Here is a 57,671-nt window from a genome sequence, read left to right as displayed (position 1 = left end):
TCGTAGGTATCATGCCAGAAAGAGAAAGTAACGGTATTATTTCAACAGAAGAGGACAATGTCGTAGCTGAGATGCCGGAAAAGGTGTATCAAAAGTATTTTGATACCGAAGATCGCTCGATGGTTCAGGTCAAAATGACTTCCACAGCAAATGTGGAAACTGTGACCAAGGAAACCGAAACAATGCTGAAAAAGTATGGTTCGCAAAAAGATTTGGGCAGCTATACGAGTCAGGATTTAGCTGGACAGGTAGACACCTTGCGGACGTTGTTAACCAGCATTACCTTATTAATTTCAGTTGTCGGGGGCATCTCGCTGTTTATTTCGGGCATCGGTGTCATGAATATGATTTATATCTCCGTGTCAGAGCGAACTAAAGAAATTGGGGTTCGACGAGCGATGGGTGGCACGAAAGGCAACATCATGATGCAGTTTTTATTAGAAGGTATTTCCTTAACCTTAATTGGTGGAACCATTGGATATCTGGTAGGAATGGTTTTTGCTTATTTAATTAGTCTATTTACACCGCTGAGTGTTCAGCCAGATTTATTTACAGTACTATTAGCATTTGGCTTGTCGGTGCTGATTGGCATTGTCTTTAGTTGGCTGCCAGCTAAAAGTGCAGCTAGCAAAGATATTGTTTCGCTATTGCGTTAAGCAAGACTCAATAGGCCATACAAAAAAAGAAGGTGAAGCAGATGTTTTGTCGACCTCCTAACTAACCAACAGCTCGTGGCCCTCCAACTATAGTGGTAGTAAAAAATAAAAATTTGGAGGAGAAGCGAATGAAGGAACAAAAAATAAATGAAAAACTAGCTAGTTCACTAACTGCTGAAACAACTGAACTTTTACCTTATCTGGGGTATCTATTGCAAGATTTATGGGAGCTAGGCAGTAATCCCAGGATTATGCAGAGCTTAATCGAGAAAAATATTCCCATTACTCCGCAAACTAAGGTTATTGATTTAGGCTGTGGCAAAGGTGCCGTAGCAATTACGTTAGCTAAAGCTTTGAACATTCAAGTAAAAGGCATTGACTTGCTGCCGGAATTCATTGAAGTTGCCAAAAATAAAGCGATGGAGTATCAAGTAACGGAATGCTGCAAGTTTGTAGTAGGTGATTTAAATGAAGTAGTGGAAACTGAACGAGGCTATGACATAGCTGTCTTTGGTGCTGTTGGAGATGTTCTTGGTGAACCGTTAGTTATGCTAGACCAATTAAAAAAAGTGATCAAGCCTCAAGGTTTTCTGCTGCTGGATGATGGCTACCTAATTGGTGAGGCTGAGAATATTCGTTATCAAAATTACGAATACCTAACCTTAAACCAGTGGCAAGAAACATTCCAGCAGGCAGGCTTCAAAGTAGCCGCGATGCAAGTAGTTGATACTGCTAACGAAAAGGAAGTCAACGATCGCAACAATCAGTTCATTCGCCAACGAGCAGAAGAACTAGGTCAACAATTTCCTGAGAAGCGGGACCTGTTCTTGTCCTATGTTCAAAGTCAGGAGAATGAAACGGAAGATATTGCCACTGATGTAGTAGGGGCTACCTGGCTTCTACAGGCAAAATAGTAATTAAGGATACGGCTAAGCCGTATCCTATTTATTTGGAATAAGAAAAGGAGCGAGGCAGCCGTTGAGAAATTAAGTGTCCTAAATAGCCAGCAGCCACGGCTTTAATTAGTCCGGGAATCAAGAAAGGAATCATTCCTGCCGAAAATGCCCCAGACCAAGGCAGACTGGCACCGAATTTCAACCACAATGAGCCAAAGAACAAGGTAATAAACGCCCCAGCGACATTCGCCAAAATTGACCAAAAGTAATTAGTAGGAGTCTTTTCGATCAACCAACCTGTGACTAATCCGTTAAAGATAAATCCGACTAAAAAACCGCCGGTAGGCCCAAAAACCACACCAATTCCAGCACTGCCGCCAGCAAACACAGGTAAGCCAATAAAGCCCATTAACAAATAAATCAAAATGGCCAAAGTTCCGGTTTTCTTTCCCAATACGGTTACGACAAAACCAACTGCGAAGGTTTGCAAGGTCAATGGAATAGGTCCAAAAGGAATCGTAAATTGTGACAATACACCAATCGCGGCAGCAAACATTCCAGCTAAAACCATTTCACGACTAGATAATTTCATGATAAACCCACTTTCGTTAACTTGTAATTTTATTTTGGTTAACGAAAGTATACCGATAGTTAACCAAAAAGTAAAGTACAAATTTGGTACAATTTATAAAAGGGAGGAAGACCATGGAAATTCGACCACTAAAAGCAATGGATGATTTAAACCTAATTGTAGAAATATATGTTCAAAACTGGAAACACGCTTATCGGGAAATTATACCTGAAGCATTCTTGGTTCGTCTTGCTAGTGAACGTTGGGTAACCATATTGAAGGATAATGCTTTTCAAAGCTTTGTGCTGCGGGAACAAGGAAAGGTGATTGGCACAGCAGCCTGCGGTTCAGCGAGTGATGAAAATTTGTCAGGCTGGGGTGAGTTGATTTCACTGTATCTTTTACCTGAATGTACCGGAAAAGGCTACGGAAAATAGCTGCTTAACTATGTAATGAAAGAGCTTGAAGTATCCGGCTTTACCAATATCTATTTAGGGGGATTGGAAGCGAATGTATCAGCTCGAAGATTTTATGAAAGCCAAGGGTTCGAGTTCAGTGGTGACACGCAGCAAATTACGATTGCAGATGCAAGATTGACTGAACCTCGCTAGTGTTTCAGAAAATAAAAAAGCTCAAAACCCATGAAGAGTTTTGAGCAAATTGTAAGAAATCTTACAGTAATTTGTTGTAGTATTCAACGACTAGTGCTTCGTCGATATCTGGGTTCAATTCGTCACGTTCAGGTAAACGAGTCAATGAACCTTCTAATTTTTCATCATCAAAGCTTACAAAAGATGGACGACCAACTGCAGATTCAACCGCAGCTTTAACAGTAACCATGTTGCGAGATTTTTCGCGAATAGAGATTACTTGGCCAACTTCTACTTCGTATGAAGGGATGTCAACACGTTTGCCATCAACCATTACGTGGCCGTGGTTAACTAATTGACGAGCTTGGCGACGAGTTGAAGCCAAACCTAAGCGATAAACAACATTGTCCAAACGACGTTCTAGTAAGATCATGAAGTTAACACCGTGTTTACCTTCTTTGATTTTGCTAGCGCGTACGAACATGTTACGGAATTGACGTTCATTTAAGCCGTAAGTGAAACGTAGTTTTTGTTTTTCAGCCATTTGCAAACCGTATTCAGATTTTTTTCCACGGCTGTTTGGTCCATGTTGACCTGGTGCATATGGACGACGTGCTAATTCTTTGCCGGTTCCTGATAAAGAAATACCAAGACGACGAGATTGTTTCCATGATGGTCCTGTATAACGAGACATTTAAAAATTCCTCCAATAAATTGTATTTGGAGTAAAATAATCCGTTGAAAAATTCACATCCGTGTAGTTCGTTCTTCAATCTTCACCTTTGCAGCCGCGGTTACGCAATTGAACCTGTAGAGGCAACGAACTGGTGACGGGCTATTATTTTTCTGCTGCATTATTTTACACAAAGTTCAGTATAACCGATTTTGACAGGATTCGTCAAGGTTGAGTTGGGTCAATGTTCTTAAGATTTCTTTTAAAATTCCGTAACAATTTTCGGTTTTTGCTGTTTTTTCATCAATTTACTTTGCATATTTCACAAACTTTCACTAGAATAAGCATACATGCGCAGTTACTATAGAAGGCAAATACATAATATGGAGAAGTGGAATGGAAAGAAAACTAATTGCACTAGACATTGATGGTACGTTGTTAAACAGTCAAAGAAAACCGTTGGAAAGCACCATGAAGGCTTTGAAGGCTCTTCGTCAGGCAGGTCACTTAGTCATTATTGCAACTGGACGTTCACGTTTATTAGCCGGTGAAGTGATTCATCAGCTGGGCTGTACTAACTATATTGTATGCAACGGCTCCGCTGCATTTTTAGATCATGAGCAGATTTACAAGCACTTGTTAGATCGGAAGGCATTGGTACGTTTGATCGATTTTGCTAAAGAACGTAAAAAAGATGTTTCCTTGTTTAGCTTGGATTCAATTGCTCGAGTAACCGATTTTGATGCTCCGTTAGTTGCAGATGCCATGAGTTCGTTTGGTGGTATAATGCCTAACTTTTCACCTGATTTTTTGGATCGTCATGAAGTCTATCAAGGCTGTGTCTTTTTCGATGCTGCAATGGACGAAGAATTTGCAGCTGCTTTTCCCGAGTTTCGCTTTGTGCGTTGGCACCCAAACAGCGTGGACATTATTCCGAACCATGGTTCAAAGGCTCAGACTATTTCGGCCTTAGCTCAGAAAGTGGGGATCCAACCTGAAAATGTCATTACTTTTGGGGACGGTAATAATGATGTTGAGATGTTGCGATTAGCAGGTACAGGTGTTGCAATGGGAAATGCTGCCAGTCATGTACAAAAAGCTGCCAATCTTGTAACAGATACAAATGATCAAGATGGTATTTATAAAGCTTTACGAAAATTAGAATTGGTTCATTAAAAGGGAATTAGTTAAGATCGGCTGACAGCCGATCTTTTTTTGTCTTTTTATCCATTTTAATGTTATTTAAAATATTATTTTATCATAAAAGCTTGTAAAAAAATCTTATAGCTGATAGCATATTAGATGTGTTTATAAAGGGTTTTTCAGGTTGGTGGTTTATTCTTTTTAATCTAATTCGGTTTAATTTTATTGTTATTATAAGTGGGAAGTTAAAAATGTGTTTTTGGACTTGGGTGGCAAAAGTGATTTCTTAATTTTGATTAGAATAATGAGAAAAAGATGATGAAAAATAGCTCAGTGGGAGCTGTAAAAACTCCTAATGTCTGATTGAGAGAGGATCGACTATCCGTTGAATCATTAATTTTGATCTGATCAGCTATTTCTACTATACAGATGATAGATGGATGTGTAAGCGTGAGAGGAGGAGAAGGATGCGTAAAATAGACCAGAAACCAGGACAAGTAAATGTTAACCGAGCACTTTTGGATTATTTCCAAGGATATGCTGATTTTAAAGGACGCTCTACTAGGGCAGGATATTGGTGGGTAAAACTGGTGGTGGGAGTTTTCCATCTGATCTTCTTTTTGATTTTATTTCAGGCTGATATTTCTATCATGTGGGATGCAGCAATGCTGTTTAGATATGGTTACCTCGATCAAAAAACACTTAACAAAGAAGTACTTACTTCGCTGCTGCAGGTACTGCCAATTATTGTATTTTACAGTTTAATTTGTTTGGGTTTGATCATTCCTTCGGTGGCCCTGTTATGCCGAAGAATACGAGATGCAGGGGTGAGCGGGCGAGGATTTGCTGTCTATTATATAACGTATGTTTTTTTATTGCTTTTGCAATATGGTTTGCATCTTCAAAAAAATATTATTGGAATGTCTTCTCAAGGAGAGTTAGTCATTGGTCTTTGCACGTTGCTCAATGGTTGTTTAACTTTAATTTTGTTTGTCTGTACTTTACTGCCGACAAACCAACTAGCCACTGCTAGTAACAATCCTGCAGCATGCTTTTTCTTTAGGAGGAAACCTCCAGGACTGGAGAATCAAAACATTCAAAAAAGAGTGAAAATAAAATCAGCAAAGCAGGTGGAATCAATAAAATCAGAAGAATCGTTAAAAAAAGTAGAGTTGGAAAAAAAGATAAAACCGAAGTCTCAACTTCGTCCTAACCAAAAGAAGAAAATAGCCGAAGATCCTAGTATACGAACCAAAAGGAAGACAGGAGTACTAATTGAGATTTCAAGGAGGTTAGAAATGGGACGCTATTTAAATGCGGCATTTTATGCTATTTTCTTTTGTTTAAGTGCGGTTTTCTTAGGGATTGGTTTTAGAGGCATGGACGATTTTAGTGCAGATATTTGCTTTTTTATCGCATTGGTAACTTACGCTACCGCCTTACTGCTGTTTTTACTGCAATTAGTAATAAATATTGTTGGAAGCTTCCGTTCCTTTCAGATTTCAACAGAACAGATTGTCTTAGTTTGTGCCTGTTTAGGTTTAGTTTCAATGTATATTGGTAACGCAACATTCTCATTAATTATCACGTTAGTCGTTTTATTTTTGGATAAGAAAACCTACCAGATGCTCTTGAAAAGTAATATTACTAGAAATTTCGAATATACGTTATCGTTTTTCAAATTGATTTGGATCACATTCTACGGAGCGATGTATGCAGTAGGCGAGTTTCACACAGCCATTTACAGCTTTGGTGAAAAATGCATGAGCCAGCTCTACACGTCACCCTCTCTTACAGAGCTTGCCACCAATTTATTTCCAGCGTTGTGTACCTTTGTTCTGTGGCCTGTTTTGCTCTTAGTGCTGCATTTGGTTGTATCCTTTACGGTACAGTCGAATAAGAAACATACTACCAATCGGAAAATTGATGAACGAATCATTTTATCAGAAACAAATGCAGAATAGTCAAAGGGCTAGAGTTCTATTATGGGATTCTAGTCCTTCTTTTTTCAAAAGCCAAATAATCAGTTAAATGGAAAGTAAAATATCGGTTATTTGTGTCAAGATAGATTCGCAATTCTGCAAAAAAACTACTATAATAGTACAAGATGTTAACTAGAGAAGGGGAAAAAGTGTGCGGTTATTATTTGTAGGGGATGTTGTTGGCTCGTTGGGGCGAAAGATGGTCAGTGATTATTTGCCGCGGTTGAAAAAAAAATATCACCCGCAGTTGACAATCGTCAACGGTGAAAACGCAGCAGCTGGTCGTGGGATTACTGAGAAGATTTATAAAGGATTTTTGCAAGATGGTGTAGATATTGTCACTATGGGAAATCACACATGGGATAACAAAGCAATTTTTGAGTTTATTCAAGATGCTAAAAAAATGGTGCGGCCAGCCAATTTTCCTGAAGGAACAGCTGGACAAGGAATGGTCTTTGTCAAAATAAATACTGAGGAAATCGCGATTATCAATTTGCAAGCTCGCTCATTTATGGTAGATTTGGATGATCCATTTCGCAAGGCCGATCAGTTGATTGCTGAGGCGCGTGCGCGTACGCCGTTCATTTTTGTGGACTTTCATGGAGAAACAACTAGCGAAAAACAGGCGATGGGCTGGTATTTAGATGGTCGAGTATCTGCGGTAGTTGGAACACACACCCATGTTCAAACTAATGATTCGCGTATTTTGCCTAAAGGAACTGCCTATATGACTGACGTAGGGATGACCGGCCCTTATGATGGCATTTTAGGAATGAAAAAGGAACCTGTGATGGAGAAATTTTTAACCGCCCTGCCACAGCGTTTTGAAGTAATCGAAAGTGGACGTTCACTGCTGTCTGCTTGTGTAATCGATCTGGATAAACATGGATTAGCTCAAAAGATTGAAGCAGTTCAGATTAGTGATGATCGTCCGTTTCGTGAATAGGAGTGAAACGTCATTTTAGAAAACGAAACTGAAATTCAACAAGCATTAGCCGATTTAACCAATCTATTGGCCGAAAATGACGTGATTCGACGCTATCAAACGCTTAAAGCGCGGGTAGACGAGAACACGTCTTTACATACGCTGCAAGAAGAAATTCAGCAGGCCCAAAAGGATGCCGTGCAATTTGCCCACTATGGCAAGCCAGCTGCTGAAAAAGAAGCGTTAAAACAAGCAGATTCCTTAACAGATCAGCTGAATCAGCATCCATTAGTAACAGCTTACCGTGAACAATTAGGAGAAGCTAACGATCTGTTGCACCATCTAACATCAATGATTCAAACCGAAATTAATCAAGCGCTAGAGGAGGAGCAATAATGCCTCAGAAAACTAAAAATACCCCAATGATGGAACAATATTTAGCCATCAAAAATCAATACAAGGATGCCTTCTTGTTTTATCGCTTAGGCGATTTTTATGAATTATTCTATGAAGATGCTGTTCAAGTGGCTCAGCTGTTAGAGCTGACCTTAACCAGCCGCAACCGCAATGCGGAGGAGCCTATTCCAATGTGCGGAGTTCCTCATCATTCTGCACAAGGTTATATTGATACCTTGGTGGAACAAGGCTACAAGGTAGCAATCTGTGAACAAATGGAAGATCCTAAAGAAGCCAAAGGCATGGTGAAGCGGGAAGTAGTTCAGTTAATTACTCCAGGAACGTTGATGGAAGGCAAGGGAATTGACGCCAAAGCCAATAACTTCTTAACAGCTGTAGTTCAATCTGGTCAGCAATTTGGTTTTGCTTATGCCGATCTTTCGACTGGTGAATTAAAGACGGCTTTGCTGCAGGATGAAGAAGCCGTGATGAACGAAGCTACGGCTTTGCAAACAAAGGAACTAATTTTAGGAAGTGAGATTCCAGCTGACCTCCAAAAGAACTTAGGTGAACGCTTAGGTTTAGTCTTTTCAACTCAAGAGACGATTGAAGATAATGCAGAATTTAGCTTTTTAACAGCTGACATTGAACAGCCCTTGGAAAGAGAAGCTACAGGAAAACTGTTAACTTATTTAGCGGTCACTCAGAAACGTAGTTTAGGCCATATTCAAAAAGCTGAGGAATATCAGCCTGAGCACTTCTTGAAGCTGGATTACTTCTCAAAAACTAACTTAGAGTTAACTCGTTCCATTCGGACTGGTAAAAAACAAGGAACCTTATTATGGTTATTAGATGAAACAAAGACTGCAATGGGTGGCCGTTTATTGAAGCAATGGATTGATCGTCCATTGATCCAAAAGCGTCAAATTCAGGCACGCCAAGCAATGGTGGCTTCTTTGTTGAATGCGTATTTCGAACGGATGGATTTAAACGAAACACTGACGAGAGTTTATGATTTGGAACGTCTGGCAGGCCGAGTTGCATTTGGAAGTGTGAACGGTCGTGATTTAATTCAATTAAAAACATCACTAGCCCAAGTTCCGCGGATTCGCGAGCTGCTTCAGGGAATCAATCAAGGTGAATGGAACGACCTATTAGTAGACATGGAGCCGATGAATGACCTGGTTGAATTGATTGATCAGGCTATTAATGAAGATGCGCCGCTGCAAATCACAGAAGGCAATGTCATCAAAGATGGATATAATGAAAAACTAGATGAATACCGTGAGGCGATGAGAAACGGGAAAACTTGGTTGGCTGAATTAGAAGCAAGAGAGCGAGCAGCAACAGGGATTAAAACCTTGAAAGTCGGCTATAATCGTGTTTTCGGCTACTATATCGAAATCACCAAAGCTAATCTGGCTAACTTGGAAGAAGGCAAATACGAACGCAAGCAAACCTTAACTAATGCCGAACGTTTTATCACTCCTGAGTTGAAAAAATTAGAAACATTGATTTTGGAAGCGGAGGAAAAATCAGTCGCTTTAGAATACAATCTATTTTTGGCAGTCCGGGATGAAGTGAAAAAGGCGATCACCCGATTACAAAAGTTGGCGAAAAGTTTAAGTGCCACCGATGTACTGCAAAGCTTTGCTACTGTCAGCGAACGTTACCAATACATTCAACCGGAAATTAAGGCGAACAGCCACAATCTGCAGATTAAGGATGGCCGGCACCCAGTTGTAGAAAAAGTTTTAGGTCATCAAGAATATATCCCTAACAGTGTTCATATGAATCCAGATGAAATGATCCTGTTGATCACTGGTCCGAATATGTCAGGTAAGAGTACTTATATGCGTCAATTGGCTTTGATGGTTATTATGACCCAAATGGGCTGCTTCGTACCAGCCGAAAGTGCCGAAATGCCGATTTTCGACCAAATATTTACTCGGATTGGGGCTAGTGACGACTTAATCGCGGGACAATCTACTTTTATGGTGGAAATGATGGAGGCTAATCAAGCTTTGCGTCATGCGACCCCTAATAGCTTAATCCTCTTTGATGAATTGGGTCGAGGAACTGCCACCTATGACGGGATGGCTTTGGCCCAAGCAATCATTGAATATATTCATAAGACGGTAAAAGCTAAAACGTTGTTCTCTACCCACTACCATGAATTAACTGTATTGGAAGAACAATTAACAGAATTAAAGAATGTCCATGTCGGTGCGGTTGAGCAAAATGGAGAAGTTGTCTTTTTGCATAAATTGATGGATGGTCCAGCTGATAAAAGCTACGGAATTCACGTTGCTAAAATTGCTGGTATGCCGACAGAATTGCTTTCTCGAGCAGCAACCATTTTAACTGCATTAGAAGCCGAAAGTCCAGCACCGCAAGTTGAGGTAGTTCAAGAGGAAAATGAACAGCTTTCCTTATTTAATGAAGTTTCAACAGCGGAATTAGGTGTAATTGATCGGTTGAAGAAAGCCAATTTACTGGAAATGACACCAATGGACGCGTTAAACTTGCTTTATGAATTACAAAAACATATCTAATTAATGAGGAGGGATACGATGGGGAAAATCCAAGAGTTATCCGAACGTCTAGCCAATCAGATCGCCGCTGGTGAAGTAGTTGAGCGGCCGGCGTCAGTGGTAAAAGAGTTAGTGGAAAATGCCATCGATGCCCATGCAACTCAAATCGATATACTAATTGAAGAAGCTGGTTTGAAAAAAATTCAGGTGGTCGACAACGGTGAAGGGATTGCCCAGGATGATGTTAAGAATGCCTTTAAGCGCCATGCGACTAGCAAAATTCATAATCGCGATGATCTTTTCCGCATTCGAACGCTAGGTTTCCGTGGTGAAGCCTTGCCTTCAATTGCTTCTGTCTCGGAATTAACCATTGAGACAGCTACTGCCGATGAAAAGCAAGGTTCATACTTGTGGCTTAAAGGTGGAAGAATTGAAGAAAATCGTCCAACTGCTTTGCGAGTAGGGACAAAGATTACCGTTGAGAATTTATTCTTTAATACTCCAGCCCGATTAAAATACGTTAAAAGTCTGCAAACGGAATTAGCAAATATCGGTGATATTGTGAACCGGATGGCATTAAGTCATCCCAAAGTAGCGTTTCGATTGGTTCATGACGGACATAAAATGCTGGCCACCAGCGGTAATGGTGATTTAAAACAGGCAGTTGCTGGTATCTATGGAATCAGTGTTGCAAAAAAAATGCTGGAAATTACTGCTCAGGATCTAGATTTCGCTTTGAAGGGATATATTTCGCTGCCAGAGGTTACCCGAGCTAGCCGAAATTATCTTTCAATTATTATCAACGGTCGGTATATTAAAAACTTTGCCTTAAATAAAGCCATCGTGAACGGCTATCAATCGAAGCTGATGGTGGGGCGTTTTCCGATAGCGGTAATTGAAATTGAAATGGATCCTCTACTGGTAGATGTGAATGTCCACCCTACTAAGCAAGAAGTTCGCCTGTCGAAGGAAAAAGAATTAATGGCGTTAATCAGTCAAACCATCGCTGATAGCCTACGTCAGGTAAACTTGATTCCTGATGCAGGTGAATCACCTAGCTTTAAACGTAAAGTTGAAACAGCTAAGTCCCAACAACTAGACTTGGCTTTGGAGCAACCGACGGGTAAGAAGAGCGGCTTGACTTTTAATCCGGAAACTGGCCGTTTCCACGTTGAACCTCGAGAAGAAGCAGAAGCTTCTTCGACAATCGGGAAAAAGATAATTGAGTCATCGGATAAAGCGCCTGTTTCAGTTGTGGAGGAATCATCAGGAAGTTTTTCAGTACCTGAGCCTGAGACTGAAACAAATATAGAGTCTGCTATTACTGCAGAAGCTCCAGCAGATTTTTCAGAAGAATTAACGGTTAATGAAAAGGCTGAAGAGCTGCGGGAAGCAGCAGAACATCCTGAGTTTGATTTAAGTACGTTGTCTGGTGAACGTGAAGTGGAAAAAGCTATCGATAAGTTGACTCACGAACAGCCAAAGGAACGCTTTCCAATGCTGGAATATTTTGGCCAAATGCATGGCACCTATCTATTTGCTCAAAGTAAAGATGGCTTATACATTGTGGATCAGCATGCTGCTCAGGAACGGATTAAGTATGAGTATTTCCGGGAAAAAATTGGCGATGTATCCAATGATTTACAAGAGCTGCTGGTACCTTTTGTCTTAGATTATCCTAGCAATGATGCTATTAAGCTGAAGGAACAAAAGGAATTATTAGAAGAGGTCGGTATCTATTTAGAAGAATTTGGGCCAAACAGCTTTATTGTACGTGCGCATCCCACTTGGTATCCGGCAGGACAAGAAGAAAGTACTATTCGTGAGATGATCGATATGCTTCTAATTACCGGATCAGTTAGTGTGAAGAAATTCCGAGAAGCAACGGCAATTATGATGAGCTGCAAACGTTCCATCAAAGCAAACCATCATTTAAATGAAGCACAGGCTCGCGTATTGTTAACGGATTTAGCTGAATGTGAAAATCCCTTTAATTGTCCTCATGGTCGTCCAGTACTGATTCATTTCAGTAACAGTGATATGGAACACTTATTTAAACGAATTCAAGATCCGCACTAGTAGGAGGAACTGACATGGCAGTTATATTAGCTTCACAATCGCCTCGCCGAAAAGAACTGCTGTCCTGGTTGATTCCAGAATTCACTATTCAACCAGCAGATGTAGACGAAGAAATTAAAGCAGAGCATACACCAAAAGAATATGTACAGGAAATGGCTCGACAGAAAGCGGCGGTTATTGCTGAAAACCATCCTGAAGATTTGATAATTGCTTCGGATACGGTTGTTGTACTAGAAGATAAAATTTTGGGTAAGCCTAAGAATCGCCAGCAAGCTTATGAAATGCTGGAAGCAATGAACGGTGGCAGTCACGTCGTTTATACATCTGTGGTTTTGCGTCAAGGTAATCAAGTAGAGGAAGCTTTAACCTCGGCAGTAGTTACCTTTTATGCTCTAACTGAAGATGAAATCGAAAATTATTTAGATACAGGTGATTATAAGGATAAGGCTGGAGCTTATGGTATCCAACATCAAGCGGGTGTTTTTGTTGAAAAAATAGAAGGCGACTATTACAGCATCGTCGGCTTTCCTGTTGGAAAAGTAAACCAAATGTTAAAAAGCTTTTCTTTTTAAGCAAAGAATTCGTCTTTTTCAACTGTACCTCTTACTATGTATGTAGAGGAGCGTGATGAAAGATGGAACAAGAAGATATCAAGAAAAAGCTTTCGCCGGTAGAATATGCAGTCACGCAGGAAAATGCTACCGAACGACCTTTTACCGGCAAGTATGACAATTTTTATAAAAAAGGGATTTACGTAGATATAGTTAGTGGAGAACCACTCTTTTCATCTAGTGATAAGTATGATGCAGGCTGTGGCTGGCCGGCCTTCTCTAAGCCGCTGGAAAAACGTGGCGTAAAAGAAAAAGCTGATTTTTCTCATGGCATGCATCGAGTAGAAGTTCGCAGCAAACAAGCCGATTCGCATTTGGGCCACGTTTTTACTGATGGTCCTGCAGACAAAGGTGGACTGCGCTACTGTATTAATTCCGCAGCCTTGCGTTTTATTCCGTTTGAAGAAATGGATGCACAAGGATACGGCGAATACAAAAATGAAGTAGAATAAAAGATCGGGTTAACAGACCCGGTCTTTTTTGTCTCGCTCATTTGTGCTAAAATAATGAGAACATATGTGCAGAAAGGAAAAGACATGTACGAATATATTACAGGTAAACTTACATACATCAGTCCAGCCTACGTGGTCATAGATGTGCAAGGAATTGGCTATCAGATCGCATTAGGCAATCCATATCGTTACAGCAGTAAATTAGAGCAGACGATTACTATTTATGTCCAGCAGATCATTCGAGAGGATTCTCATGCTCTTTATGGCTTTGAGACATTGGCTGAGAAGCAATTATTTTTACGTTTATTATCTGTTTCAGGAATCGGCCCTAAAAGCGGCTTAGCAATTATGGCTAATGAAGATCATCAAGGCTTGATTCAGGCTATTGAGGCAGGAGATGTTACTTATTTAACGAAGTTCCCAGGAGTAGGGAAAAAGACGGCACAGCAAATGGTATTGGATTTAAAAGGCAAATTGGCTGAGCTGGTTGAAAATCCAATGTCCTTATTTAATCAAGGAAATGACGATAACGCCTTAGAAGAAGCGATCGAAGCGTTACAAGCGTTAGGATACAGTCCAAAAGAAATAAAACGGGTGGAAAAGGCTCTGGCGAAAGAGACCTATCAAAGTACGGATGAATACTTGCGTGCAGCGTTAAAACTTATGATGAAAAAGTAATGTTGACACGTCTGAAAAAAATTCTTGTAGAAGGAGGAGGGCATCTTGGAAGAAGAACGCATTTTATCGCCAGAGGCAGATGAATTAGAAAAGAACATCGAAAAATCTTTGCGACCACAGTTTCTCTCGCAATATATTGGTCAGGACAAAGTAAAGATGGAGCTCAAAATATATATTGAGGCAGCAAAAAACCGTGAAGAAGCATTGGATCACGTTTTGCTTTATGGACCACCTGGTTTAGGGAAAACAACTATGGCTATGGTTATCGCTAATGAGATGGATGTAAAGATTCGAACCACCAGCGGACCAGCAATAGAGCGTCCAGGGGATCTGGTAGCAATTCTTAATGAATTAGAACCAGGAGATGTTTTGTTTATTGATGAAATCCATCGCTTGCCTCGAGTAGCTGAAGAAACTTTGTATTCAGCAATGGAGGATTACTACGTTGACATCATGGTAGGGCAAGGAGCGACAGCTCATCCTGTGCATTTTCCCTTACCGCCATTTACTTTGGTGGGAGCTACAACACGAGCAGGCATGCTCTCAGCACCATTACGTGATCGCTTTGGAATTATTTCTCATATGGAATATTATGCAGAAGATGATTTGCGAGAAATTGTTTTGCGTTCAGCTGACATTTTTGCGACAGAAATTGTTGAAGAAGGTGCAGTAGAGATTGCTCGACGCTCAAGGGGAACTCCCCGGATTGCCAATCGTCTGCTGAAGCGGATTCGCGACTTTGCTCAGGTACAATCCAACGGTGTGATTGATCGTTCGATTGCTGATCAGGCCTTGCGTCTTTTGCAAGTAGATCAGGCTGGTTTAGACTACGTGGACCAAAAGCTGTTACGCACCATGATCGAACTATACGGTGGTGGCCCAGTTGGTTTGAGTACTTTAGCTGTGAACATTGGCGAGGAACGTGAAACAGTAGAGGATATGTATGAACCGTATTTAATTCAAAAAGGCTTCATGAAGCGAACGCCGCGGGGACGTATGGTTACACCAATGGCTTACGAACATTTTAATTACCCTACCAATCCGATAGAATAGAGGTGGACATATGGCGGTAAACAATCGAGCCAAAGAACAGCTAGTTCATGCGTTGGTTCAGCTATGCTCTACTCGTCCTTTTGAAAAACTCACAGTACAAGAGATTAGTCAGGCAGCTGATGTAAATCGTCAAAACTTCTATTATCATTTTAAAGATAAACAAGCATTGTTGCGTTATGCCTACTATCAATGTGGATTAAATTATCTAATGTCCTCTGGATTAACGATTGAAAATTGGGAAGAAGCAGTGCTAAGGATGCTAAAAGAGATGCAGCACTTTCACCAGTTTTATTTAAATACCGTACAAGCTGATCCAGAGGTTTTATCCAAAGAATTCATTGGATTGGCAAAAGGCCTGTTTATTCGATTGTTTGAAGATGTCGATCAGGAAGGTGTATTGTCTAATACTGACAAGGATTTTTATGCACGATTTTTAGCTTATGGCTGTGGTGGAATTTTAACGGATTGGTTGTTGGCTGACGCAAAAGAACAGCCGATCGCTATTGCGGCTCAGCTGTTTCGATTTGCTAAGGACATTGAGTTTTTTGCTTATCGTTTATATGAACAGGATCAATCTTGAGATAAGCCGTTAACAATATAGTTTAAAGGCTTTTTCTGAAGGCAGGCAATGGCGTTTTTTACGACGATTTCGGCCATTTGATCACGTGCCTCTACACTAGCGTTACCAATGTGTGGAGTTAAAATGACGTTATCAAATTGTTTTAAAGCCATTGTTACTTCAGGTTCAAATTCGTAAACATCAAGCGCCGCACCAGCAATTTGCTGTTGGGTTAAGGCTTGAACGAGCTCCTCTTCATCAATCAATGGGCCACGCGCAGCGTTAATAACAAAAGCGGAATTTTTCATTTGTTCAAAGGCCTGATAATTTAATAGATGATGGGTTTCATCTGTTAGTGGAGCATGCAAGGAAAGAATATCTGATTGTTGAATTACTTCCTCTTGTGTACGAAATTGTGCATGAAGAGCTTTTTCCTGTTCGGCGGGTAACTGATGTCTTTGGCTATAAATGATCTTCATGCCAAAAGCTTTCATCTTCTCTGCCAGCGATTGGCCAATTTGTCCCATGCCAATGATGCCTAGAGTCTTTCCTTTTAGTTCATGGCCCAAAAAGAATAGGGGAGCCCAGCCATCGAATCCGACTCCATGCATTAATCGATCACCTTCAACAATACGTCTAGACAAGGCAATTATTAAGCCGGCAGTAAGCTCAGCTGTTGCATTGGTTGAGACAACGGGTGTATTTGTTACATAAATGTTCTTCTCTTTTGCATAAGCAGTATCAATATTATTAAAGCCAGCACCAAAGTTCGCGATTAAACGCAAATGAGGAGCCTGATTAATGACCTCTCGATCTACAGTTGTTGACAGGGGACAAATCAATACTTGGCAATCCTGAACCTTTTTCAAAAGTTCTTCCTTAGAAATCACCCCTTTATCTTCAAAAACTTCATAATCTAGGTGTGCTTCATCTAGCAATTTAGTGCCAATTGTGGGGATTTTGGCAGAAAGAAAAATATGACTCATAGTATCAACCTCGTTTCTATGTATAGAATATAGCATGAAATTATTTTTTTAGCTCGAAGGAGGCAATCTAATGAAATCAATTCTTTTTGTGTGTATGGGAAATATTTGCCGCTCACCAATGGCAGAAGCTATATTTCGCGATCAGTTTAATCAGCGTGAGGAATCAGAAAAATTTCATGTGGATTCGGCAGCAACTAGTCGCTGGGAGGTAGGGAATCCTCCGCATCGTGGGACGCAAAAAATTCTGAACGCTCACAATATTAGTACGAAAGGCATGTATGCACGCCAAGTTACATCTGAAGATTTTTACCAGTCAGATGTTGTTATAGGTATGGATCGTGAGAACGTAGAGGATCTATTGAGACTAGCTCCTGCAGGTACACAAGAAAAGATTCATTTGTATCTAGATCTTGTACCAGGAAAAGAAGGGCAAGGTATTCCTGACCCTTGGTATACAGGCGATTTCGATGAAACGTATCGACTAATTAATGAAGGCCTGCCTTATTGGTTAACTTTTTTTGAAGAATAGTTTTTTTATTGTAATTTTGTCCAAATTTAAGTAAAATCAGAGTACATCCAAGGAGGAAACTGACATGAAAAAGATACCTGAAAAAGCCAAGCAAAATTTAATAAAAGCCTTTTCCAGTTCATCTTTCCGTTTTTTGTCTGATTTTCTAAATGATTCTGCTGATAAACGAGCACAAGAGCAGGCGAATCAAACGATTATGAGTCAACTAAAACTGGCTGCTCTACATAACAGTTTAGTTGTTTTGCAAGTGCGTAGTGAGAAAGACCCAGAGAAATACGAGACAGTATCTGGGTGGCTGCCTAAGACAATCGGAAATGATTCCTTAGTTGTTCGTACTCAAGATAATCAGCTGCAGATGCTGACAGTGGATCGTATCAAGAAGGTAACCACGCTTGCTCCTAACGGTGATCAAGAGCGTGTGTCACGTTAAATAGTTGTATGTATAAAGGAAATAATGTGCTATACTGTAAGAGTAAAAAATACTAAAAGAATAATACTGTCACAAAGGGGAGCCTTCGGGCTGAGAATGAGGACACTCTAAACCCTAGTACCTGTTTCGGTCATGCGAGCGTAGGAATTGTGATGAAGTAATATATTTACTTCTCCTTTGTGAACTGTATGTTCAAAAGGAGGAGTTTTTTTATGCACAACAAAACAAGAATTATGGTAGAGGGAACAATTGTGGCAGCACTATCTTTCATGCTTTCACTAATTCCTACTAACATCGGCAGCAGCTTCACTATTTCATTAGGTATGATTCCGTTAACGATTTTTGCTCTTAGACGGGGGCTTCGTCCGGCGCTTTTGTCGGCATTTATCTGGGGAATTCTGCATTTTCCAGCTGGCGATGTATACTACCTCAGTATTCCGCAAGTACTGATTGAGTATCCAATTGCGTTTACTTTTGCAGGTTTTGCAGGCCTCTATGCGCCAAAAGTTCAACAAGCACTGTTAGATAACCAGCCACGGGAGGCAACAAAGAACATTATTTTAGGTAGTTTGTTGGGAACCAGTGCACGCTTCTTTTGGCATTTTATTGCTGGAGTAATTTTTTGGGGCAGTTATGCTCTGTGGGGAATGAATCCATGGATTTTTTCTCTAGTGATGAATGGCGCTAGCGGTCTAGCCACAGGTATTGTTACAGTAATGGTAACATTAATTGCTGTAAAAAAGGTGCCGCAGCTGTTTTTACCGCGTGATACAACTCATTTAGGAATAAAAACTAGGTAAATAAAAAAACACTTTTGTCCAGCTGAGGCAAAAGTGTTTTTTAACGAAATGCAAAAGCCAAATCGTCTTTTTCTAATGATAAGCTCCATTTTTGACGACCAATGTCATAAGTCAAGGTCCCCATTTTCTGATCTTGTTTGTAGGTTGGCTGGTGTTTGCGCCAGCCCTTTTCATCGGATAAATAAATTGGAACACGGTACAATTTATTTTCAAGCTTAGCTTGTGAAAAACAGAAGACGGCTCCTTCTTGAAAAATTGGATATAAATCTTTTAAAATTTCTCCGTCTAAATGAGCTACAGAGGCTCCTTTGCGGAAAAAAGAACGTTTATCATTTACTTTTTCTAAAGCAATTCGAGTAATTTTATTCGCTAGAATACGATAAAACTCATCCAAGTAACGATAGTAGACTCGTAGGGTTTCACTGCCTAAATTAAAGTAAACAAAATTATTTTGCAATTTGTAAAAGAACGGTGAATGCAAGTGTGTTCGCATATGCCCGAAATATAATAATTCAGAGATTTCTAAAGGTGTTAATTCTTTTAGCAAAGCTGGATTTGTAAAATCAATCCATTTGTTGGCGGTCGATTGGGTAAAATGTTTGTTGGTGAAAAAATGGTTAACCGCTTGTTTTCCGGTAATCACTTTTAAACCACTATGGGTATCAAATTCACCGACATCAACGGCTGGATCCAATAATAACAAGTGATCCGGCTGATGAACAATGCCCTCCACAAAATCAGACGGAGAAAGCCCCTTGGAAAAAACAGCATTGCTGGTCGTATCAATATATACAAAAAGCATATCTGGCAAACTATTCACCCTCTCCAATCATCGTCATCATCATTTTAACCTATCAATTAAAAAAAAGCTCGTTTCTTTTATTTTAAAATTACATTACAACTGAAAACGTTTTTGCAATAATTTTCACAAGAAACTTTCAGTGTAAATAAGAATGTTGAATCGAAAAAAACGGGCAGCTTTTTTTCCTTAAAATATCTTAAAACTAAGTAAAAATAGCAGGTTAGACGGAAAGATTTACGCCTTCTCTATGGTATGATAAAATCGAGTATACACTGGAGGACAGTTCATGAAAAGGAAAAGAAAAAAACGTAATTGGCTGATCAACATTTTTTTACTTTTATTATTATTAGTGGGATTGGCTTTAATTTTTAATAATCAAATAAAAAACTTTCTTATTCAGTATAATGGGGATCGTTATGCTGTCGCAAATTTAACTAAAGTCGATATTGATCAAAATCTGCAGGAAGATATGCCGTTTGACTTCGATGCAGTGATTCCAGCTAGTACAGAGGCCGTGATGCGTGCGCAGTTGAGTAACAAACGTCTACCAGTTATTGGAGGAATTGCTATACCCTCTGTAGCTATTAACTTACCTATTTTCAAAGGATTATCCAATGAAGCGTTACTATATGGTGCAGGAACGCTGGAACCAGATCAAAAAATGGGTGAAGGAAATTACGGGTTAGCGAGTCACCGAGCTGCTGAGGCAGGATTATTATTTACACCGTTAGATAACATTCAAGAAGGAGATAAAATTTATCTGACTGATCTTAACAATATTTATACTTATCGCACGGCATTAAAAGTTCGCGTGCAGCCGACCGAGGTGAAATATTTGGATGTTTTGCCAGATCGGCGACAGGTAACTTTGGTAACTTGTGGAGAAATTGATGGCATTACTCGGATTGTCGTCCAAGGTGAATTAGAAGCTGTAACTCCTGTTGGAAAGGCAACACAGTCAATGCGTGATGCTTTTAACATGGAACAACGAACATATTAATTTAAACCACAAGGCGTTCAGCTTTGTGGCTTTTCTTTTAGGAGGAATGCAATGAAAGTGCAGCGTATATACCCATCTGAACAAATAATTTATCAAGAGGCGATTCAACAAGGACGGCTGCTGTTTCCTTTTGACTCCTCCCATTACTTTGCAAGGCAGCGAATGCTGCAGGCAATAAAAAAGTATCAGGTTTATTGTTTAGAAAATCAGAAATCGCGTGTGTTTGTTGAAGTTCACAAATTTGAGGGGAGTTGGCAAGTTCACAACCTGCTTGTAAGTAGAGAACTTACTTGGCAGGAAGGTCTTTGTGTGCTGGAGACCGCTGCTCGTCAAGAATTTGTATCAAAAATTGAACTATTTTTTTCTGCCCCACAACCCTTGGCTCAATGGCTGCAAAGCCAAGCGTACATTGACCAAGGTGAATTCTGGTCTAAACAACTAAAATATAAGACTGGCTTAGTTTTGGGAGGCGGGGGTGCGCGTGGCTCCTATCAAATTGGAGTGTGGCAGGCATTATTAGAACGAAATATTCCTTTTCAATGGATTAGCGGTTGTTCAGTAGGGGCCCTTAATGGTGCTTTAATAGCACAAGGTGATTTATCAGCAGCACAAAAGCTTTGGCAGGAAATTGCTACAAATAAAGTTTTAGAAGTGAGCTTTGATGCACTGGAAACAGCAGATTTTGCAGACCATGTTCAGCAATTGCGACAATTTGTTTTTGAAGCGATTCAGCAAAAGGGATTATCGACCAGCCCGCTGCGCAAACTCTTACAAAAACATTTGGATGCAGAAAAGATGACTAAAAGCGTTCCTCTTTATGTTGTAGCTACTCGTGTTCCCACATTTCAAGAAGTCGTGGTAAAATTAAATGACTGCTCCCAAAAGGAAATGCTATCTTGGTTGCTGGCTTCATCTGCATTTTTCCCATTAATGTCAATTGAGCCGATTGGTGAATATTTTTATGTTGATGGGGGATACCGCAATAATGTGCCGGTAGATATTGCATTAGCGCAAGGGGCTACAGAAGTGATTGTAGTGGATGTTCACGGTCCTGGGATCGATAAGGCGGTAGCAATTCCTAATCATGTAGCTGTTATCCCATTAGCTACTAGTTGGGATTTAGGAGAGATGCTATTGTTTGAAGCAAATCGTGCTAAAGCAAATATCCAATTGGGATATTTGGAAACAAAACGATGCTTAGGTGAAATTCAAGGGCAGCGCTACTTTTTTGAGGCCTCAGAAAATTTTCCTCACCTGACTCGCAAATTTGTGGCATTTATTCAAAAAAATTTTTCGGTTTCATTAGTGAAGCTGGCAGAGCTGCAGCAAAAAACGTATCATCAGCCACTGGAAAATCTAAGCCTATCGTTACTAGAGCAATGGAGTGAGTGGCAAAACGTATCACCACTAAAGGTCTATCGGATTAGCGGATTAGCAGCTGCAATTTGTCGAAACGTTGAGGAAAGTCCAGAAATAACGCATGTTCAGTCAGTCAAAGAACACCTATCTCAGCGTTGGCAGGAAATGAATCGTTTATCTATTTACAATCGGACCATCAGCTTATACCAGCAGCAAGTAAACAATTGGGAAAGAGCGTTTCTTTCTTGGCCTTTGCCAACGTTGCTGCTTTTATTTTTAGAATTTATTCAGGAGGAATTTGTATGGCAGGAGAATTCAGTTACGAAATAGTAGAAGAAATTGCAGTATTGTCAGAAAATGCCAAAGGGTGGCGTAAGGAATTAAATTTAGTGAGTTGGAATGGTCGGCCACCAAAATTTGATTTAAGGGACTGGTCACCTGAACATGAAAAAATGGGCAAAGGTGTCACCTTGACGAATGAAGAATTTGAAGCGTTGCAGAAGATTATCAAGGAAATGTAGAGGATAAAATATGAAGAGTATGACGGGTTACGGCCAGGGGACTGCCATGAACGAAGCATATGAATTGAGTGTGGAATTAAAAAGCGTGAATAATCGCTTTTTGGATTTACAAATCCGTATGACTAAAGAACTTAATGCCTACGAAACGCTTCTGCGAAAAATTGCGAAGGAACAGGTTCAGCGTGGCCGGGTAGACATGTACATTAATTTACTGCCTCTAAAGACAGGAAGTAAGGAAGTATCAATTCAATGGGAGTTATTAGACCAGCTAATTGAGCAACTGAAGACTGGTGCTCAGGAACGTTATGGTGTGACTGATCTGCCAATAAAAGAGATTTTGTTGAAAAGCTTAGAACAAGAAGATTATGTGACGTTAGTAGACCGTAAAGAGCTAGATGACACATTGGAGCTGTTAGTGCAAGAGGCAGCTCAAAAAGCCTTTGTGCAGCTAGTTCAAAGTCGTGAAGCTGAGGGGGCGGGTATTCAAGCTGTTCTATCAGGTTATCGCCAAAACGTCTTTGAGCAAGTTGAAGAGCTGAAACAATTTGTAGATATTTATGAAGCAGACTACCAAAAGCGCTACGAAGAAAAACTACAGGAGTATCTCGGTAGTACAGTTGACCAAGATCGTCTGTTAACTGAGATGGCCATTTTACTGGAGCGAGGAGATGTCCATGAAGAATTGGATCGTCTAAGTATTCATCTGGAGAAGATGGATCATCTGCTGCAAACGACTGGTCCAGTAGGGCGTGAACTTGATTTTCTTTTGCAAGAAATGAATCGAGAAGTAAATACGATCGGTTCAAAGTCTAGTCCCATTCAAATTAAGGATATCGTGGTACAATTAAAGACGATTCTAGAAAAAATACGTGAACAAATTCAAAATGTAGAATAGGGGTATCATTAAATGAAATATTACGACATCACCTTCCATCAAAGCAATGGGCACAGTATTGTTAAGCGAGCGATACCTTCTGAAAAGAGCGGTTTTGAAGCGTGGCAGGATGCAGTTGTATTTTACTCTGAAAAAGAGTTGCATATTTTGGTGAATGATGGGACCTACGTAAACTTGAACAAAGCTTCTGTCGTATCAATTACTGCTGAAGAAGTCCCAGATCCTGTGGATAAAGAAATTAAACAGCATGGTGAATTAAGAGACGTCATTAACACTTTATCCAACATGGGATTTTAAGAAATACTTGGTAGCGGCCGAATACCCCTTGAAATCTTCGCAAAAAAAGTGCACAATAAGCGTTAGCGAAAAAAGACCATGAAAGGGCGTTAGTATGTCTGAAAGAGGACTGTTGATTGTGTTGTCTGGACCGTCGGGAGTGGGTAAGGGAACTGTTCGTAAAGCGATTTTCGAACGCGACGATAACGAATTTGAATATTCAGTTTCAATGACCACCCGTCAAAAGCGTGAAGGGGAAGTTGATGGCGTTGATTATTATTTCCGTACTCGCGAAGAATTTGAAGCAATGATTGAAGCTGGTGATATGCTGGAGTATGCAGAATATGTCGGCAATTACTATGGAACACCGTTAACTTATGTGAATGAAACCTTAGATCGTGGGAAAGATGTGTTCCTGGAGATTGAGGTTCAAGGTGCACGTCAAGTAAAAGACAAAGTCCCAGATGGTGTTTTCATTTTTTTGACACCGCCAGATTTAGCTGAGCTAAAAGCTCGGATTGTCGGACGTGGTACAGACACCCCTGAAGTGATTGATGAACGGATGAAAGTAGCCCGTGAAGAAATCGAAATGATGGCTCTTTATGACTATGCAGTAGTAAATGATGAGGTCCACTTGGCAGTGGATCGAATTAAAGATATTATTGTAAGTGAACATTATCGGGTCGACCGTGTAATAGGAAAATATATAAAAATGTTAAAGGAGATATAAGCTTATGATGTTAAAACCTTCAATCGACACCTTGTTAGATCACGTTAATTCCAAGTATTCTCTGGTAATCTTAGCTAGCAAGCGTGCGCATGAATTAGATTCTGGTGCAAAACCAAGTTTAACTTCTTTTGATTCAGTAAAAAGCGTTGGACAAGCTCTTGAAGAAATTGATGCGGGCACTGTAATCAATGACCCTCATCCAGAAATTAAGCGGGAACGTTTGAAATTGGAAGAAGAAGAGCGAAAAATGCAAAAAGAACGGGAACAGCGTGAACTAGAAGCCCGTATCCGCAGCGAACAAAACAACTAGGAACAGGTGTATTTACACCTGTTTCCTTTTTTATGTTGAATTTAATTCATTATTAGAAATTTTTTAGTACAATACAGACAATAAGGAGGCGGAAATGGATGAAATTAGCACAAGTAATTGTAGATGTACCTGCTATGCAAACCGATCAGCCCTTTACCTATTTGATTCCGCCCCAAATGACTGTTGAGAGTGGAATGCGCGTAGAGGTCAGTTTTGGCAGTCGCCATGTCCAGGGCTTTGTCATAGCTGTGACAGAGACACCAGAATTGCCAGCAGACAACCTTAAAGAAATTATTCGAGTACTGGATTTAACGCCTGTTTTAAATCACGAGCTTTTACAGTTGGCAGACTATATGAAGGATACTACCTTTGCTTTCAAGATCACTTGTCTGCAAACGATGCTGCCAAGTGTGATGAAGGCTAATTATCAGAAAAAGCTGTACTTATTATCTGAAAAGGACCACTTAAAAGACCAGGTTTTTTTAGGGAAAACGGAAATGACTTGGGAAGAAGCAGAAGAACGTGGGCTCCTGAAACAAATGGCAAAATTACGTGAGGAAAATCTAGTAGAATTACGCTATGAAGTACATACGAAAAATAAAGTAAAGACAGAACGATACATCAAACGAATCGTTGAAAAAAAAGAGATTGAATCCATCAAGGCAGGCATTCGGAAAAATTCTCCTAAACAGCTCCAATTAATAGACTATTTGTCAAGCTTAAAAGAAGACCAGTTAGTGTCTGTCAAACAGATGAAGGCAGAAGATTTTACTTTGGCTAATTTGAATCAAGCCAAGGAAAAGGGCTGGCTAGCTTTTGAGGAAGTTGAGAAATATCGTGATCCTTTTGCTGAAAAACAGTTCGAACAGACCCAGGCTCTGAATTTAAATCCGCAGCAGCAAGTGGCTTATCAGGCCATTCATGATAAGGCTCAAAGTCAAGAGCATGCGGTCTTTTTGCTAGAAGGAATTACTGGCAGCGGAAAAACGGAGGTTTATTTACAGGTAATTTCGGATGTTCTGGCGAAAGGGCAAACAGCTATGATGCTGGTACCTGAAATTTCATTAACACCACAAATGGCTACCCGTTTCAAGTCTCGTTTTGGTGATGAAGTAGCAGTTTTGCATAGTGGATTGTCTCAAGGTGAAAAATATGATGAATGGCGTAAACTCGAGCGAAAAGAGGCCCGAGTAGTAGTAGGCGCACGGTCAGCAGTTTTTGCACCTTTAGCAAATTTAGGTGTCATTATCATTGATGAAGAACATGAAACTACTTATAAACAAGAAGAAACACCACGCTACCATGCTAGAGATTTAGCTATTTGGCGGGGACAATATCATCACTGTCCAGTTGTTTTAGGCAGTGCGACGCCATCTTTAGAATCTAGAGCAAGAGCTCAAAAAGGTGTCTATCAATTATTAACTCTGACACAACGAGCAAATCAAAGTGCTACGTTGCCTCCTGTAGAAATTGTGGATATGCGTGAAGAAATGCAGCGCCGTCTGAACTCTTCGTTTTCGGAAAAATTAGAAGAGAAATTGCGTGATCGTTTAGCGAAAGGTGAACAAAGCGTGCTACTGTTAAATCGCCGAGGCTACTCATCCTTTGTGATGTGTCGAGATTGCGGTTTTGTCTTGCCGTGTCCCAATTGCGACATTTCATTAACCTTGCATATGGACACGAAAACTATGCGTTGCCATTATTGTGGACATGAGGAAAATATACCTCGTCGCTGTCCGAATTGCGGTAAAGATAAAATACGATATTACGGCACCGGTACGGAAAAGGTACAGGAAGAATTAGCAGAATTAATTCCAGAAGCACGTGTTCTGCGAATGGACGTTGACACAACCAGGCGCAAAGGTGCCCATGAAAAAATTTTGGATGCTTTTGGTAATCGTGAAGCAGATATTCTTTTAGGTACTCAAATGATTGCTAAAGGACTGGATTTTGCTAATGTTACTTTAGTGGGTGTGCTTAATGCGGATACTGCATTAAATCTACCGGATTTTCGTTCCAGTGAGCGTACGTTTCAGCTATTAACCCAAGTAAGTGGGCGTGCAGGGCGTGGTGAGAAAAAAGGGGAAGTATTAATTCAAACCTTTAATCCTGAGCATTATGCTATTCAACTGGCTAAAGAACATGATTACGAAGGATTTTATCGAATGGAAATGGGGATTCGTCATCAAACGGATTATCCACCCTATTACTACACGGTGAAGCTGACAATTTCTCATCAAGAAGAAATGCGGGCTGCTCAGAAGGCATATCAGCTGGGTGAACAGTTGAAACAGGCGTTGAGTCCCCAAAGCATTTTATTAGGACCAACCCCGGGTGCTATTTTGCGAATTAAAAACCGCTACTATTACCAGCTGATTATCAAATATAAAAAAGAAGATCAGCTATATCCAACGTTAGAAACGATTTTACAGCAAAGTCAAAAGGAACAACGAAACGGACTATTGATTGCTATTGACAGTGAACCCATGTATTTTATTTAGGAGGATACCATGCGCTACCCAATTTTGCTTTATCCTGACCACCGATTAACTCAATCGGCTCAGACAATTGAATATGTAACAGATGAACTTGTCCAACTGCTGGATGATATGTACGAGACAATGGTAGCCCATGATGGCATCGGGTTAGCTGCTCCTCAGATTGGGAAAAATTTGCGAATGGCTGTTGTAGAGATTGATGAGGGTGATCGTTTTGAATTAATCAATCCAATGATCATCGAAAAAAAAGGAACCACTATTGATGTAGAAGGATGCCTTTCTATTCCAGAAACCTATGGAACGGTTGAGCGAGCAGATGAAATTACTGTCCGCTATTATGATCGTGAAGGTGACGAAATGGAAGTAACAGCTTATGGCTATTTGGCTCGAGCATTTCAACATGAAATCGATCATCTCGATGGAAAACTTTTCATTGATCAAGTGATTGATCCAATTGCACCTGAAGATTTAGAACGGTATATGGAGGAACATGTCAATGACTAAAATTGTATTTATGGGAACGCCTGCTTTTTCAGTTCCTATTCTAGAAGGATTATTAGCCGAAAAGTATGAGATTGCTGCAGTAGTTACTCAACCAGACCGTCCAGTTGGTCGAAAAAGAACAATCACACCACCACCAGTAAAGGCTGCTGCTGTTGAACATGGTTTATTAGTTTTGCAACCTGAAAAAATCAGCGGATCACCAGAGATGGAGCAGATCGCTGAATTAGCTCCTGATTTAATTGTTACAGCAGCTTTTGGTCAGTTCTTACCTGAGAAACTGCTGCAAATTCCGCGATTAGGTGCTATCAATGTTCATGCATCTCTATTACCTAAATATCGTGGAGGAGCGCCGGTTCACTATGCCATTATGAACGGTGAAAAAGAAACTGGTGTAACGATTATGGAAATGATTAAGAAAATGGATGCTGGTGGCATTTTTAGTCAACGTAGTATTCCTATCACTAAACAAGATGATGTGGGAACTATGTTCGAAAAATTGAGTCTTGTTGGCAAGGAGCTGCTATTGGAAACATTACCTAAAATCATTTCTGGTAAATTGGCACCTGCTCCACAAAATGAAGAGGAAGTTTCTTTTTCTCCAAACATTACGAGAGAACAAGAGGCTATTGATTGGAACAAAACGGCAGAAGAAGTAGACAATCAGGTACGGGGAATGCATCCATGGCCGATTGCTTTTACTAATTATGAAACTGCACGTTGGAAAATTTTCAAAACGACACCGACAGATGAGGAAACGAAAGCTAAACCAGGAACAATTGTTTTGCGGACAAAAAAAGCTTTGCACATTGCTTGCGGACAAGGAACTGTTGTAGCAATTGAAGAATTACAGCCTGCTGGAAAAGGTAAGCAAACAGTTCAAGCTTTTCTTAACGGCAGCGGGCAGCAAGTTGCAGAAGGCCAGCAGGTGAACTAATGGCAAAAAAAATACCAAAACAATTAGTCCATTCTGTACGTTACACTGCTTTGGAGGCTATTGAGCGAATTAACCATGGCGGTGCTTATTCTAACTTGCTGTTGAACGAATTAATTAAGAAGAATCAAGTAGCGGATAAAGATACTGGCTTGTTAACTGAACTAGTCTATGGAACAGTCAGCCGCAAACGACTTTTAGCGTTTTATCTCACGCCATTTACAGCTCAAGCGAAGCGCATAGATAGCTGGGTTCAAAGTCTTTTAGAACTTTCTGTCTATCAATTGATTTTTTTGGATCGTGTGCCAGCTCATGCGATCCTAAATGAGGCAGTTGAGATTGCTAAAGCTAAAGGAAATCCAGGAATTGGCAAGTTTGTAAATGGCGTTTTACGTTCTTTGCAAAGAAAAGGAACACCGCCATTAACGGATATCCAGGATCAAATGGAACGTTTGGCGATTGAAATCAGCCTTCCTACATTTTTAACTGAAAAATTTGTACAGGAAATCGGAATCGAAGAGACCCGTAAATTAGGTCTTTCTTTGCTAGAACCAAGTCATGTCAGTGCACGAATTGATGTTCAAAGGATTAGTCGTGAATCAGCAATTGATCAATTAAAAGAAGAAGGAATTGAAGCAAGGTTGAGTGAGGTTTCTCCTTATGGCATTATTGCTGATAAGGGCTTTCTGGCAGGAAGTAAGCTTTACGAAGACGGTCTGCTGACTATTCAAGATGAAAGTTCTATGTTAGTAGCACAAATAATGGGTGTTAAGCCAGGTGAACAAATTTTAGATGCTTGTTCAGCACCGGGTGGGAAAACCACACACATGGCTGCTTTACTTGAGGGAAAAGGGAAGATTACTGCATTAGATATCCATGAACACAAATTAAAGCTAGTACAGGAAAATGCTGAACGGCTTCAAGTATCTGAAGTTATTGAAACTAAAGCGATGGATGCCCGGACAGTAGATGAGCATTTTGCCGCAGAGAGTTTTGATCGAATTCTGATTGATGCTCCTTGTTCTGGACTAGGATTAATGCGTCGAAAACCAGATATTAAGTATCAAAAAAGCCCTGAAGATTTTCGCCAGCTGCCGAAAATTCAGCGGGCAATTTTAGAAAGTTGCGCTTCAACATTAAAAAAAGGTGGCATCTTGGTCTATAGTACATGTACAATAACTTCTGAAGAAAACCAAAAAGTCATAGCAGCTTTTCTAAAAGAGCATCCAGAATTCGAAAAGGTTGAACTGGCTGTAAATAAAGTAGTGCAACCAGCTATTCAAGATAAAATGTTAGTATTATATCCGGAAATGCTGATGACTGACGGCTTTTTTATCTGCGCGATGCGCAAAAAAGACAAATGAGGTGGAACAAAATTGGAAATTCAATTTCAATCTGATATCGGTAGACGTCGCCAAATGAATCAAGATTATGCCAATGTCTTTGTGAATCAAGCGCAAAAGTCATTAGCAATCTTAGCTGATGGTATGGGCGGACATTTGGCAGGAGATGTAGCCAGCAAAATGGCTGTCAACGGTCTTGGCGCTGCTTGGGAAGCTTCAGACATTTCAGACAGTGAAAAAGTCGCGCAGTGGTTCATTCAGCAAATTCAAACAGAAAATCAAAAAATTTATCAAGAAGGTATTGAACATCCGGAAATGCAAGGCATGGGCACCACAGTGGTCAGTGCTGCTTTATTTGATGACAACTTTACTTTGGCTCATGTTGGTGACAGCCGTGCTTATTATGTCCATGATCACACGATACGTCAGTTGACCGATGATCATTCACTAGTCAATGAACTGGTTAAATCTGGCGAAATCACAGAGGAAATGGCTGCAGTTCATCCGCAAAAAAATGTATTGACTCGTTCTGTAGGAGTGTATGGAACTGTGGAAGTAGATGTTTCTCATCATACGTGTCATACAGATAGCTATTTGCTTCTGTGCTCGGATGGCTTAACTAATATGGTAAGTGAAGAAAGAATTTTAGCTATTATTGAGAGTGATCAGACTTTAGCAGAAAAGACTAGTCAATTAATCGCCGAAGCTAACGAGGCAGGCGGATCCGACAATATTACGGTGCTGTTAATCCATTTTGGGGAGGAGGTACCTGAATGATAGATATCGGAAAAATAATTAATGGTCGATATAAAGTCATCGCCAGTATCGGCAGTGGCGGAATGGCTAATGTGTTTTTAGCGCATGATTTAATTTTGGATCGGGATGTCGCCATTAAGGTACTACGCTTCAATTTCCAAAATGATCAAACTGCAATACGTCGTTTTCAAAGAGAAGCCTTAGCAGCTACTGAACTGGTTCATCCTAACATTGTCAGTGTATATGATGTTGGTGAAGAAGATGACATGCAATATTTAGTAATGGAATACGTTCGTGGTATGGATCTGAAACGATATATTCAAACTCACTACCCAATTCCTTATACTAAAATTGTTGATATCATGCAGCAAATTCTTTCTGCGGTTAGCTTAGCTCATGCTCATGGTATTATTCACCGTGATTTAAAGCCGCAAAATGTGTTAATTGACCAAGAAGGTGTCGTTAAAATCACCGATTTTGGAATTGCAATCGCTTTGTCTGAAACCTCATTGACACAAACTAACTCTTTATTAGGTTCGGTCCATTATTTATCGCCTGAACAAGCACGGGGAAGTATGGCAACAAAGCAATCAGATATCTATGCATTAGGAATTATCCTGTATGAAATGATGACTGGAAATGTTCCTTTTGACGGTGAGTCAGCTGTAACGATTGCTTTAAAGCATTTTCAAGATCCAATTCCTTCAGTGAAAGTATTTGATCCGCAGGCGCCTCAGTCGCTGGAAAACATTGTAATGAATGCGACTGCGAAAGATCCAGCTGATCGTTACAAAACAGCTGAAGAAATGTCAGAAGATTTGTCAACGGCTTTATCTCCGGGAAGAATCGATGAGCGTCCGTGGGAGCCAACAGCCATGAATGATGAAACGAAAGTTCTAACGCCAATTACAGACGAGCTTCCATCAGAGGAAGAACAGACGGAAATACCCAAGATGGTTAATAAACCAGTTGAACCGCCAAAGAAGAAAAAACGAAAAAAGTGGCCATGGATTTTACTAGCACTTTTAGTTTTGGCAGTGGGCGGATTTGCAGCATACATGTTTGCCAGTTCCAATCAAGAGACAGCTATCCCAGACGTGAAAAATATGACAGAAGCTGAAGCAAGGCAAACATTGCAAGAGGCAAAAATAAAGGTAGCCGAGCGCGCCGAGTCTATTCCTGATAGCGACGTTGAAGAAGGACATGTAGTTAAAACTGATCCTGAAGCGGGTACTATGATTCGCCGGAATCGGACTGTTCGCTTATATGTTAGTAGTGGTGTAGGCAAAGTTGAGCTGGACGATTACGCTGGGGAACAGATTAGTGATGTTCGAAAGGCTTTAAGAGATTTAGGTTTTTCTTCTAATCAAATTAAGGTGAATGAAGAATATGATGAGGAAGTCACCAAAGGCGCAGTTGTTAATCAAACACCAGCTAAAGGAACCGAAGTAGACCCTTCTCAAGATACGGTCACTTTTACTGTTTCTAAAGGACCTCAAACTTTTACATTAGGTGACTATTCTGATATGACTTATGAAGATGCGGAAGCGGCCTTACTAAATTTGGGAATCGATAGTAAACAAATTCAACGAATTAATGAAGAAAGTGAAACTGTAGCTGCTGGGGTAGTGATAAGTCAAGATCCTATTGCTGGCACTAGTGTGACCGGTGACACTCTAATAAAATTGCAAGTTAGTAAAGGTCCTGCTAAAGTGACGATTCCTAATTTGAATGGCAAAATGCAAGCTGAAGCGCAAAGTGAATTAGAAAGTGTAGGACTAGTTGTTACTGTCACCGAAGAATTTTCTGATAGTGTAGAAGCTGGGAAAGTAATTGGAACTTCTCCCACCAATGGTGAATCAGTGGATAGTGGTAGTACGGTTACTTTGAGAGTGTCAAAAGGTGCTGAAGTGAAGCAGCAAAACTTTAATGTAACAATTAATGCTAATTATAAGGGCAGCAATGAACAGCCTGAAACAATTACCGTATTAGTTAAAGATGCCAATAATAGTACTTTGACCAACAAGGCAACCTTCACTTTAGATGCTAGTACAACTTCTAATAGTCAAGCAGTACCTGTGACTATCAAGGAAGGGTCCGAAGCGACGATTCAGGTACAAAGAGATGGCGTGACGGTGGTAACTAGAAATGTAAACAGCGAAACGAGTATTAATGTTCCGTAATTTAAAAGATACCTTTTTCCAATTGGAAGAGGGTATCTTTTTTAGGTTTTTTTTACTAATATTTATTTGTTGGTTATGGTACAATGGTTGCGAGAGAAAATATCGAAGGAGTGAGGAATATCGAAGGACAAATTCGTAAAGCGTTAAGTGGTTTTTATTATGTATTTAGTGATGGTAAAATGCATCAGACCCGAGCTAGAGGAAACTTTCGTAAACGCGGGTTAACTCCATTAGTTGGTGATGAAGTGGTTTTTAGCAGTGAAGAGAACAGCGAGGGGTATGTATTGGAATTGTTACCTCGAAAAAATGAACTCATTCGTCCACCTGTAGCAAATGTTGATCTAGGAGTAGTAGTGACTAGTTTAGTTGAACCGAAATTTTCTTATAATCTGCTAGATCGATTTTTAGTGACGCTCGAAAGTAAGTCGATTGATCCCGTCATTTATCTTTCTAAAACAGATTTGACTAAAGACGAAGCAAAAGTTGCTGAAATTAAAGCTGTTTATGAACCATTAGGATACCCTGTAATTGCTGGTCTTACTGAAAAAAATCGTCTGACACAGTTATTCAGTGACAAATTGACTGTTTTTATGGGTCAATCTGGTGCAGGAAAATCCACCTTGCTAAATGAGTTAGCACCAGAATTACAATTGGCAACAGGTGAAATTTCTGAATCATTGGGAAGAGGAAAACATACGACCCGGCATGTAGAATTGCTGGAATTGTTTGATGGATTAGTTGCGGATACACCTGGTTTTAGTTCCATTGATTTTTTAGAATTATCAGCAGAAGAACTACCTAAAGATTTTCCGGAATTTCTGGCAGCTTCGCAGTACTGTCGTTTTCGTGAATGTCGTCATGTGAAAGAACCCGGCTGTGAAGTGAAAAAGCGACTAGAAGCAGGCGAAATTGTTCAATCGAGATACGATAATTACTTGCAGTTTTTGCAGGAAATCGAAAATCGTCGCCCCGTATACAAAAAGAAGAATTAATTATATGAAAAAGGAGAACAATAAGATGAAAATTGCCCCATCGATTTTAAGTGCAGACTTTGCACGCTTAGGTGAAGAAGTAAAAATGGTTGAAGCAGCAGGTGTAGATTACATTCATATTGATGTAATGGATGGAAATTTTGTGCCGAATATTACTTTTGGTCCGAGTGTAGTAGCCTCCTTGCGTCCAATCACTAAACTTCCTTTAGATGTTCATTTAATGATTGATGCACCAGAAAAGTATATTGCTGATTTTGCTAAGGCGGGGTCTGATATCATTATGGCCCATGTTGAAGCAACTCCCCATATCCACCGTGCAGTTCAAATGATCAAGCAAGAGGGAGTAAAAGCTGGAGTTGTGTTGAATCCTGGAACACCAATCGAGTCAATTAAGTATGTGTTGTCACAGGTCGATCAAATTTTGATTATGACGGTAAATCCTGGATTTGGCGGTCAATCGTTTATTGAAGAAACTGTGGCAAAAATAGCTGAACTAGATCAATTGCGAAAAGAAAATGGTTACCATTACGAAATTGAAGTCGATGGAGGAATTGTCCCTGAAACAGCTGCAAAATGTAAGGAAGCAGGGGCGGATGTATTTGTAGCAGGTTCATATATTTATGGTGCTGAAGATCCGGAAGCTAGAATACAAGCATTGAGGGAAGTCTTAAACTAATGAACATTTTATTAGTTGCTGGTGGAAGCCCGCAGCAATGGCCAGATTTTCAAAAGTCAGAGTATGATTTTTTTGTTGGTATAGATCGTGGAAATCTATATCTGTTAGAAGAAGGAATTCAACCAAATCTGGCAGTAGGGGATTTCGATTCTTTATCTGAGGAAGAACGGCAAGTTGTTTTTGAGTCAGTGGAAGAGCTATCTACATCGCCTGCTGAAAAAGATGATACTGATACACAGTTGGCATTAGTTAAGACTTTTGAGCGTTATCCAGATGCCGAAGTAACAATTATTGGCGCTACGGGAGGTCGTTTAGATCATCTATTAGCCAATATATGGTTAGGTGTAGAGCCTAGATTCCGCCCCTACCTTCAACAGTTTCGATTAAAAGATAGAACCAATACTGTTAGTTATTTAACCTCTGGAGAACATGTTGTAAGTAAAGAGTTGGGAATGAAGTATTTAGGGTATTGTTGCTTAACACCAATTTCCGAGCTAACGTTGAAGGATGTAAAATATCCGTTAGACAAAGTTGAAATTTTGCAGCCCACTAGTTTAGCTAGTAATGAGTTTTTACAAAATGAGGCAAAAGTCAGTTTTACCAGTGGGGTTATTGCAGTAATTCAAAGCCAAGATTAAGTAAATAGCGAGTCAGCAGAAAGCAAAAAATTGTAAATTGCACTGCTGGCTTTTTTAGTTGCTAAAATTCTCTAAAATCATACGTCGTTTCTTTTTTAAGCCATCGGTTAGTGGTAGAATTTAGAGTATCTTATTATGTCCCGAGGTGCCTTTGTGAGAAAATTTAATCCAAATAAAAATATTATTATTCTACTGATTTTAGTTATTATAGTTATTGCGACCATCTCGATCACCGCAGCAAGTCGTGCTCGTGAAGGCAGAACCAATATTGTACAATCTATGATCAATGATACTGTTGGTGTAGTGGATAAAGCCATTACGGCTCCTGGCCGCTGGATTGCCAATGGAACATCAGCAGTTTCTAATCTTATTAATACTTATGAAGAAAATGAACAGTTAAAAAGCAAGATTGATCAATACGATGAAGTAGCATTAGAAAACAAAAATCATGAAAAAGAAATCGAGCAGCTGAAACAAGAACTGGATTTGAATCAAACATTAACCAGTTTTCAAAAGGTAACGGCTAATGTAATTACACGTTCGCCAGATACGTGGCAAGATATGCTGATAGTTGATAAAGGTAGTGCAGATGGTATAGAAGGCAACATGGCAGTGATGTCTCAAAAGGGATTAATTGGTCGAGTTGTTGAAGTAAATACACACACTTCTAAGGTGGAATTACTCACTTCTGATAACAAAAGCACCAACCATTTTCCTTTGAAAATCACATCTGATTCTGGGAACTCTTTTGGGATCCTGACTAGCTATGATGAAAAGAAACAACAATTAGTCGCTACAAAAGTTACTGAAGAAAATGACATCAAAGAAGGAGATATTGTTCAAACTTCTGGATTAGGTGGAAATTCACCAGCGAATTTACCCGTGGGAACCGTTGCAGAGGTAAAAACAAACAGCTTTGGTGTAGAACGAGAAGTGTATATCAAACCTTATGCTCAAATGTACGACATCTCTGTTGTGACAATTGTACAGCGGATGGTGGAGGCTGGCGAATGATTGAAAAGGGTTATCTTAAATATATTGTTCCACCGTTATTGTTTATTATCATGCTGTTGGATGCCCATGTTAATCGTCTGTTCACTCATTTTTTCAACGACAGTTATCAAATGAATGCCCATGTAATGATTATAGTGTTGTTAGTCGTTTCTGAACTTTTGGATAAGCGATTTATGATTGGCACAATGTTGGTAGTAGGTATTCTTTATGATTTGTATTACATTGGTGTGATTGGTATTTATGCAGTGATTTTACCACTGACTGTTGCATTGATTTACTTATTTGGTAGAGTTATTCATCAAAGTTTACTGACCTTGTTCTTTTCGATGATTATTTTTGTGACATTCTTTGAGTTAGGGAGCACGCTGATTCAAATGGTTTTCCAACTTGCTCAAGTAGATAATCAGTTATTTGTTACTCGTTTTCTAGGACCAACTCTAGGCATGAATATTTTACTTTTTATTTTCTTGATTTTTCCAATACGAAAACTATTGGTTGAGAAAGGAAGCTATTCAGATTAAACAAATATAGTGTTGACAACAGGAGTCTAGTGCTCCTGTTTTTTTATGACAGGAACTCGGTCAAATTAGAGCGAAAATGAAATGGTTTTGTAACAATGCTATTATACGCATGACATACAGCTATGGTAAACTCATCAATGTGTTAGAAAAAAAGTCTAATAAAATTCATAAACTAAAAACGTAAAAGTAGTCGGAGGATATAAGAGTGAAAAAAAGTTTGTTATCAGCATTAATGGTATGTTCAGTAACATTAAGCGCACTAGCAGCTCCAGCCGCAGCTTCAGCCGATGAATTCGATAATAAAATTGCTGACCAGGATGCGAAAATTTCTAATTTACAAGATCAACAAGTAACAGCAGAATCTCAAATCGGTTCTTTAGAAAATGAAGTTGCTGCAATTAATACAAAGGCACAAGACCTATTAAATGAACAAACAACATTGCGTCAAAAATCAGAAGAATTACAAAAACAAATTAAAGCTTTGCAAGATCGAATTGAAAAGCGTTCAAAAGCAATTCAAGAACAAGCTCGTGACGTTCAAGTTAAACAAAGCACTTCAAATGTAATTGATGTTGTTTTAAATGCTGAATCATTCAGCGATGCTGTAGGTCGAGTACAAGCGATGAGTACCATCGTGAAAGCGAACAACGACTTAGTTGAACAACAAAAAGCTGATAAACAAGAAGTTGAACAAAAAGAAGCTGAAAATCAAAAACAAATTGAACAAATTGCTGCTAATCAAGCGCAATTAGAAGGTCAAAAAGGTGAATTAATCGCTAAACAGGCTGATCTAAATGTTCAAAAGGTTTCATTAGCTGCTGAACAAGCAACTGCTGAAAATGAAAAAGCTGCTTTGCAACAACAAAAAGCAGAAGCAGAAGCTGAACAAGCACGTATTCAAGAAGAAGCTCGTAAAGCTGCAGAAGCTCAGGCGGCTGCTCAAGCAGAAGCTGAAGCACAACGCAAAGCTGACGAAGAAGCTGCTAAACAAGCAGCAGAAACGGCTGCTTCAAGTGAAGCGGCAAGTTCTGAATCAAGTACAGTAGAATCAACAACTACTCCTTCGACTGAAGAACAAACAACTCAATCAAGTGTACAAGAAACACCAAATAGTTCAGAAACACCAGCACCAGCTCCTAATGAAAATGGAAACACTGGCGATACAGGAACACCTGCACCAGCACCAACTCCTGATCCAACGCCAGCACCAGTAGTTCCAACACCGACTCCAGCGCCAGCACCATCTGGTAATGGCTCGGCAATAGTAGCTGAAGCAATGAAACACATTGGCAAACCATATGTATGGGGTGCTAAAGGTCCTGAATCATTCGATTGTTCAGGATTTACCAGCTACGTATATCGTGTAGCTGCTGGACGTGAAATTGGTGGATGGACTGTTCCTCAAGAATCTGCTGGAACAACAATTTCAATCGATCAAGCACAACCAGGTGACTTGTTATTCTGGGGCAGCCATGGTGGAACTTACCATGTTGCGATTGCATTAGGTGGAGGACAATACGTTCACGCACCAGCACCAGGACAAACTGTTACAACTTCTTCATATGCATACTTCGCACCAAGTTTTGCGGTTCGTATGTAATCAATTAAAAATTATTGACCGGTACGAAGAAATTCGTACCGGTTTTTCTTTTGGAGGCCGAAAAATGAAGAAACACCGTAAAAATGGGAATTTATATTTAGCAATCGCATTTGTCATGATGATTATTTTGTTTATCAGTTCTTCTATGACATATGAGCAGCAAAGCCAGGTATCTTTGTTAGATCGGTTATTAAGCGGTGAGCCCTTTAAAAAGGCAATGTCTTCGATTTCTTTTACCTATGCGGGAAGTAAAGTAAGTATTTCAACATTAGGGTATTCAAAATTTATCGAATTTTTTATTCGAAAAGGAGCACATTTTGGGAGCTATTTTCTTTTGGGCGGTAGCTTATTTTTGGGATTGCAACCAAAGTTAAAACAAAAACAACTAGTACTAGCAGGATTTTTCGCCTGGTTTTCAGCGACAGGTTATGCTGCGATAGATGAATTTCATCAGATGTTAACAGGCGGAAGAACCCCGTTGTTTCAAGATGTTATGTTAGACTCTGCTGGGGCATTGACAGCTTGTTTGTTAATTATTCTTTACACTCAGGTGATGAAGAAACGGTAGTATTTCTTTTTCTTGACGAATAAATAGTTAAGGATGAAAATAATAGTAGTGCTTCAAAAAAAGTATTAGGAGGAGATCCCATGTCAGGACACAGTAAATGGCACAATATTCAAGGTCGAAAAAACGCACAAGATGCAAAACGAGGAAAAATCTTCCAAAAAATTTCTCGTGAGATTTATATGGCGGCCAAAGCTGGTGGCCCTGACCCGAGTATAAATCCAGCCTTGCGTTTAGTAATGGATAAGGCCAAAAGTGCGAATATGCCTAACGACAATGTAGCGCGTGCAATAAAAAAGGCGACTGCTTCTGGTGAAGGGGAACACTATGATGAGATTACTTATGAAGGGTACGGACCTGGTGGTGTAGCCATCTTGGTTCATGCGTTGACTGATAATCGTAATCGAACGGCAACGAATGTGCGTGTTGCATTTACCCGAAATGGTGGGAACCTAGGTGAGACAGGTTCAGTTAGTTATATGTTTGACCGACAAGGATATATTGCAATTGAACGTGAAGGATTGGCGCTAAGTGAGGATGAAATGCTCGAGAAAGTAATAGAAGCTGGTGGTGAAGATATGGAAACTTCACTGGAAGTTTTCGAGGTCTATACCGCGCCTGAAGATTTTACTATGGTTCGTGATCAACTTGAGACAGATGGATTTATTCTAGCTCAGGCGGAACTGACAATGGTTCCTCAAACAACAGTAAATTTAGACGAACAGCAAAAGGAACAGTTGGAGCGTCTAGTAGAAAAATTGGAAGATGACGATGATGTTTCAGAAGTATTTACTTCTGCTGAATAAATAAAAAGCAAAAAACAACCGCTTGGAATTTTTCCAAGCGGTTGTTCTGTTTAAAATACTAATACTGGTGTTCCTAAATCGACTAGTTCAAATACTTGTCCCATTACCCCTGGTGGAGTATTGATACAGCCGTGAGAGCCAACTGTTTGCCATAGCGTTCCGCCATAAGCTGGCTGCCAATCTGAATCATGTATCCCTACACCAGTCCAATCAATCGGCATCCAATATTTTACAGGGCTGGCATATTTGCTACCATCGTCGTTATAACCGCGTAAAGTAGTATTGGTTTCTTTGCTCCATACATAGTTAACCCCGTGTGGAGTAGGTGAAGAAGGCTTTCCACTGACAATATCAGTTTCTAAAGCAACGTTTCCATCTTTATAAACCCACATGTGTTGATTTTCCAAATCCACTTCAACGTAGGTGTTGCCGATTAAGGCTTTTCCTGAATCGGTTGTAGCACCTTCAACAATTGGTGAACGAGTAAAATCTTTTCCTTGAAGAATTTGTTCAGATAATGCTGCTGTTTCGTCGGCAGTTTTAATCGACCAACTATAGCTGCCAGCGGGAACTTCTACTTCCCCGCGACGGGTACTATTGAATTTAGTAGGCTGTGTTTTTGTATTATATGTTTGACCAAGTTCAGTAACATAAGCGGTCACTTTTTCTTGGTCTAAAGCTAGCTTGCCTTCAGCATCAACTGTTAACCAGCTTTGAATTTTATCAGAAGGTATATCAAAGGAATTTCCATTGATTGTGTAGGTTGCTTTAACTTTAGCAACTTTATTCATTTCTTCTAGTGATTTTTTTAGTTGAGCATCATCTTTTTTGATTGTTGGTTTCGATAAATACTCATTCATACTGATTGTATGCTTACCGGTTGAGACCGCTTCAGCAAAAGCATTTGTCGCAGCATCTACATCAATTGTGGTTCCTTGTTTTTCGCCAACAATTTCGAAGCCGGAACTGGTTTGTTTAATGGTTGCATTTTCTGATGGTGTTCGCGGTTCATTTACTTGTGTAAGCTCAACCTTTATTTGTTCTTTAAGTGCATTTAATTTATCTTCATCCAAAGTGTTGCCGGAAACATCTTTGGTTTCAGCAGCAGAAACCAACTGCATTCCCCAACTAAACGGATTTTGCGATTCTTTAATAGAAGTTAATTCATCTGCATAATCTGTCGTCCAGCCAAGGTCTTGTCGATTGATTTCTTTCCAATTTTTACTGTCAATTTGAATGACAAAAGGTGAGTCAGACAAAGCTTTTTCCATTTTTTTATTCGCGTCCTCAACGGTAAGATTTTCAATCTCAATTCCGTTGACCACTGTGTTGGGTAAAAATCGACTACTATAATATGTACTCCGGAAGGTATAACCCGCGACTAGTAACACGAGAACACCAAGTACGATAATTAAGCCTACTTTAGAACGGGGACGCTTCCTATCAGATCTTCGCATCGAAATAACTCCTTAATTTCACATAATAGATGGTATACCGATAACAAATATACCATAGAAAAAGCAAAAAGCGAGCTTTCTCGTGCACTTTATAAAAAATATTTAAAAATACCGTGAGAAATTTTCTCACGGTATTTTTGAAGCTTTTATTTATTTTCGCTATCTAATTCGGCGAAGGCTTTGTCCATAACTTCTTTTAATTGGTTAGCAGAAGCATCCATCTTATCTTTTTCTGCATCAGTCAATGGAATTTCAATGATGTTTTGGATACCTTTTGCATTAACAACAGCAGGTGCGCCAATATAAATATCATTTTGTCCATATTGACCTTCTAAATAAACAGATAATGGGAATACAGCACTTTCGTCATTTAAAATAGCACGTGTAATACGAGCTAAAGCAACAGCAATACCGTAGAATGTTGCTCCTTTTTTCTCAATTATTTCGTAAGCTGCATCACGTACACCAAAGAACAAGTTTACCAATGCTTCTTCGTCTACTTCAGGGTTATCTTTTACCCATTCATAAATTTGTAAACCAGCTACGTTTGCATGTGACCATACAGGAAACTCTGAATCGCCATGTTCACCTAAGATATAGGCATGGACATTACGTGGATCAACATTAACTAATTCAGAAATTGCTTGACGGAAGCGTGCAGTATCTAATGATGTTCCTGAACCGATGACACGTTCTTTAGGGAAACCTGAGAATTTCCAAGTAGCATAAGTTAAGATATCTACTGGGTTAGCGGCAACCAAGAAAATACCGTTGAAGCCAGACGCGACAATTTGTTCAACAATACTTTTGTTAATACGTAAGTTTTTGTTGACAAGATCTAAACGAGTTTCGCCTGGTTTTTGTGGTGCGCCAGCAGTAATAACAACTAAGTCAGCATCGTGTGCGTCATCATAAGAAGCAGAATAGATTTTTTTGGGTGAAGTGAAAGCTAATGCATGGGATAAATCAATTGCATCTCCTTCAGTTCTATTTGTATCAATATCGATAATTCCGATTTCTTGAGCTATATTTTGGTTAACTAAAGCGAAAGCATAGCTTGAACCTACGGCACCGTCTCCGACTAAAATTACTTTTTGATGGGTTTTAACATTTCCTGCTGCTGCAGTCATTGTGTACCAGTCCTTTCATCTTTTTGTTTTATCCCTGTCATCATACCATTGATTTGTAAAATTTGTCACGTATTTCGCTTGAAACTAATACAGTTCTAATAGTTGTTATAGTGGAAAACGGTTTATTTATTGAGGGGAAGGGAAACAGTAAAATGAGAGTTCTTAATGAAAAACCAAACTTTTAACAAGTCTTAAAATTCGGATGTGACCACTACAGTTTATTTTGTGTTATACTATGTGGGAACACTGGACCGTCTTATAGGCGGTCCAGCATTTTGGCATGCTTAAGGTGGAAGGTAAAATAATGAAAATGATTGTAGGCCTGGGAAATCCAGGAAAAAAATATGAAAATACAAAACACAATGTCGGGTTTATGGCCGTTGATATATTAGCAAATAGACACGGAGCAACCTTTAAAAAGCATACGTTTGAAGCAGAAGTAGCTGATTTCTTTGTTAATGGTGAAAAAATCCTATTAGTGAAACCTTTAACATTTATGAATGAGTCAGGAAGGGCAGTAGGGCCCTTAATGACTTATTTTGGCATTTATCCAGAAGAACTTGTTGTCATTCATGATGATTTAGATTTAGCCTTTGGTAAGCTTCGCTTGCGTCAAAAAGGTAGTGCCGGAGGCCATAACGGGTTGAAGAGTCTAATCTCTCATTTGAATAGTCAAGAGTTTAATCGAATTAAAATTGGTATTGGTAGGCCAAATGGAAAAACAGTGGTCAATCATGTGTTAAGTCCGTTTTCGAAGGAAGAACAGCCGGAGATTTTGGCTTGTGTAGATCGTGCTGCAGAAGCAGCCGATTACTTTATTGAAAGCAATGATTTTATTCAAACGATGAATCGATTTAACTAAGGAGGTGGTTCAGTCATGAATTTAATTGAAATAATCAATCAGACACCATTAGTAAAAGAATGGCATCAGCAATTAGAGCAACAGGCAAAACGACAGTTATTAGTGGGACTTTCTGGTTCTGCTAAAGCCTTAGTAATGGCTGGAGCCTACGAGAAATATCAGGGGCAGATTATTATTGTTGTTCCTAATCTCTACTATAGTAATCAGTTGGCTGAAGAACTGCGTCAAATTATTGATGACGTTCATCTTTTTCCGGTTGATGAGGTGCTGTCTGCTGAAATGGCCTTTTCCTCACCTGAGGCACGAGCGGAGCGAGTGGAAACTTTAACAGCGTTAAGTCAAGGGAAAAAAGGAATTTATGTGGTTCCATCAGCGGCACTTCGTAAGTATTTGCCAGCGCCAGCTACTTGGAAGAATAATCAATTGCATTGGAAAATCGGTAGTGAGGTTGATTTACAAAACTTAGCACAGCAGTTGGTTCTAATGGGGTATGAGCGTCAGTCAATGGTAGGGAAACCAGGCGAGTTTAGTATGCGTGGAAGCATCATTGATATTTATCCTCTTACAACTAGTTATCCAATTCGAATTGAATTATTTGATGTGGAAGTTGACTCTATTCGCTATTTTGAAGCTGACACGCAACGTTCGGTGACTAATCTAGAAGAGGCATGGATTGGACCAACCACAGAATTAGTATTTGATCAAACGGATTTAGAGCGTGGTGTTGAGAAGGTTAGTCAGTTGTTGGAAAATCGTTTGGCTGTTACGAAGGAAAAAGCGGATCAGTCATTCTTAAAGGATTACTATGGGCAGTTAATCGCTTCTTGGAGGGATGGTATTCCAACAGAAGAAGCGCGCTATTATACAGATTTACTCTATGGAGGTAAAACTTCTTTATTAGATTATGTTGACAAAGAGGCTTGGTTATTTGTAGATGATTACGGTCGAATCATGGAAACCAACCGTGAAATGGAACGAGAAGAAGCAGAGTGGCATACGCAAAAATTAGCTGAGTTGCGAGTGTTCTCGGAACAACATTTTGGTTTAGATCTAAGCAGCTTATTAAAAAAGACAACTTTGGTTTCTTCCTTTTTCTCACTTTTTCAAAAGGGAATGGGAAACTTAAGATTTGAAGCTATTCATGCTTTCCAGTACCGATCGATGCAACAATTTTTTGGACAGATTCCTTTGTTGAAGACAGAAGTAGATCGTTGGCAAAAGCAGCAGCAAACGGTTATTTTCATTGTTTCGGATCAGGAACGGCAAGAAAAACTGATGCAGGAATTTCAAGATGCGGAAATACAAGCTGTTCAAACAACCAAGGATCAGTTGCTAATTGGAAAATCTCAAATTGTTGAAGGCAGCTTATCTTCAGGATTTGAATTGCCGCAAGATCGGATTGTTGTTGTTACTGAGCGTGAGATATTTCAAAAAGTTACTAAGAAGAGAACGCGCCGCCAAACCATTTCTAATGCAGAACGATTAAAAAGCTATAACGAATTAAAAGCTGGCGATTATGTAGTTCACGCTAATCATGGTATTGGTAAGTACATTGGTATGGAAACGATCGAAATAGATGGTGTTCATCAGGATTACATGACGATACTTTATCAAAAAGATGATAAATTGTTCATTCCGGTAACTCAGTTGAATTTGATTCAAAAATATGTTGCTTCAGAAGCCAAACCACCTAAAATAAACAAATTAGGCGGAAGTGAATGGAGTAAAACGAAGCAGAAAGTTTCGAAAAAAATTGAGGACATTGCCGATGATCTGATTGAATTATATGCTAAGCGGGAAGCTGAACGGGGCTATGCTTTTGGCCCTGACGATGAGTATCAGAAAGAATTTGAAGACGCATTTCCTTATACTGAAACCGATGACCAGCTGCGCAGTGCTGCCGAAATCAAGCATGATATGGAAAAACCGCGGCCAATGGATCGTCTGCTCGTTGGTGATGTTGGTTTTGGTAAAACCGAGGTTGCGTTGCGGGCGGCCTTTAAAGCAATTAAGGAAAATAAACAGGTAGCTTTTTTAGTTCCAACGACGATTTTGGCACAGCAGCACTATGACACCATGGTGGAACGCTTTGAAAACTTTCCTGTAAAAGTCGCTATGCTCAGTCGGTTTAGAACGAAAAAGCAGCAGCATGAAACGATTGAACAACTACGAACTGGGCAAGTTGATATAGTAGTAGGAACGCATCGGATTTTATCCCAGGATTTGAAATTTGCCGATTTAGGATTGCTGGTTATAGATGAAGAACAACGGTTTGGAGTAAAGCACAAGGAACGGCTAAAACAATTGCGCTCTCAAGTAGATGTATTAACATTGACAGCTACTCCGATACCAAGAACATTGCATATGTCCATGCTGGGAGTTCGTGATTTATCTGTCATTGAAACACCACCAGAAAACCGTTATCCTATTCAAACTTATGTAATGGAAACAAATCCTGGGGCTATTCGTGAGGCGATTGAACGAGAAATGGCTCGTGGGGGACAAGCTTTTTACCTATATAACCGTGTGGAAACAATTGAACGCAAGGTTGAAGAACTGCAAATGTTAGTGCCAGATGCGCGGATCGGATTTGCTCATGGGCAAATGACTGAAGTGCAACTGGAAAATACGCTGTTAGATTTTATTGAGGGACAGTATGATATTTTAGTGACTACTACAATTATTGAAACGGGAGTAGATATTCCTAACGTCAATACATTGTTTGTCGAAAATGCTGATTATATGGGATTATCTACTTTGTATCAATTAAGAGGGCGCGTTGGCCGAAGCAATCGGATTGCTTATGCTTATTTCATGTATGAGCCTCAGAAAATACTAAATGAGGTTAGCGAAAAACGACTGCAAGCGATCAAAGATTTTACTGAACTAGGCTCAGGATTCAAAATTGCGATGCGAGATTTATCTATTCGAGGTGCCGGAAATCTGTTAGGTGCTCAGCAGCATGGGTTTATTGATGCTGTCGGATTTGATATGTATTCCCAAATGTTGACAGAAGCGGTCGATCGCAAACAAGGGAAAAATACTCAAGCTGAACGAACCTCAGTTGAAATCAATATTGGGATTGATGCTTATATTCCAGGTACTTATATAGAAGATGAGCGGCAAAAAATTGAGATTTATAAGCGAATTCGTGAGCTGGAAAGTCGTGAAATGTTGGATGAGGTGGAATCTGATTTAATTGACCGTTTCGGTGATTATCCTGATGAAGTAGCCAATTTGCTTAATGTTGGGCAGGTTAAAATGGATGGGGATCGTGCTTTGATTGAAAGCATTACAAAACGCGATCAGCAGCTAATTATTACTTTGAGCAAGGTTGGGACTAAAGCTTATGCTGTGGAACAGCTTTTTGAGGCTTTAAGTGCGACCAAATTGAAAGCTACATTGGGTGTTGAAAAAGAAAAAATGGTAATTAAGCTAGTCATCCAAGCTAAAATGGATCAGGCTGTTTGGCTGCGGGAATTAACAAAGTTTGTTAAGGCGATGCGTGAGCAAAAATACAGGGAATAGGGGCTGAGAGCACTGGCTAACAAAGAAATGAAGGTCATGATGCGTGGTGCTTTTGTATTGACTGCCGCTTCCTTTGTTGCGAAGCTGTTAAGTGCTGTTTATCGCGTACCTTATCAAAATCTAGCAGGGGATGAAGGCTTTTATGTTTATCAGCAAGTTTATCCAATTTATGGAATAGCCATGACTTTAGCCCTTTCAGGACTGCCGCAGTTCATTTCAAAATATGTGGCAGAAAAAAAGGGGCCTAAAGAACAGCGAGCCGCATTAGTTGAATTATTTCCTTTAGTTGCTGGCTTTGGATTAGTATTGTGGGCGATTACTTTTTTTGGAAGTCGTCAAATTGCTAATGGAATGGGAGATATAGGGTTAACGCCTCTTATCCGGGTGGTTTCCTTTACCTTTGTTTTAATGCCGTTACTTTCAATAACTCGTGGTGAATTTCAAGGGAAACTGATGATGGTTCCTACAGCTGTTTCACAGGTAGTTGAACAGTTGATTCGGGTAGGCGTCATATTAATTGCAGCTTGGTCCTTTCAACAATTTCACTGGGATGTCTATCATACTGGAACCGTTGCTATGATAGGGGCTTTAGCAGGTGGCGCAGTTGCTGTTTTGATTTTGCAATATTACCGTCGTAAAGTATTAGGCACTAGTACACCAATCGCCTTTTTTACATTTAATGAGCAATCTAAGATTCTTATGAAGAGACTTGTCTTAGAAGGTGGCTTAATGACTATTTACAGCGGCTATTTAATCTTATTTCAATTAGTAGATTCATTTACTATTAAAAAGGCATTGGTGGATTCGGGACTGACGGAGTATGGTGCAAAGGTGGCTAAAGGGGTTTATGATCGTGGACAGCCTTTGGTTCAATTAGGTTTAGTAGTAGCTTTGGCACTAAGCTCCAGTTTTCTTCCGATATTAACTCGTTACTTAACCAATCGAGAGCGTCGCCTGTTCATCAAATCTAGTCAGATTTTTTTAAGATTGACGTGTGGTATTGCTGCAGCTGCTTCATTGGGACTAGTATTGCTGCTTCCCTACGTAAACTTTGCGCTGTTTAAAGACTATTCAGGAAATCTTACGTTAGTTTTATTTGTATGTGCGATTTTTTTGATGGCCATGATTCAAAGCTATCAAAGTATTGCACAAAGTCAGAACCACTATCGAAATTCGTTGAAGGCTGCCGGGTGGGGAATAGTGTTGAAAGTTTTGTCCACTAATTTTTTTACGAGAACATGGGGAACAGTAGGTGCTAGTCTAGCTACTTTAGCTGGCCTGTCTTTAGCGTTAGTTGTTTTACATCGAGGCAGTGACCCTGAACTTAATGGCTATCTAAAGGAAAGAAAATTTGGAAAGAAACTTGCTGCTTGTTTGGGTGGAATGACGATAAGCTTGTTCGGATATTACGCAGTGTTGTTGATAGTGGGGAGTCCAGTACAACATCGCAGTCAAGCATTAATGGCGGCATTGTTTGGGGTATTAATTGGTGCAAGTGTTTTCTTGTTTTTAGCCATTCGTTTGAAGTTGTTGACGACTAGGGAATGGTTGATGCTGCCAATGGGATCAAAAATATTACGATTAAAATGGAAGAGAGAGTGAATTTATGCGATTAGATAAATTTTTAAAGATATCAAGAATTATTAAGCGTCGTTCTGTAGCGAAGGAAGTAGCCGATAAGGGACGAATTCAAGTGAACGGGAAACTTGCTAAATCTTCAACCGATGTTAAAATTGGCGATGTTATTCGTGTTCAGTTTGGCAATAAAATTTTGGAAGCGAAGGTGGTTGCTTTGCATGAATCAACTAAAAAAGAAGATGCAGCTGGGATGTATGAGATCCTTCAAGAAACAAGAGTTGAAAATAACCTTAATTAAGATTATTTCAAATAGACATTAGAATTTGAACTTGCTATAATAGAAAAGAAACTCAAGAAAAAGGGAGCTTGACGAAATGGGCGAAAAAAAGCTGAAGGTAGCTGCATTGGATACACCTTATGCTAAAGAACAATATAAAAACTTTCAAAAACAACAGCGCCAATTAGTTTTTAAGCGTCGTCGTTTAACTGCACTTTTCTTGATTGCTGCGTTTATTTTTATTATTATGGGCGTTCAATTGTTTGGTGAACATCAACATTTAAGTGAATTGAAGGCAATTCAAGCTAAAACAGAGGCAGAATCTGTGAAGCTTGATCAACAAGTGTCTACATTGAAACAAGATGTTGCTTTACTGCAAGATGACGATTATGTTGCTAAATTAGCACGCAGCCGCTATTATTATTCCAAAGAAGGCGAATTGGTGTTTGTCTTGCCTGATGAGGACAAAACACCACAAAAAACGTCATCCGACGAAGTTGTAAAGTCAGAAACTGCAGAATAAGCGGTTTTAATAAATAGGTAAAAAAATAGGAGGAACAATCTTTTTATGTCAATCGAAGTAGGAGCTAAGCTGCAAGGAAAAGTGTCCGGTATCACTAATTTTGGTGCATTTATCGATTTAGGGGAAGGAAAAACAGGCTTAGTCCATATCAGTGAAATTTCCAATGGATTCGTTAAAGACATCCATGATGTATTATCTGTAGGCGATGAAGTGACAGTAAAAGTTACCTCTGTAGGTAATGATGGAAAAGTTGGCTTGTCTATCCGTAAAGCCCAGGATCAACCGCAACCTGAAAAGAAACCATTCAACAGAGACAGCCGAGAAAAACGTGAAAGTCGTCCTGCACGTCCACAAGCAAAGGGTAATTTTTCAAAGAACAAAAAAGAAGACTTCGATACATTGATGAGTTCCTTTTTAAAGGATAGCGATGATCGCTTATCCTCTTTAAAGCGTAACACTGAAGGTAAACGCGGTGGCCGCGGCGGCCGGCGCAACTAAATTAAGCAAGTAGCTGAAATTCATCACGAATTTCAGCTTTTTTCAATAGGAGAAATTGAATGGAGCAGATGTTTTTACAAAGAAATCCTGAGCTAAAGCAGGCCAACCGAGTGTTGGTTGCCGTTTCGACAGGAATTGACTCTATGGTTCTTTTGCATTTAATGGAAATAATTAGAGAACGAATGGACTTAAGTATTGGTGTTGCTCATGTGAATCACCAATTGCGGGAGGAGTCTGTAGAAGAAGCGGCATTTTTAAAAAAATATTGTTACGAACATCAAATTGATTACTATGAAAAAAAATGGATGACACCACCGAATGTAGGGATTGAAGTTCAGGCTCGCAAGTTTCGATACACTTTTTTTGCTGAGTTGATGAAAAGTAAAGGGTATTCTTTATTGCTAACTGGACACCATGCAGATGATCAGGTTGAAACGATGATGATGCGATTTACTCGTGGGGGAAGTTTGCTAAGTCACGCTGGAATGCAAAGAAAAAGAGTATTTAGCAGTGGATCATTGCTCAGGCCGTTATTATCTTTCTCAAAACAGGAGATTATGGACTATGCCATAAAAGAATCAATCCCATATTTTGAGGATGCTAGCAATACCACATTATGCTATGCTAGAAATCGTATTCGTCATAGGATCTTGCCGGTATTGAAAGAAGAAAATCCTCAGCTCCTAGAACATGCTCGACAATTTTCGCAGCAGTTAGCATGGGCAGAAGAGGGATTACGAGATGCACTAAAAGAAAATTTAAACAATGTGGTTTATCAAGAACAGCAGTGGCGGTTTACGCACAGTGATCTACCAGCAGCAGAAGGTCTACGTTATTATTTTTTGAGTTTTTTATTCGAAGAGGTTTATAAGACAACTCAATTAGTTGTTTCGCAGCGGCAACTCTTTCAATTGGTCCATCTGATAAAAGATGGAGCGGCCCAGTGGGAGATAGACTTAGGAGAAAACTGGCAATTTACTGCCAGCTATCTGACCTTTACTATCAGGAAACAATCATCTCCTATAGGCGGAACTTATTATTTGAATGATGGAGAAACAGTCAAACTTTCTTCAAATGAACAGCTATGTTTAAAAGTCGGCGGAACTAAAGATCAAAATGCACATTACTCAATAGTTTTACCTGCAATGGTCAACTTGCCTTTAACCATAAGAAAAAGAGAACCGGGGGATCGTATTCAACTTACTGCGAAATTGAGAAAAAAAGTTAGTCGTTATTTTATTGATGAAAAAATTCCTCAAGAGAAAAGAGAGCAAGCCTGGGTCGTCACGGATGCTTTCGGAGAAGTCATAAGCATACTTCCCTTTGTGAATTCTTATTTGAGTATTGGGAATGAAACTGATAGAATACACTACATACTTGACTATTATATGTACCATTGAAAGGAGCCTCTCATGCAAGGGAAGGATATTGAAAGAGTCTTAATTGATCGAGCTGAAATTCAACAGCGCTGTGCCGAATTAGGCAAACAATTGACTGAGGATTATACAGACAAAAACCCATTAGTGGTTGGTATTTTAAAAGGAGCTGTTCCGTTCATGGCGGATATCGTTCGTGAAATCGACACGTATCTTGAGTTAGATTTTATGGATGTATCTAGTTACGGTAATCAGACGGTTTCTTCTGGTGAAGTGAAAATTATCAAAGATTTAGACACAAATGTTGAAGGACGCGATTTGCTGATCGTAGAAGATATAATCGACAGTGGTCGGACACTTCATTATTTAGTGGAGTTGTTTAAATATCGTAAAGCTAAATCAGTTAAAATTGTAACGTTGCTAGACAAACCTGAAGGTCGTATCGTTGATATCGAAGCTGATTACATTGGTTTCAACGTACCAAACGAATTTGTAGTAGGTTATGGGTTAGATTATGCTGAAACTTACCGCAACTTGCCTTACGTCGGGATTTTAAAACCTGAAGTTTATCAATCAAATTAGTGACAGGAACAATTCACATTATGATATACTATAAAGGTCAGGATTGATAAAACTTTAAGAAAGCAACAATACGAGGAGGAAACGTATGAATAAAAACCCAAAGGGGGCTAAAAATGCTCTCTATTATATCCTCGTCATCTTGGCTATGGTCATGGTTGTGTATTTCCTTTTTGGAGACAATCGTACCCAGTCGCCAGATATCGAGTATTCCACTTTCACTAAACAGTTAAAAGAAGGAAAAATCAAAGAATTCAGAATTCAACCAGCAGGTGGCGTCTACAAAATTACTGGTGAATACAATGAACAGCAAGAGGTAGCAAACACTGGCGGTTTGAACATTATTGGTTCAACTGAAAGTTCAACTACGCATTTCAGTACTATTGTGCTGCCTAATGATTCTACATTGAGCGAAGTAACTACACTTGCTAGTGAAAATGGAATCAAAACAGAAGTTCAAGAGGAATCCAGCAGCGGTATGTGGGTAACCTTGCTTGTGAGCTTCTTACCGATTCTGTTAATGGTTTTCTTCTTCTATATGATCATGGGTCAACAAGGTGGCGGCGGTGGCGGCAATGGCCGTGTGATGAACTTTGGTAAATCAAAAGCCAAAGAAGCTGACAAAAAGGCTAACCGCGTACGCTTCTCTGATGTAGCCGGTGCTGAGGAAGAGAAACAAGAATTAGTTGAAGTAGTAGAATTTCTGAAGGATCCACGGCGCTTCGTTGAATTAGGTGCCCGCATCCCAGCAGGTGTACTGCTAGAAGGACCTCCCGGGACTGGTAAAACTTTGCTTGCCAAAGCAGTAGCTGGTGAAGCAGGCGTACCATTCTATTCAATCTCAGGTTCTGACTTTGTAGAAATGTTTGTTGGTGTCGGTGCAAGCCGTGTTCGTGACCTATTTGAAACTGCGAAGAAAAACGCTCCGGCCATCATCTTTATCGATGAAATTGATGCTGTTGGACGTCAACGTGGAGCTGGTATGGGTGGAGGTCACGATGAACGTGAACAAACCTTGAACCAACTGCTAGTTGAAATGGATGGTTTTGATGGTAACGAAGGTGTCATTGTCATTGCTGCAACAAACCGTTCAGATGTACTAGACCCAGCATTACTACGTCCAGGACGTTTTGACCGTCAGATCTTAGTTGGTCGTCCAGATGTGAAAGGCCGTGAAGCAATTTTACGAGTACATGCGCGTAATAAGCCTTTGGCAGATGATGTTGATTTGAAAGTAGTCGCACAACAAACACCAGGTTTTGCTGGTGCTGATTTAGAAAATGTATTGAATGAAGCTGCTTTAGTTGCTGCTCGTCGCAACAAGAAGAAAATTGATGCTTCAGATGTGGATGAAGCAGAAGATCGCGTAATTGCGGGACCTGCTAAGAAAGATCGCGTTATCAGTAAGCATGAACGTGAAATGGTTGCTTATCATGAAGCAGGGCACACTATCATTGGTATGGTCTTGAATCGTGCTCGTGTGGTACACAAAGTGACGATTATTCCTCGTGGACGTGCCGGTGGGTACATGATCGCTTTACCAAAAGAGGATCAAATGCTGATGTCTAAAGAAGACATGTTTGAACAAATTGTTGGTTTATTAGGCGGACGTACTGCTGAAGAGATTGTCTTTAATGCTCAAACAACTGGTGCTTCTAATGACTTTGAACAAGCGACTGCATTAGCTCGCAGCATGGTGACGGAATATGGAATGAGCGATAAGCTTGGTCCAGTTCAATATGAAGGCAATCATCAAGTATTTGTTGGTCGTGACTATGGTCAAACCAAGGCTTATTCTGAACAAGTAGCCTTTGAAATCGACCAAGAAGTCCGCAAGATTCTGATGGAAGCTCATGATAAGGCTCGTCAAATTATCGAAGAGCATCGCGATCAGCACAAATTAATTGCTGAAAAACTACTAGAATTTGAAACGTTAGATGCGAAAGCAATTAAATCTTTGTTTGAAACTGGTCAAATGCCAGAAGGGCAAGGCAGTCTTTATCCGAGTGAAAAAGCCCAAGCGCAAACTTTTGAAGAAGCTAAACGTGCTTTGGAAGAAAAAGACGCTGAAAAACAAGCTTTGGATGAAAAGAAACACAATGATCCTAACGGCGACGATGAGCCAATAGAATCACCTGACGATACAAGTGATAACGAACAATAGTTTATCTGAAAGCATGTCTTAATCGACATGCTTTTTTGGATTTTTTATAAAGTAATACTAGGCGGTTGAAAAAAAGTAAAAGTCCTAGTATGATGCAATCACGAGTAAGGTTGCATAGAAATTTGGCAACTGCTAAAGTAAGGAGAAAAATTAAATGACTGATTATTTAGTAAAAGCGTTAGCCTATGATGGTTTTGTACGAGCTTACGCAGTAAATGCAACAGAAACGATTGCTGAAGCGCAACGACGCCACGACACTTGGAATACTGCTTCAGCAGCATTAGGACGTACTATGATTGGCGGCTTAATGTTAGGGGCAACTTTAAAAGGTGAGGATAAGTTAACTATAAAAATAGATGGCAATGGTCCCGCTGGTGGAATTGTTGTTGACAGCAATGGTAAGGGAGATGTCAAAGGATACATTAAAAATACCCATCTTAGTTTACCATTGAATGAAATTGGCAAGCTAGATGTCCGAGGTGCTGTTGGAACAGAAGGAATGCTGACAGTAATTAAAGACTTAGGATTGAAGGAACCTTTTTCTGGACAAACGCCAATTGTTTCTGGAGAAATTGGTGAAGATTTCACCTACTACTTGGCTGTTTCTGAACAAATTCCTTCTGCGGTAGGAGTATCTGTATTAGTTGATACAGATGATTCAATCAAAACAGCGGGAGGATTTATGATTCAGATTATGCCTGGTGCTGAGGATGAAGTGATTGATCAGATCGAAGAACGGCTAAAAGAAACTACTCGAATTTCTTCTTTGCTTGACGAAGGTCAGACGCCAGAAGAAATTTTACAAAGATTATTGGGAACGAATGATGTTGAATTCTTAGAAAAGATGCCTGTCCAATTTAAATGTGATTGCTCAAAAGAAAAATTTGGTGCGGCGATTATTAGTTTAGGGCCTGATGAAATTCAGGCGATGATTGATGAAGACCATGGTGCTGAGGCTGTTTGTACTTTCTGCAATAATAAGTATAAATATAGTGAAGCTGACTTATTAGAATTAAAACGAGAAGCGATGGGGGAACTATAGGGTGAAGCCGTTAAATGGAACATGGAAAATCGGCAATGTGGAAATTCCTAATCGAGTAGTAGTAGCACCAATGGCTGGAATTACTAATGCGGCATTCAGAGTTACAGTTAAAGAGTTCGGAGCTGGATTAGTCGTTTGTGAAATGATTAGCGACCAAGGAATTCATTTTCGTAATAAGAAGACATTGGATATGCTGTATATCGATGAAAGAGAACATCCATTAAGCGTGCAGATTTTTGGCGGAAATAAAGAGTCATTGGTGGAGGCTGCTTGCTTTGTGCAGGAAAACACCAAAGCAGATATCATTGATATTAATATGGGGTGCCCAGTTAATAAAGTTATTAAGGCTGAAGCAGGAGCAAAATGGTTATTAGATCCAGAAAAAGTATATGAAATGGTTCAAGCAGTTTCTTCAGCGGTTGATATTCCAGTCACTGTAAAAATGCGTGTTGGCTGGGATGCTAAACATATTTTGGCTGTTGAAAATGCTCTGGCAGCTCAAAGTGCGGGAGCTTCAGCGATAGCTATGCACGGCCGTACACGAGTTCAAATGTATGAGGGACATGCTGATTGGAATGTACTGAAGGATGTTGCAGATCAATTGACCATTCCTTTTATGGGGAACGGCGATGTTCGAACACCTGAAGATGCCAAAAGAATGATAGAAGAAGTTGGTGTGGATGGCGTGATGATAGGGCGAGCGGCATTAGGCAATCCATGGATGATTCATCGCACGCAACACTACTTAGAAACTGGCGTATTAATTGATGAACCGACACCAAGAGAAAAAATTGCTACTGCAAAATTGCATTTAGAACGATTGATAGATTTAAAGGGCGAAAAAATCGCTTGTCGAGAGTTCCGTCAACACGCAAGCTATTACTTAAAAGGCATCTCACGAGCTGCTAAAGCCAAAGTAGCTATTAATCAGACAGAAGAGAAGCAAGTGATTATAAACATTTTAGATCAATTAGTGGAATCAATAGAAGCAAAGCAAAAAATTAGTTAATCTTTCAAGCCGAATAGAGAATTCGGCTTGATTTTTTATAGATAGATTGGCATTATAAGGAAGAGTACCTACATTAAAGGAGGAAAATTCGTGACTGAGGAACAAAACAGCTTAGCGGAAATGAATGACCAAATGCGTGTCCGCCGCGAAAAAATGGAGGCTATTCGTGAAGAAGGCATGGATCCATTTGGCAAACGCTTTGAGCGTACGGCAAATTCACAGGAACTACATGAGAAGTATGACAGCAATACTAAAGAAGAGCTGCATGAACTGGCATTAACTGCTAGTGTTGCAGGTCGAATGATGACTAAACGCGGTAAGGGAAAAGCAGGCTTTGCACATTTGCAAGACCGTGAAGGGCAGATTCAGATTTATGTTCGTAAAGATGAAGTTGGGGATGATAACTACGAAGTCTTTAAACGTGCTGATTTAGGCGATTTTTTTGGTGTTACTGGTGAAGTAATGAAGACAAATACCGGCGAGGTTTCAATCAAAGCAAAGGAAATTATTTTACTGACGAAGTCTTTGCGTCCAATGCCTGAAAAATATCACGGATTGACAAATGTTGAACAACGATATCGTCAACGCTATTTAGATTTGATTAGTAATCGTGAAAGTTTTGATCGTTTCATGAAGCGTAGTCAAATTATCAGCCAAATTCGTCGCTATCTTGATGGTTTAGGATATATTGAAGTGGAAACACCAGTTTTGCATAATGAAGCTGGCGGAGCTGCCGCACGTCCATTTATTACACACCATAATGCACTAGATATAGATCTTTATTTACGTATTGCTTTAGAATTACATTTGAAACGACTAATTGTCGGCGGTATGGAAAAAGTATATGAAATTGGACGTGTTTTCCGTAATGAAGGGATTGACACTACTCATAATCCAGAGTTTACAATGATGGAAGTGTATACTGCCTATACTGATTACCAAGATATCATGAATTTGACTGAAGGTATCATCCGTAATGCTGCTGAAAATGTGCTTGGTACTACAACAATTACCTACGATGGCGCTGAGGTGGATTTAGGCAGTGAATTTAAACGAATTCATATGGTAGATGCGGTTAAAGAACAAACAGGTGTAGATTTCTGGAAAGAGATGTCGATTGATGAGGCACGAGCTGCTGCAAAAGAGCATAATGTTGAAATCAATGAAAACATGGAAGTTGGCCATATTCTTAATGAGTTCTTCGAAACATTTGTTGAAGAAACGTTAGAGCAGCCTACTTTTGTGTACGGGCATCCAGTAGAAGTTTCACCGTTGGCTAAGAAAAACGATGAAGATCCACGCTTTACTGATCGCTTTGAATTGTTTATTGTAGGTCGTGAATTTGCTAATGCTTTTACCGAGTTAAATGATCCAATCGACCAAAGAGCTCGATTTGAAGCACAAGAAAAAGAAAAAGAGCAAGGAAATGATGAAGCACATGGTGTGGATGAAGATTTCCTAGAAGCTTTAGAATACGGAATGCCACCAACTGGGGGCTTAGGAATTGGAATTGACCGTCTTGTTATGCTGTTAACCGATGTACAGTCAATTCGTGATGTTCTGCTGTTCCCTACAATGCGCTAAAAAACTGTGGCTGGTCTACTTGCAAGTGAGTAGACCAGTCCTTTTTTTGTTATTTACGAACGATCATTAAGTGAAACAGCAGCAATAATCGCTTATGAAAAAAAGTTGAAAAAAACTGATATTTTTCGTTGACCAAAGGCGATTATGTTGGTATATTATGTATTGTTCCAAAACGAGCGGTAAACGTTCGAAAGAAAATAAAAAAAGTCGTTGACAGATGACTGTAAATCAGTTATTCTATCAAAGTCGCATCTGAACAGCTCAAACCAATCTAAAAAAACTTTTTGAAAAAAGTTAAAAAAGTTGTTGACATTGAGTTGGCAAACTGATAAGATTTAAGAGTTGCTGATGCAACACGAAACACACGATTTTATCAAGTAGACCTTTGAAAACTGAACGAATAAAACAAACCAAATGTGTAGGGCGCTTCTATATAATAGAAGCAAACAACATAGCAAGCAATTGCTAGCGAATCAATTTTTAAATTGAGCTGAACAGTCGCAAGACTGTTTCAAACACTTTTTATGAGAGTTTGATCCTGGCTCAGGACGAACGCTGGCGGCGTGCCTAATACATGCAAGTCGAACGCTTTTTCTTCCAC

The 57,671-nt window shown here is 39.7% G+C and carries 56 protein-coding genes, 1 rRNA gene and 1 riboswitch (1 of these 58 running past the window's edge); of the genes, 51 read left to right on the top strand and 6 right to left on the bottom strand.

Going from position 1 to position 57,671, the window contains the following annotated elements:
* Both I588_RS17925 and I588_RS17920 read left to right on the top strand, forming a co-directional pair.
* Window positions 1-656: the 3' portion of an ABC transporter permease gene (locus tag I588_RS17925; protein ID WP_010758265.1), read on the top strand. It extends 559 nt beyond the left edge of the window; only the last 656 of its 1,215 coding nucleotides appear in the window; its start codon lies off the left edge, out of view; its stop codon occupies window positions 654-656.
* Between the two features lie 128 nt (window positions 657-784).
* A complete protein-coding gene (locus tag I588_RS17920; protein ID WP_010758264.1) occupies window positions 785-1,570 on the top strand; it encodes a class I SAM-dependent methyltransferase in 786 nt (261 codons plus the stop codon).
* A gap of 31 nt (window positions 1,571-1,601) precedes the next feature.
* Here the strand turns inward: I588_RS17920 and I588_RS17915 are convergent, their stop codons facing one another.
* Entirely contained in the window at window positions 1,602-2,144 is a 543-nt protein-coding gene (locus tag I588_RS17915; protein WP_010758263.1) for a biotin transporter BioY, read from the bottom strand.
* A gap of 113 nt (window positions 2,145-2,257) precedes the next feature.
* Between I588_RS17915 and I588_RS17910 the strand changes: the two genes are divergently transcribed.
* Complete coding sequence (locus I588_RS17910; protein ID WP_010758262.1) at window positions 2,258-2,560, top strand: GNAT family N-acetyltransferase; 303 nt, start codon at window positions 2,258-2,260, stop codon at window positions 2,558-2,560.
* A gap of 235 nt (window positions 2,561-2,795) precedes the next feature.
* Here I588_RS17910 and rpsD read toward each other — a convergent pair whose 3' ends face one another.
* Window positions 2,796-3,407 carry a 30S ribosomal protein S4 gene (gene rpsD / locus I588_RS17905; protein WP_010758261.1) on the bottom strand — a complete coding sequence of 204 codons (612 nt, stop codon included), beginning with the start codon at window positions 3,405-3,407 and terminating at the stop codon, window positions 2,796-2,798.
* Window positions 3,408-3,782: 375 nt separating this feature from the next.
* Between rpsD and I588_RS17900 the strand changes: the two genes are divergently transcribed.
* From I588_RS17900 to I588_RS17850, 11 genes are all read left to right on the top strand, one after another.
* Window positions 3,783-4,562: a Cof-type HAD-IIB family hydrolase gene (locus I588_RS17900; protein WP_010758260.1), complete on the top strand. Its 780-nt coding sequence runs from the start codon at window positions 3,783-3,785 to the stop codon at window positions 4,560-4,562.
* 434 nt (window positions 4,563-4,996) lie between these two features.
* On the top strand, window positions 4,997-6,493 hold the full coding sequence (locus I588_RS17895; RefSeq protein WP_010758259.1) for a DUF805 domain-containing protein: 1,497 nt from the start codon (window positions 4,997-4,999) through the stop codon (window positions 6,491-6,493).
* Window positions 6,494-6,662: 169 nt separating this feature from the next.
* The gene (locus I588_RS17890) at window positions 6,663-7,457 is read left to right on the top strand and encodes a TIGR00282 family metallophosphoesterase (RefSeq protein WP_010758258.1); all 795 of its coding nucleotides are present in this window, start codon (window positions 6,663-6,665) and stop codon (window positions 7,455-7,457) included.
* A 12-nt stretch (window positions 7,458-7,469) separates the two neighbouring features.
* Window positions 7,470-7,832, top strand: a complete 363-nt coding sequence (locus tag I588_RS17885) for a YlbF family regulator (protein ID WP_051130103.1) — start codon at window positions 7,470-7,472, stop codon at window positions 7,830-7,832.
* A complete protein-coding gene (mutS, locus tag I588_RS17880; protein ID WP_010758256.1) occupies window positions 7,832-10,387 on the top strand; it encodes a DNA mismatch repair protein MutS in 2,556 nt (851 codons plus the stop codon). The genes I588_RS17885 and mutS overlap by 1 nt, the downstream gene beginning before the upstream one ends.
* 18 nt (window positions 10,388-10,405) lie before the next feature.
* Window positions 10,406-12,445, top strand: a complete 2,040-nt coding sequence (gene mutL, locus I588_RS17875) for a DNA mismatch repair endonuclease MutL (RefSeq protein ID WP_010758255.1) — start codon at window positions 10,406-10,408, stop codon at window positions 12,443-12,445.
* Between the two features lie 14 nt (window positions 12,446-12,459).
* Window positions 12,460-13,017, top strand: a complete 558-nt coding sequence (locus tag I588_RS17870) for a Maf family protein (RefSeq protein WP_010758254.1) — start codon at window positions 12,460-12,462, stop codon at window positions 13,015-13,017.
* A gap of 62 nt (window positions 13,018-13,079) precedes the next feature.
* Complete coding sequence (msrB, locus tag I588_RS17865) at window positions 13,080-13,508, top strand: peptide-methionine (R)-S-oxide reductase MsrB (protein ID WP_010758253.1); 429 nt, start codon at window positions 13,080-13,082, stop codon at window positions 13,506-13,508.
* A gap of 84 nt (window positions 13,509-13,592) precedes the next feature.
* Window positions 13,593-14,186, top strand: a complete 594-nt coding sequence (gene ruvA, locus I588_RS17860) for a Holliday junction branch migration protein RuvA (protein ID WP_010758252.1) — start codon at window positions 13,593-13,595, stop codon at window positions 14,184-14,186.
* Window positions 14,187-14,228: 42 nt separating this feature from the next.
* The gene (gene ruvB, locus I588_RS17855; RefSeq protein WP_139244039.1) at window positions 14,229-15,239 is read left to right on the top strand and encodes a Holliday junction branch migration DNA helicase RuvB; all 1,011 of its coding nucleotides are present in this window, start codon (window positions 14,229-14,231) and stop codon (window positions 15,237-15,239) included.
* Between the two features lie 10 nt (window positions 15,240-15,249).
* On the top strand, window positions 15,250-15,819 hold the full coding sequence (locus I588_RS17850) for a TetR/AcrR family transcriptional regulator (RefSeq protein WP_010758250.1): 570 nt from the start codon (window positions 15,250-15,252) through the stop codon (window positions 15,817-15,819).
* Here the strand turns inward: I588_RS17850 and I588_RS17845 are convergent.
* The gene (locus tag I588_RS17845) at window positions 15,810-16,784 is read right to left on the bottom strand and encodes a 2-hydroxyacid dehydrogenase family protein (RefSeq protein ID WP_010758249.1); all 975 of its coding nucleotides are present in this window, start codon (window positions 16,782-16,784) and stop codon (window positions 15,810-15,812) included. The genes I588_RS17850 and I588_RS17845 overlap by 10 nt on opposite strands.
* Before the next feature lie 70 nt (window positions 16,785-16,854).
* Here I588_RS17845 and I588_RS17840 point away from each other — a divergent pair, with 70 nt between their 5' ends.
* The 3 genes from I588_RS17840 to thiT all read left to right on the top strand — a co-directional run bounded on the left by I588_RS17840 (window position 16,855) and on the right by thiT (window position 18,543).
* Window positions 16,855-17,313 (top strand): low molecular weight protein-tyrosine-phosphatase, encoded by a 459-nt coding sequence (locus tag I588_RS17840; protein ID WP_010758248.1) that lies wholly within the window; start codon window positions 16,855-16,857, stop codon window positions 17,311-17,313.
* A gap of 64 nt (window positions 17,314-17,377) precedes the next feature.
* Window positions 17,378-17,743 (top strand): hypothetical protein, encoded by a 366-nt coding sequence (locus tag I588_RS17835; RefSeq protein WP_010758247.1) that lies wholly within the window; start codon window positions 17,378-17,380, stop codon window positions 17,741-17,743.
* Window positions 17,744-17,808: 65 nt separating this feature from the next.
* Window positions 17,809-17,907: riboswitch (TPP riboswitch) on the top strand.
* A gap of 48 nt (window positions 17,908-17,955) precedes the next feature.
* On the top strand, window positions 17,956-18,543 hold the full coding sequence (thiT, locus tag I588_RS17830) for an energy-coupled thiamine transporter ThiT (RefSeq protein ID WP_010758246.1): 588 nt from the start codon (window positions 17,956-17,958) through the stop codon (window positions 18,541-18,543).
* Window positions 18,544-18,583: 40 nt separating this feature from the next.
* Here the strand turns inward: thiT and I588_RS17825 are convergent, their stop codons facing one another.
* Window positions 18,584-19,354: a hypothetical protein gene (locus I588_RS17825; RefSeq protein WP_010758245.1), complete on the bottom strand. Its 771-nt coding sequence runs from the start codon at window positions 19,352-19,354 to the stop codon at window positions 18,584-18,586.
* 277 nt (window positions 19,355-19,631) lie between these two features.
* On the opposite strand from I588_RS17825, the gene I588_RS17820 reads away from it, so the two are divergent.
* From I588_RS17820 to I588_RS17720, 21 genes are all read left to right on the top strand, one after another.
* A complete protein-coding gene (locus I588_RS17820) occupies window positions 19,632-20,345 on the top strand; it encodes a class A sortase (protein ID WP_010758244.1) in 714 nt (237 codons plus the stop codon).
* A 51-nt stretch (window positions 20,346-20,396) separates the two neighbouring features.
* Complete coding sequence (locus I588_RS17815) at window positions 20,397-22,034, top strand: patatin-like phospholipase family protein (RefSeq protein ID WP_010758243.1); 1,638 nt, start codon at window positions 20,397-20,399, stop codon at window positions 22,032-22,034.
* On the top strand, window positions 22,007-22,225 hold the full coding sequence (locus I588_RS17810; RefSeq protein WP_010758242.1) for a YdbC family protein: 219 nt from the start codon (window positions 22,007-22,009) through the stop codon (window positions 22,223-22,225). Before I588_RS17815 ends, I588_RS17810 begins: the two co-directional genes overlap by 28 nt.
* 10 nt (window positions 22,226-22,235) lie before the next feature.
* Complete coding sequence (locus I588_RS17805) at window positions 22,236-23,120, top strand: YicC/YloC family endoribonuclease (RefSeq protein WP_010758241.1); 885 nt, start codon at window positions 22,236-22,238, stop codon at window positions 23,118-23,120.
* A gap of 12 nt (window positions 23,121-23,132) precedes the next feature.
* On the top strand, window positions 23,133-23,417 hold the full coding sequence (locus tag I588_RS17800) for a hypothetical protein (RefSeq protein WP_010758240.1): 285 nt from the start codon (window positions 23,133-23,135) through the stop codon (window positions 23,415-23,417).
* A 94-nt stretch (window positions 23,418-23,511) separates the two neighbouring features.
* Entirely contained in the window at window positions 23,512-24,126 is a 615-nt protein-coding gene (gene gmk, locus I588_RS17795; protein WP_010758239.1) for a guanylate kinase, read from the top strand.
* Window positions 24,127-24,130: 4 nt separating this feature from the next.
* Window positions 24,131-24,436 carry a DNA-directed RNA polymerase subunit omega gene (gene rpoZ, locus I588_RS17790; RefSeq protein ID WP_010758238.1) on the top strand — a complete coding sequence of 102 codons (306 nt, stop codon included), beginning with the start codon at window positions 24,131-24,133 and terminating at the stop codon, window positions 24,434-24,436.
* A 98-nt stretch (window positions 24,437-24,534) separates the two neighbouring features.
* The gene (priA, locus tag I588_RS17785; RefSeq protein ID WP_010758237.1) at window positions 24,535-26,937 is read left to right on the top strand and encodes a primosomal protein N'; all 2,403 of its coding nucleotides are present in this window, start codon (window positions 24,535-24,537) and stop codon (window positions 26,935-26,937) included.
* Window positions 26,938-26,946: 9 nt separating this feature from the next.
* Window positions 26,947-27,438 (top strand): peptide deformylase, encoded by a 492-nt coding sequence (gene def, locus I588_RS17780; protein ID WP_010758236.1) that lies wholly within the window; start codon window positions 26,947-26,949, stop codon window positions 27,436-27,438.
* The gene (gene fmt, locus I588_RS17775) at window positions 27,431-28,372 is read left to right on the top strand and encodes a methionyl-tRNA formyltransferase (RefSeq protein ID WP_010758235.1); all 942 of its coding nucleotides are present in this window, start codon (window positions 27,431-27,433) and stop codon (window positions 28,370-28,372) included. Before def ends, fmt begins: the two co-directional genes overlap by 8 nt.
* Complete coding sequence (gene rsmB / locus I588_RS17770; protein ID WP_010758234.1) at window positions 28,372-29,733, top strand: 16S rRNA (cytosine(967)-C(5))-methyltransferase RsmB; 1,362 nt, start codon at window positions 28,372-28,374, stop codon at window positions 29,731-29,733. The genes fmt and rsmB overlap by 1 nt, the downstream gene beginning before the upstream one ends.
* Window positions 29,734-29,745: 12 nt before the next feature.
* Complete coding sequence (locus tag I588_RS17765; protein ID WP_010758233.1) at window positions 29,746-30,489, top strand: Stp1/IreP family PP2C-type Ser/Thr phosphatase; 744 nt, start codon at window positions 29,746-29,748, stop codon at window positions 30,487-30,489.
* Window positions 30,486-32,651 (top strand): Stk1 family PASTA domain-containing Ser/Thr kinase, encoded by a 2,166-nt coding sequence (pknB, locus tag I588_RS17760; protein ID WP_010758232.1) that lies wholly within the window; start codon window positions 30,486-30,488, stop codon window positions 32,649-32,651. Before I588_RS17765 ends, pknB begins: the two co-directional genes overlap by 4 nt.
* 110 nt (window positions 32,652-32,761) lie before the next feature.
* Window positions 32,762-33,643, top strand: a complete 882-nt coding sequence (gene rsgA, locus I588_RS17755) for a ribosome small subunit-dependent GTPase A (protein ID WP_034694084.1) — start codon at window positions 32,762-32,764, stop codon at window positions 33,641-33,643.
* A 25-nt stretch (window positions 33,644-33,668) separates the two neighbouring features.
* Window positions 33,669-34,319, top strand: a complete 651-nt coding sequence (gene rpe, locus I588_RS17750) for a ribulose-phosphate 3-epimerase (RefSeq protein WP_010758230.1) — start codon at window positions 33,669-33,671, stop codon at window positions 34,317-34,319.
* Window positions 34,319-34,957, top strand: a complete 639-nt coding sequence (locus I588_RS17745; protein ID WP_010758229.1) for a thiamine diphosphokinase — start codon at window positions 34,319-34,321, stop codon at window positions 34,955-34,957. Before rpe ends, I588_RS17745 begins: the two co-directional genes overlap by 1 nt.
* 153 nt (window positions 34,958-35,110) lie before the next feature.
* A complete protein-coding gene (gene mreC, locus I588_RS17740; RefSeq protein ID WP_010758228.1) occupies window positions 35,111-35,971 on the top strand; it encodes a rod shape-determining protein MreC in 861 nt (286 codons plus the stop codon).
* A complete protein-coding gene (mreD, locus tag I588_RS17735) occupies window positions 35,968-36,492 on the top strand; it encodes a rod shape-determining protein MreD (protein ID WP_010758227.1) in 525 nt (174 codons plus the stop codon). The genes mreC and mreD overlap by 4 nt, the downstream gene beginning before the upstream one ends.
* A gap of 205 nt (window positions 36,493-36,697) precedes the next feature.
* The gene (locus I588_RS17730; protein ID WP_010758226.1) at window positions 36,698-38,092 is read left to right on the top strand and encodes a C40 family peptidase; all 1,395 of its coding nucleotides are present in this window, start codon (window positions 36,698-36,700) and stop codon (window positions 38,090-38,092) included.
* Between the two features lie 64 nt (window positions 38,093-38,156).
* Window positions 38,157-38,660 carry a VanZ family protein gene (locus I588_RS17725; protein WP_010758225.1) on the top strand — a complete coding sequence of 168 codons (504 nt, stop codon included), beginning with the start codon at window positions 38,157-38,159 and terminating at the stop codon, window positions 38,658-38,660.
* Window positions 38,661-38,740: 80 nt separating this feature from the next.
* Window positions 38,741-39,463: a YebC/PmpR family DNA-binding transcriptional regulator gene (locus I588_RS17720; RefSeq protein WP_010758224.1), complete on the top strand. Its 723-nt coding sequence runs from the start codon at window positions 38,741-38,743 to the stop codon at window positions 39,461-39,463.
* 50 nt (window positions 39,464-39,513) lie between these two features.
* Here I588_RS17720 and I588_RS17715 read toward each other — a convergent pair whose 3' ends face one another.
* Window positions 39,514-40,920, bottom strand: coding sequence for a L,D-transpeptidase family protein (locus I588_RS17715; RefSeq protein WP_010758223.1), 1,407 nt, complete (start codon window positions 40,918-40,920; stop codon window positions 39,514-39,516).
* Between the two features lie 146 nt (window positions 40,921-41,066).
* The gene (locus tag I588_RS17710; RefSeq protein ID WP_010758222.1) at window positions 41,067-42,050 is read right to left on the bottom strand and encodes an L-lactate dehydrogenase; all 984 of its coding nucleotides are present in this window, start codon (window positions 42,048-42,050) and stop codon (window positions 41,067-41,069) included.
* A gap of 304 nt (window positions 42,051-42,354) precedes the next feature.
* Here I588_RS17710 and pth point away from each other — a divergent pair, with 304 nt between their 5' ends.
* From pth to I588_RS17645, 13 genes are all read left to right on the top strand, one after another.
* A complete protein-coding gene (gene pth / locus I588_RS17705; RefSeq protein ID WP_010758221.1) occupies window positions 42,355-42,912 on the top strand; it encodes an aminoacyl-tRNA hydrolase in 558 nt (185 codons plus the stop codon).
* Window positions 42,913-42,927: 15 nt separating this feature from the next.
* Complete coding sequence (mfd, locus tag I588_RS17700; protein ID WP_010758220.1) at window positions 42,928-46,440, top strand: transcription-repair coupling factor; 3,513 nt, start codon at window positions 42,928-42,930, stop codon at window positions 46,438-46,440.
* Window positions 46,441-46,479: 39 nt separating this feature from the next.
* On the top strand, window positions 46,480-48,042 hold the full coding sequence (locus I588_RS17695; RefSeq protein WP_010758219.1) for a putative polysaccharide biosynthesis protein: 1,563 nt from the start codon (window positions 46,480-46,482) through the stop codon (window positions 48,040-48,042).
* 4 nt (window positions 48,043-48,046) lie between these two features.
* On the top strand, window positions 48,047-48,316 hold the full coding sequence (locus I588_RS17690) for an RNA-binding S4 domain-containing protein (RefSeq protein WP_010758218.1): 270 nt from the start codon (window positions 48,047-48,049) through the stop codon (window positions 48,314-48,316).
* Between the two features lie 76 nt (window positions 48,317-48,392).
* Window positions 48,393-48,818 (top strand): FtsB family cell division protein, encoded by a 426-nt coding sequence (locus I588_RS17685; protein WP_010758217.1) that lies wholly within the window; start codon window positions 48,393-48,395, stop codon window positions 48,816-48,818.
* A 45-nt stretch (window positions 48,819-48,863) separates the two neighbouring features.
* Window positions 48,864-49,316 (top strand): S1 domain-containing RNA-binding protein, encoded by a 453-nt coding sequence (locus I588_RS17680; RefSeq protein WP_010758216.1) that lies wholly within the window; start codon window positions 48,864-48,866, stop codon window positions 49,314-49,316.
* Window positions 49,317-49,375: 59 nt separating this feature from the next.
* Window positions 49,376-50,716 (top strand): tRNA lysidine(34) synthetase TilS, encoded by a 1,341-nt coding sequence (gene tilS / locus I588_RS17675; RefSeq protein WP_010758215.1) that lies wholly within the window; start codon window positions 49,376-49,378, stop codon window positions 50,714-50,716.
* Between the two features lie 12 nt (window positions 50,717-50,728).
* Window positions 50,729-51,274: a hypoxanthine phosphoribosyltransferase gene (gene hpt / locus I588_RS17670; RefSeq protein WP_010758214.1), complete on the top strand. Its 546-nt coding sequence runs from the start codon at window positions 50,729-50,731 to the stop codon at window positions 51,272-51,274.
* Between the two features lie 85 nt (window positions 51,275-51,359).
* Window positions 51,360-53,435, top strand: coding sequence for an ATP-dependent zinc metalloprotease FtsH (gene ftsH / locus I588_RS17665; RefSeq protein WP_010758213.1), 2,076 nt, complete (start codon window positions 51,360-51,362; stop codon window positions 53,433-53,435).
* Window positions 53,436-53,589: 154 nt separating this feature from the next.
* Window positions 53,590-54,477, top strand: a complete 888-nt coding sequence (hslO, locus tag I588_RS17660) for an Hsp33 family molecular chaperone HslO (RefSeq protein WP_010758212.1) — start codon at window positions 53,590-53,592, stop codon at window positions 54,475-54,477.
* 1 nt (window position 54,478) lies between these two features.
* Complete coding sequence (gene dusB / locus I588_RS17655) at window positions 54,479-55,486, top strand: tRNA dihydrouridine synthase DusB (RefSeq protein ID WP_010758211.1); 1,008 nt, start codon at window positions 54,479-54,481, stop codon at window positions 55,484-55,486.
* A gap of 120 nt (window positions 55,487-55,606) precedes the next feature.
* Window positions 55,607-57,070: a lysine--tRNA ligase gene (gene lysS / locus I588_RS17650; RefSeq protein ID WP_139244040.1), complete on the top strand. Its 1,464-nt coding sequence runs from the start codon at window positions 55,607-55,609 to the stop codon at window positions 57,068-57,070.
* Between the two features lie 520 nt (window positions 57,071-57,590).
* A 16S ribosomal RNA gene (locus I588_RS17645) occupies window positions 57,591-57,671 on the top strand; the annotation flags it as partial.

It is taken from the genome of Enterococcus pallens ATCC BAA-351 (assembly GCF_000407485.1).
Lineage (GTDB): Bacteria > Bacillota > Bacilli > Lactobacillales > Enterococcaceae > Enterococcus_A > Enterococcus_A pallens.
The sequence above is the reverse complement of the archived record's forward strand: the minus strand, read 5'-3'. Positions and strand labels throughout refer to the sequence as shown.

Bases quoted from the DNA above. Each gene is read 5' to 3' on its own strand.
- I588_RS17920 (WP_010758264.1), top strand. From the start codon at position 785: ATGAAGGAACAAAAAATAAATGAAAAACTAGCTAGTTCACTAACTGCT.
- I588_RS17915 (WP_010758263.1), bottom strand. From the start codon at position 2,144: ATGAAATTATCTAGTCGTGAAATGGTTTTAGCTGGAATGTTTGCTGCC.
- I588_RS17910 (WP_010758262.1), top strand. From the start codon at position 2,258: ATGGAAATTCGACCACTAAAAGCAATGGATGATTTAAACCTAATTGTA.
- rpsD (WP_010758261.1), bottom strand. From the start codon at position 3,407: ATGTCTCGTTATACAGGACCATCATGGAAACAATCTCGTCGTCTTGGT.
- I588_RS17900 (WP_010758260.1), top strand. From the start codon at position 3,783: ATGGAAAGAAAACTAATTGCACTAGACATTGATGGTACGTTGTTAAAC.
- I588_RS17895 (WP_010758259.1), top strand. From the start codon at position 4,997: ATGCGTAAAATAGACCAGAAACCAGGACAAGTAAATGTTAACCGAGCA.
- mutS (WP_010758256.1), top strand. From the start codon at position 7,832: ATGCCTCAGAAAACTAAAAATACCCCAATGATGGAACAATATTTAGCC.
- mutL (WP_010758255.1), top strand. From the start codon at position 10,406: ATGGGGAAAATCCAAGAGTTATCCGAACGTCTAGCCAATCAGATCGCC.
- I588_RS17870 (WP_010758254.1), top strand. From the start codon at position 12,460: ATGGCAGTTATATTAGCTTCACAATCGCCTCGCCGAAAAGAACTGCTG.
- msrB (WP_010758253.1), top strand. From the start codon at position 13,080: ATGGAACAAGAAGATATCAAGAAAAAGCTTTCGCCGGTAGAATATGCA.
- ruvA (WP_010758252.1), top strand. From the start codon at position 13,593: ATGTACGAATATATTACAGGTAAACTTACATACATCAGTCCAGCCTAC.
- I588_RS17850 (WP_010758250.1), top strand. From the start codon at position 15,250: ATGGCGGTAAACAATCGAGCCAAAGAACAGCTAGTTCATGCGTTGGTT.
- I588_RS17845 (WP_010758249.1), bottom strand. From the start codon at position 16,784: ATGAGTCATATTTTTCTTTCTGCCAAAATCCCCACAATTGGCACTAAA.
- I588_RS17840 (WP_010758248.1), top strand. From the start codon at position 16,855: ATGAAATCAATTCTTTTTGTGTGTATGGGAAATATTTGCCGCTCACCA.
- I588_RS17835 (WP_010758247.1), top strand. From the start codon at position 17,378: ATGAAAAAGATACCTGAAAAAGCCAAGCAAAATTTAATAAAAGCCTTT.
- thiT (WP_010758246.1), top strand. From the start codon at position 17,956: ATGCACAACAAAACAAGAATTATGGTAGAGGGAACAATTGTGGCAGCA.
- I588_RS17820 (WP_010758244.1), top strand. From the start codon at position 19,632: ATGAAAAGGAAAAGAAAAAAACGTAATTGGCTGATCAACATTTTTTTA.
- I588_RS17815 (WP_010758243.1), top strand. From the start codon at position 20,397: ATGAAAGTGCAGCGTATATACCCATCTGAACAAATAATTTATCAAGAG.
- I588_RS17810 (WP_010758242.1), top strand. From the start codon at position 22,007: ATGGCAGGAGAATTCAGTTACGAAATAGTAGAAGAAATTGCAGTATTG.
- I588_RS17805 (WP_010758241.1), top strand. From the start codon at position 22,236: ATGAAGAGTATGACGGGTTACGGCCAGGGGACTGCCATGAACGAAGCA.
- I588_RS17800 (WP_010758240.1), top strand. From the start codon at position 23,133: ATGAAATATTACGACATCACCTTCCATCAAAGCAATGGGCACAGTATT.
- gmk (WP_010758239.1), top strand. From the start codon at position 23,512: ATGTCTGAAAGAGGACTGTTGATTGTGTTGTCTGGACCGTCGGGAGTG.
- rpoZ (WP_010758238.1), top strand. From the start codon at position 24,131: ATGATGTTAAAACCTTCAATCGACACCTTGTTAGATCACGTTAATTCC.
- priA (WP_010758237.1), top strand. From the start codon at position 24,535: ATGAAATTAGCACAAGTAATTGTAGATGTACCTGCTATGCAAACCGAT.
- def (WP_010758236.1), top strand. From the start codon at position 26,947: ATGCGCTACCCAATTTTGCTTTATCCTGACCACCGATTAACTCAATCG.
- fmt (WP_010758235.1), top strand. From the start codon at position 27,431: ATGACTAAAATTGTATTTATGGGAACGCCTGCTTTTTCAGTTCCTATT.
- rsmB (WP_010758234.1), top strand. From the start codon at position 28,372: ATGGCAAAAAAAATACCAAAACAATTAGTCCATTCTGTACGTTACACT.
- pknB (WP_010758232.1), top strand. From the start codon at position 30,486: ATGATAGATATCGGAAAAATAATTAATGGTCGATATAAAGTCATCGCC.
- rpe (WP_010758230.1), top strand. From the start codon at position 33,669: ATGAAAATTGCCCCATCGATTTTAAGTGCAGACTTTGCACGCTTAGGT.
- I588_RS17745 (WP_010758229.1), top strand. From the start codon at position 34,319: ATGAACATTTTATTAGTTGCTGGTGGAAGCCCGCAGCAATGGCCAGAT.
- mreD (WP_010758227.1), top strand. From the start codon at position 35,968: ATGATTGAAAAGGGTTATCTTAAATATATTGTTCCACCGTTATTGTTT.
- I588_RS17725 (WP_010758225.1), top strand. From the start codon at position 38,157: ATGAAGAAACACCGTAAAAATGGGAATTTATATTTAGCAATCGCATTT.
- I588_RS17720 (WP_010758224.1), top strand. From the start codon at position 38,741: ATGTCAGGACACAGTAAATGGCACAATATTCAAGGTCGAAAAAACGCA.
- I588_RS17715 (WP_010758223.1), bottom strand. From the start codon at position 40,920: ATGCGAAGATCTGATAGGAAGCGTCCCCGTTCTAAAGTAGGCTTAATT.
- I588_RS17710 (WP_010758222.1), bottom strand. From the start codon at position 42,050: ATGACTGCAGCAGCAGGAAATGTTAAAACCCATCAAAAAGTAATTTTA.
- pth (WP_010758221.1), top strand. From the start codon at position 42,355: ATGAAAATGATTGTAGGCCTGGGAAATCCAGGAAAAAAATATGAAAAT.
- mfd (WP_010758220.1), top strand. From the start codon at position 42,928: ATGAATTTAATTGAAATAATCAATCAGACACCATTAGTAAAAGAATGG.
- I588_RS17695 (WP_010758219.1), top strand. From the start codon at position 46,480: ATGCGTGGTGCTTTTGTATTGACTGCCGCTTCCTTTGTTGCGAAGCTG.
- I588_RS17690 (WP_010758218.1), top strand. From the start codon at position 48,047: ATGCGATTAGATAAATTTTTAAAGATATCAAGAATTATTAAGCGTCGT.
- I588_RS17685 (WP_010758217.1), top strand. From the start codon at position 48,393: ATGGGCGAAAAAAAGCTGAAGGTAGCTGCATTGGATACACCTTATGCT.
- I588_RS17680 (WP_010758216.1), top strand. From the start codon at position 48,864: ATGTCAATCGAAGTAGGAGCTAAGCTGCAAGGAAAAGTGTCCGGTATC.
- tilS (WP_010758215.1), top strand. From the start codon at position 49,376: ATGGAGCAGATGTTTTTACAAAGAAATCCTGAGCTAAAGCAGGCCAAC.
- hpt (WP_010758214.1), top strand. From the start codon at position 50,729: ATGCAAGGGAAGGATATTGAAAGAGTCTTAATTGATCGAGCTGAAATT.
- ftsH (WP_010758213.1), top strand. From the start codon at position 51,360: ATGAATAAAAACCCAAAGGGGGCTAAAAATGCTCTCTATTATATCCTC.
- hslO (WP_010758212.1), top strand. From the start codon at position 53,590: ATGACTGATTATTTAGTAAAAGCGTTAGCCTATGATGGTTTTGTACGA.
- lysS (WP_139244040.1), top strand. From the start codon at position 55,607: ATGAATGACCAAATGCGTGTCCGCCGCGAAAAAATGGAGGCTATTCGT.